We start from the raw sequence: 57,671 nt of genomic DNA on the forward strand, positions 1-57,671 counted from the left end.
GAGGGTGTTGCAAAACTCATAAATATCCAAAAATGAATGCATAAAGAAACCCGTTTTCCTGGAAGAATGATAGTATCCTAAAACTATCTCCAGAAAGGACGGATTTACTAGTATGATAACCAATTTTGATCAAAATCAATCCATTTTACAAATTTTATTTGCCTACGTAGACAGTTTAACCATTGGAGGCGTTCCGCCTATGACAGGCCGCCCACCCATCTGTAGAAAAGCTTTACTCAAATGTTTTTTTATAAAAACGGTATTCCAGATCAATTCATTACGTAAGTTAACTCGTTTTTTACATCAATATCCTTCATTTCGTGTATCTTGTGGCCTTTCGCTTGTTCCTCATATATCTACTTTTTCACGTGTAGGCACTTGGTTTCGCAACGAAGAAATTCCGTTGCTTCATAAACAAATTCTTCAAGAAAAGAATTTAGGGTTAATTCCGTGCGTTTTAATTGATAGTACAGCCTTACGGAGTAGTTTATATGATTCTCAAGCGAAATGGGGAAAATCTACTCGCTATGGTTGGTATAAGGGATATAAAACTCATGTCTGTTCTACACCAGAAGGTGTTATATTGTCGTATGCATTTACAACCGCAAATGTACATGATAGTAAAATAGCTCCTGCATTGCTTCGGGATATACAAAACCAAAATGTGTTATTTTCCGTTGCAGATGCCGCTTATGATAGTCAGCACATTCATGAAATTGCCGGAGCATGTGATATCTTTGCGATCAATCCAATTAACCCGCGTAATAGCGGACCAATCAAAAGTACACATCGTCGTGTAGTGTCTCATTTTCTACAAACTACCTTTGGCAAACAGTTGATGAAAGAGCGTGGAAAAATTGAACAACAGTTTAGTCATCTCAAAGATAAAGGGCTGGAACAGCCACGTTGGTATGGTCAAAATCGCTATCTATTGCATGTTCAGCTAGTTTTTCTGATTCATAACATTGCATATTTATTTTAGTTTTGCAACACCCTCTTGCTTATAAAAAATCTATGAAAAGGATTGACTTATTTTTTAGTTGTAACTATAATGATTACATCGAGGTGGTGATTACGATGAAAATTAGTAGCCGTTTTTCCATAGCTGTTCATATTTTATCTATTTTGAAAAACAATCCATCTTCACTTTGTACTTCAGACTATATGGCTGAGAGTGTCAATACAAATCCAGTAGTCATTCGTAAAATCATGTCGTACTTGAAACAAGCTGGCTTTGTTTACGTAAATCGTGGACCGGGTGGCGCGGGATTACTAAAGGATTTACATGAAATCACATTGTAGATGTGTATCATGCAGTGAACGTAGTCGAAGAAGACAAGCTATTTCATATTCACGAGCAACCGAATCCAGATTGTCCAATTGGGGCGAATATTCAAGCGGTGTTAGAAATTATTTTAATTCAAGCACAATCCGCGATGGAAGAAGTTTTGAGAAATATTACGATGGGGCAGTTGTTTGAAACTTTGCAAGAAAAAATGAATGCTTAAATAATATTTATATTTTTTTATCATTAATGTAACTTATTTGATTACAACGATAAGGTAAGGTGTAAAAGTTATGACTGTAAAAATGAAAGTATACTCAGATTTTATATGTCCGTTTTGTTTTTTAGCAAAAGGTCCATTAGATGAGGTAGCGAAAGAGAAAGATGTAGAGATTGAATGGATGCCATTTGAATTACGTCCAAGTCCATATTCAAAAATAGATCCATGGAATGAACCAGAAAAATTAGGTTCATGGGATGCTTTCATTCTTCCGACAGCGAAGAAGTTAGGAATTGATATGCGCTTGCCACGTGTTTCACCACATCCATATACACATTTAGCTTTCGAAGGATGTCAATTTGCAAAAGAACGTGGACTAGGTAATGAGTATCATCACCGCGTATTCACAGCATTTTTCCAAGAAGAGCAAAACATTGAAGATATTGATGTGTTAACAAAATTAGCGGTAGAAATAGGACTTCCTGAGGCGGAATTTAAAGATGCTTTAGTAACTCGTAAATATAAAGAAAAGCATCAAGAAGCAATTCAACACGCATATGATGAAGCGAATATTATGGCTGTTCCAACTGTCATGATTGGAGATGAAGTCATTCAAGGGCTTGCTAGTAAAGAAACACTAGAAAGGGTCATTGATAAAGAAATTGAAAAGGATAAAACAAATTCATTTGAAGGTATGCAATGTAATACCGATGGATATTGCTAATTCGCTTGTTATGAAATAACAAAATAAATGATAAAACAAACATTTGGAGGAATTAAAATGTCAGCAACTACAACAAACTTAAAAGAAGCAATCGTGAACCGCCGTTCAATTCGTAAAGTAACAAAAAATGATGCAATTACAAAAGAAAGAATTGAAGAAGTGTTAAAAACAGCTTTACACGCACCAACATCTTTCAATATGCAAAGTGGTCGTATGGTTGTATTAATGGATGGAGAGCATGAAAAGTTTTGGGATATCGTTAAAGAAACACTAAGAGCACGCGTACCAGCAGAAAACTTTGAAGCGACTGTAGAAAGACTAAAAGGCTTCCATGCAGGTGTAGGAACAGTTCTATTCTTTGAAGATCAAGCAACTGTAGAAAAAATGCAAGAAAATGCCCCATTATACAAAGATCAGTTTCCATTCTGGTCTCATCAAGGAAATGCGATGTTACAACATACTGTGTGGATGCTATTATCTGCTGAAGGAATTGGGGCGTCATTACAACATTACAACCCAATCGTAGATGCTGAAGTGAAAGAAACTTGGAACATTCCGGCAGAGTGGAGCTTAGTAGGTCAAATGCCATTTGGTGAACCAAACGAACAACCAGCAGAAAGAACGTTCTTGCCTACTGAAGATGTAGTGAAATTTTATTAAGAAATACAATATGTAACGAGAAGGAAGCTGTGCTTAAAAACAGCTTCCTTTTTTGTAGTGGTGTTAATTTATGCGCATTTAGGGAAGAAATATAAGAAATAATACGGTGAGAAGGGAATTAGAAAAATGAATGATGAGAAAAAATATACAGTGGTAGGTACTGATGTTGAGGAAGTAAAGCGTTTAAATAAAAATTCAGGGTTAACGTATAATCAAGTGAAAGAAATGTTAGCAAAGCAAATGCAAAAAAAGAAGTAATTAGATTGAAATCTTTCATTTTTTCATTTAGCATTTTGATTGGAGAGAGTTAAGTAAAAGGTAACTCTCTTTTTTGTATAGCTAAGCATCTTATAGAGTGGAGGAAGCAACATGAAGAAATGGGTAAAGGTAACGCTGTCTATCACTGGAGGCATTGTCTTATTAGCGTGTGCCGGCGGATATTACGTGTATAAAAATTATTTTCCAAAGGAACCTGAGCGTATTGTATATGATAAAGAAAGAGTGCTACAACCGATACATAATCAGCTTAAAGGAATCAATATAGAAAATGTAAAGATAAAAGAAAAAGAAGTCGTAAATGCGACTATAGATGAGCTTCAAAAAATGATTGATGATGGAAAGTTGTCATATGAAGAATTAACGAGTATTTATCTCTTTAGAATACAAGAACATGATCAAAATGGAATAACATTAAATTCTGTTACAGAGATAAATCCTAATGCGATGGAAGAAGCAAGAAAGTTAGATCAAGAGCGGGGGAGAAACAAAAAGTCGAATTTATATGGTATTCCTGTCGTTGTAAAAGATAATGTACAGACGGAAAAAGTGATGCCGACTAGTGCAGGAACTTATGTATTAAAAGATTGGATTGCAGATCAAGACGCAACAATTGTGAAGCAGTTGAAAGAAGAAGGAGCATTTGTTTTAGGAAAAGCGAATATGTCTGAGTGGGCGAACTATTTATCTTTTACAATGCCAAGCGGGTATAGCGGGAAGAAAGGACAAAATTTAAATCCGTACGGTCCGATTACATTCGATACTTCAGGATCAAGTTCAGGATCGGCTACAGTAGTTGCAGCAGATTTTGCGCCGCTTGCAATTGGAACAGAAACGACGGGATCGATTGTTGCACCAGCGGCGCAGCAATCAGTAGTTGGGTTACGTCCATCTTTAGGTATGGTAAGTAGAACAGGAATTATTCCATTAGCTGAAACTCTTGATACAGCAGGACCTATGGCAAGAACAGTAAAAGATGCAGCAACGCTATTTAATGTAATGATAGGTTATGATGAAAAAGATGTTATGACAGAAAAAATGAAAGATAAAGAAAGGATTGATTATACAAAGGATTTATCAATAGATGGATTAAAAGGGAAAAAGATAGGGCTTCTTTTTTCTGTAGACCAACAAGATGAAAATAGAAAAGCAGTAGCAGAAAAAATTAGAAAAGACCTTCAAGATGCAGGTGCGATATTAACTGATAATATCCAGTTAAGTGCTGAGGGTGTAGATAATTTGCAAACATTAGAATATGAGTTCAAGCATAATGTAAACGACTATCTTTCACAGCAAAAGAATGTACCGGTAAAATCGTTAGAAGAGATTATAGCGTTTAATAAAAAGGATAGTAAAAGACGAATAAAATACGGACAAACATTAATTGAAGGGTCTGAAAAATCTGCTATAACGAAAGAAGAGTTTGAAAACGTAGTGCAAACGAGTCAAGAAAATGCAAGAAAAGAGCTAGATAGGTATTTAGTAGAAAAAGGTTTGGATGCTCTAGTTATGATTAATAACGATGAAGTCCTTCTATCAGCTGTAGCTGGTTATCCGGAATTAGCGGTTCCTGCTGGATATGATAAAAATGGAGAACCAATCGGTGTAGTGTTTGTAGGGAAACAGTTTTGTGAAAAAGAGCTTTTCAATATTGGATATGCGTATGAACAGCAGTCTAAAAATAGAAAATCACCTAGTTTATAAAAGGTTATATGAAAAATAACTGGAATCCACCGAAATTATGTTGGTGGATTCCAGTTAAACGAATCTAACAATATGAAAAGAAAAAAAGGATTCTTCTCAATTAGTAAGAAAGATTGTCTATAGGAGTTCATAAAATGTAATATATTCAATTTCCATCCATTGAAGGGGGAGGTTAATTCTTAATGAATGAAGTAAAGAGTTTTTTTCGAAGTAGAGGGTTTCAACGGTTTCTCGTTTTAATAATAGTAGCGCTTGTATTATACGCATTAAAAAGTATGATTAATTTAATATTAATTACGTTTATACTGACGTTTTTAATGGATCGATTTCAACGTTTTATTTCAAGAAAATTGAAAGTAAACCGGAAAATTGTTATTGCATGTTTATATATAATACTAGTTTCCTTTATAGGCACAACATTATATAAATATTTACCTGTGCTGACGATACAAATTTCACAATTAATTTATCAATTTAAACTGTTTTTTCAAAATCCACCTGATAATGAAATCGTTAAATATGCACTTTCGACAATTAATGGGATGGAAGTATCAAAATATATAGAACAAGGTGTAGACGTCATATATCAATCAATAGCAAATATAGGGAAGGTAAGTTTACAAATATTATTATCTCTAATTTTAAGCTTATTTTTCTTATTAGAAAAAGAGCGTATTATTACATTTACATCTAAGTTTAAAGATAGTAAGTTAAAAATCTTTTATGAGGAAATTGCATATTTTGGTGAAAGATTTGCAAGATCGTTCGGCAAAGTAATTGAGGCTCAGTTTTTAATTGCCATTGTAAATTGTATTCTTACTGTCATTGCATTAATCGTTTTAGGATTTCCACAGCTACTTGTATTAGCTGTTATGATTTTCTTACTAGGGTTGATTCCTGTTGCAGGTGTGATTATTTCTTTGTTTCCACTTTGTATCATTGCTTACAACGTAGGCGGAGTTATGTACGTAGTATACATACTCGTATTCATAACAGTAATCCATGCTCTTGAAAGTTATTTTTTAAATCCGAAGTTTATGTCTGCAAAAACAAATTTACCAATATTCTACACATTTATGATTCTTATCTTCTCAGAGCATTTCCTCGGAATATGGGGGCTTATTATCGGGATACCAATCTTTATCTTTTTATTAGATGTACTTGATATAAATAATGAGGATGCGACTAAAAAATAAGAAATGATAGAAAATCACTAAAAAGTCATAGGAGATAATGAAAATAAAAAGCAATCCAAAATAAATTGGATTGCTTTTTATCTTAATTAAAGAACCGGAGCCATTGTTTCTTTCAATACTTGAACAGAGTGGTCGAATTTTAATTCTTCATCTTCACTTAATTCAACCTCTAAAATTTCACGAACACCGCCGCGATTTAAAACAGCAGGTACCCCGATATAAACATCTTTTTGACCGTATTGACCTTCTAAGTAAGCTGATACAGTTAATACACTATTTTCGTCGTTTAAAATTGCTTTTGTAACACGTAGAAGTGACATACCGATACCATAATAAGTTGCGCCTTTACGCTCAATAATATGGTAAGCTGCATCACGGACGTTTATGAAAATTTTGTCTAAATCTTCTTGATTATACGTGTTGTCTTTTTCAAGCAGTGTTTGTAGTTTTTGGATACCAACGGAAACATGGCTCCAAACTGGAAGTTCAGTATCGCCGTGTTCTCCGATAATATAAGCGTGAATGTTGTGTGGACCAATATCGAAGTACTCACCTAACATATAGCGGAAACGAGCAGAATCAAGCGTTGTACCAGAACCGATTACACGTTCTTTCGGTAAACCAGATTCTTTCCAAGTTACGTAAGTTAAAATATCTACAGGGTTTGTTGCGATTAAGAAGATGCCATCAAATCCGCTATCCATAATACTGCGAACGATTTGTTTGAAGATTTTAGCGTTTTTCTCAACTAAATCTAAACGTGTTTCGCCTGGTTTTTGTGGTAATCCAGCTGTAATAACTACAAGGTCAGCATCTTTACAATCTTCGTAGCTGCCTTTCCATACTCTAGTTGGAGCTGGTGCGAATGGAACAGCATGACTTAAGTCCATTGCTTCCCCTTCAGCTTTTGCCTCATTTACATCGACTAAAACAAATTCTTCAGCTACAGCCTGGTTAATCATGCAGTAAGCATAACTACATCCAACTGCTCCTGTTCCTACTAATACAACACGGTTAATACCTTTTTTCATTTCAAAATTCCTCGCAATTTCATTGATTTTATTATGTAAGATAATACGTCTTACTTCTATAGAGTCATATCTAGTTTATTACATTTTATAAAAGATATTCAAGTATTTGAAAATGTATCCGTGCAAATCAGCGAACAAAACATAGGAATTCAGTGAACCGAATATAATTCAGTAAAATCCTTTGTAAAAGGGGAAATGGCATGGGGAATCCATTAGCAATGGAAGAAATGCTTCATATTATTCATGCAGGGCTTGTTAAAAAGAATAACCCAAAACGGATTACGATTGCAGGTGCAGGGATTTCTGGATTAGTTGCAGGTTCTTTATTAAAAGAGGCTGGGCACGAAGTAACGATTATAGAAGCAAATAACAGAATAGGTGGCAGAGTGTATACGATTCGGGAACCATTTAGTGTGGGTTTATATTTTAATGCGGGCCCGATGAGAATCCCTGACACCCATAAGTTAACCTTAGCGTATATTCATAAATTTAAACTACCTTTAAACCTTTTTATAAATAAAACTTTTGCAGATATCATTTATACGAATAACATTCAAACGAGATTGAATGTGTTTGAAAATGATCCAAGTGTACTTGAATATCCGGTTTTGGATAAAGAAAAAGGAAAAACGGCAGAAGAGCTAATGATTGAAGTATTAGAACCAATACTAAATTACATTAAGAAGGATCCTGATAAAAACTGGCTTATCGTTGAAAAAAAGTATAAAACGTATTCGCTTGGTTCATTTTTAATGGAGTATTATTCAGATGGTGCGATAGATATGATTGGGGTACTTCTTGATATGGAAGCTTATATGGGAATGTCCTTAATTGAAGTATTACGTGAAATGATTTTCTTTACTTCAACAACGAAATATTATGAAATAACTGGTGGAATGGATAAGTTATCGAATGCATTCTTACCACAATTAAGGGAACATATTTTAATGCCGTATAAGGTTGATAAAATTATACAAGAAGATAATAAAGTAATGTTACAAGGAAATCATGAACAAACGTTAGAGCAATTTACAATAACAAGTGATTTTGCTATTATTACAATTCCATTTTCAGCGTTAAGATTTGTAGAAGTTCAGCCATACTATTTATTCTCTTATTTTAAAAAAAGAGCAATTCGTGAATTAAATTATATTGCTGCAACTAAAATTGCAATAGAGTTTAAAAGTAGATTTTGGGAGAAAGCGGGACAGTGTGGCGGTAAATCTATTACTGATTTACCGATACGGTTTACATACTATCCGAGTTATGGCATTCATACTCCAGGACCAGCTATCGTTATAGCAAGTTATACGTGGGCAGATGAGGCGTTAACATGGGATAGTCTCCCGCAAAGAGATCGTATTCGTTACGCATTAAAAAATTTAGCGGAAATATACGGTGACATCGTCTATAGTGAGTTTGTCACTGGAACATCTTTTAGCTGGAGTAAAAATCCGTATTCTTGCGGTGCATTTACAGCTTTCGAACCAGGCCAAGAGCTCGAGTTATTTCCGTATATTACACCACCATCTGGAAAAGTACATTTTGCAGGAGAGCATACGACATTAACACATGGATGGATGCAAGGGGCAATCGAGTCTGGAGTTAGAGTTGCATATGAAGTAAATGAACAGTGAATCTCTTATATTTACAAATGGTCATTCTTTTAATAAAATGATAAATATAAATCGTAATTATTACGCTTTGAATACATTTGAAGTAAAGAAATGGATGGTCGGTTGAATGAATAAAGTGGAGATTCATATATTAGGTGGTTTTTTAGGTAGTGGAAAATCAACATTATTACAAAATTTATTGTTAGCAGAGAAAAAGAAGAATAGAAAAGTTGCAGTATTAATGAATGAAATTGGTGAATACTCAGTAGATACAGATATTATTGGAAAAGAGAATGTTTTAAGAGAACTTCTTAAAGGATGTATTTGTTGTACGTTAAAAGAAGAGCTTGAAATACAATTACATTCGTTATACCAACAAGAAAGACCAGATGTAATTTATATAGAAACGACAGGTGTTGCGCATCCAATTGAAGTGTTAGACGCGTGTGTCTCGCCAATTTTAGCTCCTTTTCTGGAAGTGAAATCAATTGTAGTCGTTTTAGATGCAGTAAGGTGGTTAAATCGAAGTATATTAAGTGCAAATGTACAACAGCTATTGCATGAGCAACTGAAATTTGGTAGTCACATTCTTGTTAATAAAGCAGATTTACTAACAGATGAAGATAAGAATACAGTATTTGAAGAAGTAAAGGCAATAAATGATCATGCGAAAATGTATGAGACAAAGTATTGTAATATATCTTTAAAAGATATAGAAGAAGCAGAATTTCCAAATGATGAGGAACACGAGACACTACATGTCAAACAGCATTTACATATACAAACAATGACATATCAATTTACGAAACCGATTGATCAAGACAAATTATATAAATGGCTTTCGAATTTACCAGATAGTATTTATCGAGTGAAAGGTTTTGTGAAATTCCATGGAGATAAATACCCTCACCTATTCCAATATTCGTTCGGAGTACCAACTTTATTAGAACAAGACTTCGGTTTCCCGACAAACTTAGTAGTAATAGGAGAAGGACTAGATAAGAAACAATTGGCTGAAGGGTTAGAGAAAGTAGAACTTAACTCTAATTAAGGGGAAAAGACTAACTTAAAAATAAGTTAGTCTTTTTGTATGGTCATTACTGAAATGAAACAGTATTTTCAATTGGATTGCAGAATATATATTGATTGTATGTCCGTTTCCATTACATAGGAAGGTGATTATATATTTGTGCCGAATGTAGAGGGTACTACAAGAGTTTTCCATTATCTATCGAATTAGTTAGTCATGATTACGGACAGGGGATTTTGGCGTGTTTGATTCTATCAGAAAGTAAAGTATGGGGAGGATCACAATGTCGATGAAAAAACGTAAGTGGCTAAAAACAATGTTTACTGGTTGTGTTTTAGGTTCATTATTAATAACGGCAGCTTGTTCAGGAAAGAAAACAAGTACAGAGGATGAAAAAACGATTAAGGTAGGAGTCCTTGCTTCTTTAACAGGACCGCTAGAATCGTATGGAAAACAAACAGTGAACGGATTTGAATTAGGGTTAGATTATGCAACTGGTGGAACTGGGAAAGTAGATGGGAAAAAGATTAAGTTTGTTGTAGAAGATACAGAAACGAAAGCGGATGTAGCAGTTAAAAAAGCTACGAAGTTATTAGAAGAAGAGAAAGTTGATTTTTTAGTTGGATCGTCTAGTTCAAGTGATACGTTAGCGGTTTTACCACTGGCTGAAGAATATGAAAAGATTATGGTTGTAGAACCGGCAGTTGCGGATAGTATTACCGGGAAGAACTGGAATAAATATATTTTTAGAACTGGAAGAAGTTCCTCACAAGATGCGATTGCAGGAGCAGCAGCAATTGCGAAAAAAGATGTAAAGATTGCAACATTTGCCCCAGATAACGCTTTTGGTCGTGAAGGGATTGCTGCATTTAAAGCGGGTGCGAAAAAATTAGGTGCGAACATTGTGAATGAGCAATACGCGGATACAAATTCAACAGATTTTACAGCGAATATTCAAAATATCATTAGTTCAAAACCAGATTATTTATTTATCGTTTGGGCAGGGGCAAATTCACCTTGGAAACAGTTGAAAGATATGAATGTGGAAGCGCAAGGTATTAAAATTTCTACAGGTGCGCCAGATATACCAGCATTAAAAACAATGGATGCATTAGTAGGTATGCAAGGTTTTTCTGTATATTATCACACACTTCCAAAAAATAAAGTGAATGATTGGCTAGTTGAAGAGCATAAAAAACGTTTTAATGGTGCAGTGCCAGATTTGTTTACAGCAGGAGGAATGTCAGCAGCAATTTCTATTGTAGAAGCCTTAAAGAAAACAAAAGGTGATACAGATGTAGATACCTTGATTAAGAAAATGGAAGGAATGGAATTTGATACACCGAAAGGAAAGATGAAGTTTAGAGAGAAGGACCACCAAGCGATGCAGACACTGTATTCTATCACATTGAAAAAGCAAGACGGTGTTGAGTATCCGGTGCCAGTGTTAGAGCGAGAATTAACGATGAAAGAAACAGAACCACCAGTTCAAAATAAATAGACTGAATTTTCTGTTGTTTTTGTATAAAGAGGGGGGACCCTCTTTATACATATTTCTTTCATACTCACGGCTTTAAAGGGAGGGATTTCGTGACACATTTGCTAGAGACGAAAAATCTTAGTGTATCTTTTGGTGAACATCAAGTTATTAAAGATGTAAATTTAACTGTCCAAAAAGGAAAGCTCATTTCTATTATTGGGCCAAATGGTGCGGGGAAGACAACGTTATTTAATTTACTAAGTGGACAGATTTCACCCACAACAGGTGAAGTGTATTTTAAAGGGCAAGATATTACAAAACTATCGATTTCAGATCGAACACGCTTAGGAATCGGTCGCTCTTTTCAGCTTACAAACATATTCCCAGAATTAACGGTACTTGAAAATGTCCGTTTAAGTGTTCAATCATTCGTACAAGATTACTATAGTTTTTTCCCGAGTTCAGCAAAATTAAAGCAACAAGTTGGAGAGGCGAGACGTTTCTTAAAAACAGTATTACTTCATGAAAAAGAGAACGTATTAGCGAAAGATTTGGCACATGGAGAGAAAAGGAAGCTAGAACTTGCGATGTTATTAGCTTTAAAAACGGATGTGTTATTACTTGATGAGCCGACGGCAGGTATTTCGGTTGAGGAAGTCCCTGCTATATTACAAGTGATTGAAAATATTAAGAAACATCCAGAGAGCACAATTGTACTTATCGAACACAAAATGGATATGATACTAGGTTTGTCAGATCATCTTATCGTTTTATTTCATGGAGAGTTATTGGCTGAAGGATTGCCAGAAGAAATTATGAAAGATGAGCGTGTACAAAGTGCTTATTTAGGGGGATTATGTAGTGGCACTATTACAAGTGAATAATATAGAAACGTATTTAGATCAGTTTCATATTTTGCAAGGAGTATCTCTTGCTGTTGAGAAAGGGACGATTACTGTACTGTTTGGTAGAAATGGGGCAGGGAAAACAACGACATTACGTTCAGTGATGGGGTTTCACCGCATTGCAGATGGTGAAATTTATTATGATAGTGCAAAAGTGAGTGGATTACCTACACATTTAATTTCAAGGAAAGGAATAGGGTATGTACCAGAAAATCAAGGTATTTTTCATGATTTGACAGTAGAAGAAACTTTCGCTCTTGCTAGGGGAAAAGGTGAGGAAGTAGAAGGAAAAATAGAGTGGATGCTGGAACTATTTCCGGATTTAAAGCAGTTTTGGAATAAGAAAAGTGGGCTCTTGAGCGGAGGGCAAAAGCAAATGTTGGCTATTTCAAGAGCGTTTATTAATAGTGATGGATTATTACTTATTGATGAACCGAGCAAAGGGCTATCCCCGATAATGGTGGAGAAATTAATGGTAGCTATTTTGAAGATGAAAGAGAAAACAACAGTTTTACTTGTTGAGCAAAATTTTATGATGGCCAGTCAAATTGGCGATTATTTTTACATTATGGATAACGGACGAATTGTTCATAACGGTTTTATGAATGAATTAAAAAAGGATAAGGAAATGTGTCATAAATATTTAGGAATCTCTTAACATGAATCCGAGGTGAAAAGGATGGATGTGTTAATCAATTTATTTGTAAATGGGATTTCAACAGGGATGCTCATTTTTTTGTTAGCATCAGGTCTTTCACTTATTTTCGGTCTAATGAGCGTTTTAAACTTTGCACACGGTGGTTTATTTGCATGGGGAGCATTTACAGGTGTTTGGTTATTTAATATGACAGGAAGTTATATATTAGCTTTAGTTGGAGCAGTAGCCATGGGAATGTTCCTAGGATTTATTTTAGAAAGGTTTCTTATTAGACCGGTATATGGAAACCATGTTCGACAGCTGCTCGTTACGCTTGGAGGAATGCTCGTTCTTAGTGAGTGTATTAAAATATTTTGGGGGCCAAACCCTATTAGTGCAAAATTACCGTTATGGTTACAAGGAAGTTTTACATTCGGAGGTATTATATTAATTAAATATCGTCTATTCGTTATTTTAATTGGGATAATTATTTACATTGCACTACTACTATTACTCAAAAAGACGAAGATAGGTCTTATGATCCGTGCAGGTGTAATGGATAAAGAAATGGTTCAAGCGCTTGGTATTAATGTAAAAGCGATATTTTCTTTCGTCTTTTTATTAGGGGCAGGGATGGCAGCTTTGGGAGGATTCTTATTAGCACCGTATTCGGGCGTTATTTTCGCCGAGATGGGCATGCAGTATGCAATTTTAGCTTTTATAGTAGTAATTATCGGTGGATTAGGAAGCGTTCAAGGTTCAGCTATTGCTTCTTTAATTGTCGGATTAGCTGGTGCTTTTACAGCGTATTTTATACCAGATTTATCACTTGCAATTAATATGTTAATGTTACTATTTTTCTTAATAGTGAAGCCAACTGGACTTGTTGGTGAAAAGGGGTGAAATGGTGAACAACACATCGGACCGAATTAAAGTATACTTCGGAGTATGTATGCTCATTTGTTTAAGTGTATTTCCGTTCGTAAATGATTCACGGAGCCTGTTAATTTTGTTCACTCAAATCTTCATCTTTGCTATTTTTGCAATGAGTTTTGATGTATTGCTTGGGTATACAGGAATTGTATCGTTCGGTCATTGTATGTTCTTTGGGATAGGAGCATATGGGGTAGCGCTTTTATTTGATCGACAAGGCGTATCAATAACGAACTTTTTAATTGGAATAGTAGCTGCAATTATCGTTTCAGCAATCGTTAGTTATATAATTGGTTTGCTTTCTTTACGATTGAAAAGTCATTTTTATGCAATGTTAACACTTGCTATTTCACAGTTATTTTTCGTACTTGCTGAAAAATGGCGTGGGCTTACTCACGGAGGAGATGGTTTGACATTTGGTGTACCAGACGTATTCCGTGATCGTTTTACGTTTTATTATGTAACACTTATATGTTTACTTATCATTTTTGTTCTGTTACGTCTTTTCACCAAATCTTCTATTGGAAAAGTATTAAAGGCAATTTCCCAAAATGAGCAACGTGTTGAAGCACTAGGATATAAAGTGCTTCATTATAAAATTATTGTTAGCATTGTTGCAGGAGTAGTAGCTGCGATTAGCGGTGGTTTATTTGTTATCACATTGCGTTTTGTTAATACGACTGTATTTTCAATTGAAATGACATTAAATGCATTATTGATGACGATGATTGGTGGGGTTGGCACGTTAATTGGAGCAATTGCAGGAGCTGGAATTATTGAATCTCTAAAATATTATTTATCAGAACTAGCTACAGAGTATCCGATCTTTGAACGATGGACGATTATTCTTGGTTTATTGTACATTATCGTATTGCTAGTTTTCCCGAAAGGATTAGTTGGCACGGTTAAGGGACTGAAGAATATGAAACGGAATAAGAAGGAGAAAAGTGCAGAAGTGGAGCAAAATGTGTGAAAAATCAATTGTATAGAATATGAAAATCCCTCTTTTAGATTCATAAAGGAGGGATTTTTTATTAACCAAATAGTTCATCAGGGATTTGTTTGAAAGAGTTTTGATTTGTAAAAAAATGAACAACTAATTTCTCAACTGGAACATCTTCAATTGGTACCAATTTATCATTTTTAATCGGCAAAAAGGCTATCCCTTTTCCGTCCTGAATAAACTCTTCCATAAGCGAATAAGAATCTAATTGTTGAAGTTGACGCTGAGATAAATTATTTTCTTTTAGAAATTGTATCGTCTTATTTCTAAAAGGGCACTTTTTGTCATTACTAACGAAGAAGAGTTCCTTTGAATAGTCAATGATACATTTTTCTTGATCTTTTAGTAAGCCTATAGAAATTGAAGTAGTAAATACTTTTTTAAAACCTGCACCAGAATCATCCTCATAAGTGATGACCATATCAACTTTTTGTTGCTGTAGTAATTTTGGCAAATGACTACTATTTTCTACATATATTTGATAATTCATGAAATTTTCTTTAATACGCTTACTTAAATAATTAGTCAAAATCGATTGTGACGTCGCGATTATATAAGAAGACCCACTTGTTTTAATTTTATCTTTCGCTTCTTCTAATAGAGTTAATATTTGATTCGTGTAATCTAATAAAATGTCACCAGAAGGTAATAAGGAAACGCCTTTGTTATCTCTATGTAGTAAGGGCGTTTCTAATTCTTGTTCTAATTTTTTGATTCTTTCAGTTACGTTCGGTTGAACATAACCTAACTCTTTAGCAGCTTTACTAATAGAACCCTCACTGGCTACAGTTTTGAATATAATAAGATCATTTATTTCCATATATCTCAGCCCCTTATGCACTATCATTATAAATGATACCAAACATAATTTATACCTATTTTACGTTAGCTACTTATCGATTTATCATAATGTATATAAGATTGAAAGCGAGTGATAAACATGATTGGAATGCAATATAAGGTCATTTTGCCAAAGGATTATGACATGGAAATTATTAAGAAAAGGGTAAAGGATAATGGTTATAAAACTGATGGTTTCCAAGCACTAAATTTTAAAGCTTATTTAATTACGGAAACGGAGAAAGACGGGAATTTTTATAACTGCTATGCACCTTTATATATTTGGGATGGTCATGAAGGGATGAATAAATTTATATTTGAAGGGTACTACGATAATATTTTACAATCTTTTGGATGGCAACAAATACATATAGGTGTTCCATTAGTTGTTAATCTAAGTGATGGATTTAAGAAAAGTAGATATGTTGTTGAATATGCAGGAAGTATTTCTCAAAGTAAAACGCTGATTGGGACTCAATTAAACACGATGAATGAAAATGTACAAAACAATGAAAAGTGTTTAGGGAATATAATCGTTTATAATCCGGATAAATGGGGATATAGTAGGTTTGAGTTTTATGAAGAGAAGCCTGAAATTGTAGTGAATAAGGGTGTTACAGTATATGAGATTTTACACATTTCACGATGAAATTTTGTTGTATATTAAAAATAAGAAAAGGAATGAAAGTCTATGCCTTTTGTGAAGATTTATTATCCTGAAAACATATTAAATGAAGAAGAGTTGGAAAAAATGGGGGAATGTATCCATCTTTCATTAATTGAACATTTTAACATCCCTGAAAATGATTATTTTCAAATGTTCTTACCTTACCAACAAAACAAATTTTTATATAATCCATATTATTTGTTGGAAAGAGGAGAAAAGAGAACAGAGAATATGATTTATGTTTCTATTACATGTGGACCGGGAAGAACGGTGCAACAGAAAAAAGATTTGTATCAATCGGTATCCTTGAAGATTACGGAATATTCCGATGTTAAAACTTCGGATATTTTTATTACAATAAATGAGACAGCTGCTGAAAACTGGTCATTTGGTCAAGGAATAGCACAAATGGTGAAAATAAAGGGAGAAAAAATGAAAAATGAACTTATTGAAGTACATATTAAAAAGAAAATGAGAGAAATGGCACCTGCATTTGCTCATTATAGTGAAAAGATATTATTTGAGGAAGTGTGGCGGGATGCCACTTTAACATTAAGGGAAAGAAGTTTGTGTACTGTGTCAGCACTAATCAGTCTCGGTAATACAGAACAATTACAATTTCATCTGAAGCTAGCTAAACAAAATGGGATTAAGGAGAATGAATTGGTTGCATTAATAACACATATGGCTTTTTACGTTGGTTGGCCAAAAGCTATGTCAGCTTTAAATATAGTAATGAATGAAATGAAAAGCTAAGAATAATGAAAAGTAAGAATTCATGTTTATATGAATTCTTACTTTTCATTATTTATGCAATACTCTATCGCTATATTTATTACATTTTCTCTTGCTTTTTTATCACTTGCGTAGTAAAGTGATAGTAAGATTCACGATAGGAAGTGATCAAACATGCGTGATAATACGATAGGATCATTAATATGGTTACGTTTAATACGATTTACGAACCAAAGTAATCAAATGTCAAATGAGTTTTTAAAACGTTTTGATTTAACGACAGCTCAATTTGATGTGCTTTTGCAAATACGTACGTATCAACCACTAACACAAATGGAGTTAGCTGAAAAGGTAACTGTTACACAAGGTGGCATTTCTCGAATGTTAACTCGTCTTGAAAAAGAAGGATATATTGTACGAAAACAAGATTGGAAAACGAAAACAATTAGTCTTACAGAGCAAGGAGAAGCAGCTTTAGAGAGAGCATTGCCAGAACAACTTGCATTTCAATCTTCGTTTTTTGATGATGTATTAAATGAAGAAGAGCAGAAAATATTATATGAGCTGATGACGAAAGTTCATAAGCATAGTGAAAAAAAAGAATTACCGCAAGAGTAATTTTTTTTACACCATCAATTGACTAATCAAGTGATGGTGTAGGTAATACGGAGATAAACTTGACTTACCAACGTTTTTAGAAAAAAACTAATACTACTTTATTAAAGTCTAGTGGTAATAAGTCAAGAGTAAAACAAGACTGATTTTTTCTAGGTGCGATTTTTTCAGCATACGGAAATAGACCCGACCAAAAATGAAATTTTTTCGGGCCGTTTCCAAGATTGCGTCAATAACAAAGTGTTATTTTTCTATCACGCTCCTTGGTGGCGTGTAGAGTTGATGGTTACGTAGTAGCGTATCCACCAGACGCACAAATTTTCTTGCGGTTAAGACGATGGCTCTTTTGTGTTGATGTTTGGGTGTTTCTTTGTATTTCTTTTGATAAAATGCTTGATATTCAGGCAAATATCTTCTTACTGAATTGGCAGCCTCAACTAAGTAATAGCGAAGATAACGATTGCCTTGTTTGGTTAAGGGCGTATTTTCAGACTGATAATTTCCAGATTGCTTGATTTTCCAGCTTAATCCGGCATATTTAGCTAGTTTCGTTTGGTCTTCAAATCGTTGGATTTGTCCGATCTCAGCTAGTAATCCAGCAGCATACACTTTTCCAACACCAGGAATACTCGTCAAGCATTGGTATTCTGGTAGGACCATTACGAGCTGTTCAATTGCCTTATCAAGGTCTTTGATACTGGCTTCGAGTGCACGAATTTCGCGAGCAAGAATACTCAGGATAATATTGATGGATTCTTGAGCGACTTCTCCTAAACGATAAGACATAGTAATGGCTCGTTGAATCGTTTTCGCTAATCCTTCTGGATTTTTAAACCGGCCGTTACCTTTTTCTTGAAGCAAAGAGGCGAAATCTGTTAAAGGCATTTGAGCTAATTCTTCTAACCCATAATCTTCTGTCATTAAAGCGATTAAGGTAGCTCCAAATACAGAAGAAGGAGTTTCGCTATTCTTTAACTCACGCGTGAGCGTGTTGCATTTGTAAGTTAAATTTTCGAGAAAATGTTGTTTCGTTTCTACAAGTTGTCCAATTAATTGGTAACGTGTGCGAGTTAAACGTTGAAGAGCCATATATTTCTCTTCTTTAATGGGAGACGTAGTGAATCTTTGGATTCTTAAAAAGTCAGCGATTCGCATCGCATCATTTTTATCTGTTTTATCTTCATCAAATATTCGACTGAATTGCTTGATGCGAAAAGGATTTTCGATGGTAACGACGGTATTTATACGCTTTAATTCTCGATCCTCATTAAAAAATGTAGCAGGATGAAAGCTGTACATAGAAGTTGACTCCATGCCTATGACGATTTGAGAAAACGAGTACACATTTTGAAATTCTAAAATTTTTTGTTTAATTTGATGAGCGCCTTTCACGTCATTTCCGAGACTCGCTTCAAGAAGAATTGTCAATTGGTTATCGTCTGATAAAAAGCACACATCTAGTTTCTCAGAGCTGACATCTAATCCGACAAATAAGTTCATTTGGAAGGACCTCCTTTCATTGGTTATTTGGAATATGCTTCGATACTATGGGATTTCCCAGAAGCTCATTGCGTAACCACAACCTCGCCTACGAGAATACAATGACAACTTTTGGGGGCTACCTTTTGAACTACTATCCAAAAGCCCAATCAGTTATCGAAACAGCTAGTGTGTTGGTAGTGATAGCAATGGCTCGGGTAACAGACTTTTTATCGTAGACAGAGCTACAGGGGAAATGAGCAAATTCCCGATGGATCCTTTCCATACATCCATTGTATCTGGGAAATTCAATAATATCGAAACAAATTCCGTAAGGAATCTTGTTATCTATTTTTTTTAAAATCAGGGTAATTAGAAAGCAGAAATACTGATCTAAACTATATTCTACGAGNCGGAAATAGACCCGACCAAAAATGAAATTTTTTCGGGCCGTTTCCAAGATTGCGTCAATAACAAAGTGTTATTTTTCTATCACGCTCCTTGGTGGCGTGTAGAGTTGATGGTTACGTAGTAGCGTATCCACCAGACGCACAAATTTTCTTGCGGTTAAGACGATGGCTCTTTTGTGTTGATGTTTGGGTGTTTCTTTGTATTTCTTTTGATAAAATGCTTGATATTCAGGCAAATATCTTCTTACTGAATTGGCAGCCTCAACTAAGTAATAGCGAAGATAACGATTGCCTTGTTTGGTTAAGGGCGTATTTTCAGACTGATAATTTCCAGATTGCTTGATTTTCCAGCTTAATCCGGCATATTTAGCTAGTTTCGTTTGGTCTTCAAATCGTTGGATTTGTCCGATCTCAGCTAGTAATCCAGCAGCATACACTTTTCCAACACCAGGAATACTCGTCAAGCATTGGTATTCTGGTAGGACCATTACGAGCTGTTCAATTGCCTTATCAAGGTCTTTGATACTGGCTTCGAGTGCACGAATTTCGCGAGCAAGAATACTCAGGATAATATTGATGGATTCTTGAGCGACTTCTCCTAAACGATAAGACATAGTAATGGCTCGTTGAATCGTTTTCGCTAATCCTTCTGGATTTTTAAACCGGCCGTTACCTTTTTCTTGAAGCAAAGAGGCGAAATCTGTTAAAGGCATTTGAGCTAATTCTTCTAACCCATAATCTTCTGTCATTAAAGCGATTAAGGTAGCTCCAAATACAGAAGAAGGAGTTTCGCTATTCTTTAACTCACGCGTGAGCGTGTTGCATTTGTAAGTTAAATTTTCGAGAAAATGTTGTTTCGTTTCTACAAGTTGTCCAATTAATTGGTAACGTGTGCGAGTTAAACGTTGAAGAGCCATATATTTCTCTTCTTTAATGGGAGACGTAGTGAATCTTTGGATTCTTAAAAAGTCAGCGATTCGCATCGCATCATTTTTATCTGTTTTATCTTCATCAAATATTCGACTGAATTGCTTGATGCGAAAAGGATTTTCGATGGTAACGACGGTATTTATACGCTTTAATTCTCGATCCTCATTAAAAAATGTAGCAGGATGAAAGCTGTACATAGAAGTTGACTCCATGCCTATGACGATTTGAGAAAACGAGTACACATTTTGAAATTCTAAAATTTTTTGTTTAATTTGATGAGCGCCTTTCACGTCATTTCCGAGACTCGCTTCAAGAAGAATTGTCAATTGGTTATCGTCTGATAAAAAGCACACATCTAGTTTCTCAGAGCTGACATCTAATCCGACAAATAAGTTCATTTGGAAGGACCTCCTTTCATTGGTTATTTGGAATATGCTTCGATACTATGGGATTTCCCAGAAGCTCATTGCGTAACCACAACCTCGCCTACGAGAATACAATGACAACTTTTGGGGGCTACCTTTTGAACTACTATCCAAAAGCCCAATCAGTTATCGAAACAGCTAGTGTGTTGGTAGTGATAGCAATGGCTCGGGTAACAGACTTTTTATCGTAGACAGAGCTACAGGGGAAATGAGCAAATTCCCGATGGATCCTTTCCATACATCCATTGTATCTGGGAAATTCAATAATATCGAAACAAATTCCGTAAGGAATCTTGTTATCTATTTTTTTTAAAATCAGGGTAATTAGAAAGCAGAAATACTGATCTAAACTATATTCTACGAGGGGAGAGTAACTATGGAAAAATACCGTATAGATACAAGAAAAGGAATTGAGTTTGGATTATATTCAATTGGTGATCATGTTTTAAATCCACATAATGGGGAGAAAATTACGCCAGAAAAAAGAATTCATGAACTAATTGAAACAGCTAAGTTAGCAGATGAGGTAGGGCTTGATGTGTTTGCTGTAGGTGAAAGTCATCAAACGCATTTTACAACGCAAGCTCATACAGTTATTTTAGGTGCGGTCGCGCAAGCTACGAAAAATATAAAAATTGCAAGTTCCGCAACGATATTAAGTACATCTGACCCAGTTCGAGTATATGAGGATTTCGCTACCATTGACTTGATTTCTAATGGTCGTGCTGAAATCGTAGCTGGTCGTGGATCTCGTATTGGAGGATATAGTTTACTTGGTTATGACGTGAATGATTATGAAGAATTATTTGAAGAGAAGATGGATCTTTTATTAAAAATTAATAACGAGGAACATGTAACATGGAATGGACAGTTCAGAGCACCACTCGCACATGCATCGGTGATTCCAAGAGCGAAAAATAATAACTTACCAATTTGGCGTGCAGTTGGAGGTCCACCAGCTAGTGCAATTAAAGCAGGACGTGCAGGTGTGCCAATGATGATAACAACACTTGGTGGTCCAGCAATTAACTTTAAAGTGTCAGTAGATGCTTACCGCGAGGCTGCTCAGCAAAGCGGATTTGATCCAGCTAGTTTACCAGTTGCGACAACGAGTTTATTTTATACGGCAAAAAATTCACAAGATGCACTTAGTGAATATTACCCTCACATTAATGCTGGTATGCTTACACTGCGCGGTGATGGGTATCCGAAACAGCAATTTACAAATGCAATAGATTACCGTGATGCTTTAATGGTTGGTAGCCCACAACAAATCATTGAGAAAATGCTTTACCAATATGAATTGTTTGGCCAACAACGCTTTATGGCACAAATTGATTTTGGCGGTGTACCATTTGATAAAATTGAGAAAAATATTGAATTCATTGCTACTGAAATTTTACCAGCCGTTAGAAAACATACAGCAAAATAAATAAAAAAACTGAGAGTTTAATCGACTCTCAGTTTTTTTATTTGTTCTGGAAAAATGACAAAAAAATGAACTTTTAGTCGAGGAAGAGGGAAGTTATTTTCTATTTTTGAATAACATTATTTCGAGTTTGAATTTTGAAAATACATTTTTCTCTTGACAAAAAATAAGCATTTATCGTGGGTGCTTTCGAGGACATTTTTCCGAGTGAAAGTCAAGCGTATGAAGAAAAAACGATTGTTTTATAGATATAAAAGTAAGAAGTATATTGAAAAAACACATTTTGCTAATGAGAAAAATCTGATTCAAAAAAATGACAAAAGACATATTTCAGACAAAATGATGTCAATAATACGTCAAAAATAACCTGAATTTACTATGCAGGTATATTATACAATTCGATTAACGAATAAAACACTACAGAAATAGTGAAAAGGTAAAAAATAGCATTACAATAGTTTGAAAAACTGAAACTTCATATTTTTCGACAATACATACAAAATGTTTTTGTCTTTTCGTATTTCTTAATAATTGAGTTTGATAAGATTGCTCAATTAACTTTTATTATAAAAACTATGAAGGAAGTGATTTTAGTATGGAAACGCTCGAATTGGCACGAATACAGTTCGCATCAACAACGATTTTCCATTACTTTTTTGTTCCGCTGTCAATTGGTTTAGCTTTTATTATTGCGATCATGCAAACGTTGTATGTGGTAAAAGGGCAAGAGGTATATAAGAAGATGGCAAAGTTTTGGACGCAATTATTCCTTATTAACTTTGCAGTAGGTGTAGTAACAGGTATTTTACAAGAATTTCAGTTTGGTATGAACTGGTCAACGTATTCACGTTTTGTAGGTGATGTATTTGGTCCCTCGCTTGCAATTGAAGGATTACTGGCATTTTTCATTGAGTCTACATTCCTAGGTTTATGGGTATTCGGTGAGGACAAATTACCGAAGCGAATTCACTTAATGTGTATTTGGCTCCTTTCAATTGGAACGATGTTATCAGCATTCTGGATTTTAACTGCAAGTGCATTTATGCAGTCACCTGTCGGGTATGAAATGGCAGCTGATGGTCGTGCGCAAATGAATGATTTCTTAGCCATTATTCAAAACCCACAACTATGGGTACAATTCCCGCATACAATTACAGCGGCAATTGCAACAGGTGCATTCTTTATTGCTGGTGTAAGTGCATGGAAAATTACAAAAGGACAAGAAACTGTAGTATTTAAAAAATCTTTCCGAATTTCTATCATTGTTGGAACAATTACAACGGCGCTTGTATTGTTCTTTGGTCATGCACAAGCGCAACAATTAATTAAGACACATCCAATGAAGATGGCGGCAGCTGAAGCGCTATGGAATACAAGTGAGGATCCAGCACCATTTACAGTATTTTCGAAAATTGATACAGAGAAGAAAGAAAATTCGTTTGAAATTCAAATCCCTTATATGCTAAGTCTATTATCGTATGATAAGTTTAGCGGTCAAGTTGAAGGGATGAATCAAATTCAAAAACAATATGAGGAAAAATATGGACCTGGAGATTATATTCCTCCAGTGCATACAATGTTTTGGAGTTTTAGAGCGATGGTAATGAGTGGAACATTCATGCTTCTTCTAGGAGCTTACGGATGGTTCTTATCAAGAAAAGATCGTTTAGCTGAAAAAACGTGGTATTTAAAATTAATGGTGTATGCAATTTCTCTTCCATTCATCGGTAATACAGTAGGGTGGATTATGACTGAAATGGGTCGTCAACCTTGGGTAGTATTTGGGGTAATGAAAACAGAAGATGCTGTATCACCAAATGTAACATTCGGTGAAGTATTATTCTCACTTATTTCATTCACATCAATGTATTTAATTATGGGTGGAATTTGTGTGTACTTATTTGTTCGTACCATTAAGGGCCATACGAATAAGAAAACGAAAAAGGATTATCAAAGCCATGATCCATTTGATAAGGAGGAAGAGTATGTTATCTCTTAATGAGTTGTGGTTTTTAGTTATTGCAATCTTGTTTGTTGGATTCTTCGTACTGGAAGGTTTCGATTTTGGTGTAGGAATGGTTTCGAGGTTTTTAGGAAAGAATGATTTTGAAAAACGAGTTTACTTAAATACAATAGGACCGTTCTGGCACGCGAATGAAGTATGGCTTGTTTGTGCTGGTGGAGCCATGTTTGCGGCATTTCCGCACTGGTATGCAACTTTATTTAGTGGTTTTTATATTCCATTTGTATTTATGCTTCTTGCTTTAATTTTAAGAGGTGTTTCCTTTAAATTTCGTGCGAAAATAGATAATCATAAATGGAAGAGTGCATGGGATTGGGGGATGTTTATTGGAAGTATGTTACCTCCTATCCTTTGGGGAGTTGCGATTGCAAACTTTATGGTAGGTGTACCTATTGATGAGAGTAAAAATGTTGTAGGTGGATTCTTGCAATTACTTCATCCATTTGCGTTACTTGGAGGAGTAATGTTTCTCCTACTATGTATTGTTCACGGATTACAATTTCTTACGATACGTACAACTGGTAAATTGAGAGAACGTGCACGAATTGCTGCAATAAAAATTGCACCATTTTCATTAATTACACTTCTTGTTTTTGCTGGTGTGGGGTTATGGAAAACCGACATTTTCACTGCTCATGGAACAGAATGGATTATGGTACCAATCGGAGCTTTTGTAGCACTATTAGTGTCCACTTTATTAAATAAAAGAAGAAGAGATGGTTGGGCTTTCTTTATGACGAGTTTAACAATCATTTTACTAAGTGCGAGTGTATTTATCGGTATGTTCCCACGTGTTATGATTAGCTCTTTAGGAGCAATGAATGATTTGACAATTTACAACGCAGCATCAGGAGCTTATGCATTAAAACTTATGACTTACTTTGCGATTGCTATTTTGCCTTTCGTTATCGGAAGTCAAATATGGAGTTATTATGTATTTAGACAACCTGTTAAGTCAGACAACGATTTGGAGTACTAATGAAAAGAAAAAGAGGACTTCCGTCTTATCCCGGTAGCCGTATTTTATATGTAGCGTTAACGATTATTAGTATTTTAGAAGCTTTTAGTATTATTGCGCAAACAATCTTTTTAGCACGAGCTATTACGTTTTTATTTCATGGAGAGACAGTACAAACAATATTAAGTGAAGTTGTTTATTTTGGTATCGCGTTTGCAGCGCGTAACATAGTAGTTCGAACATCACAAATATTAGTGGAACGTTTTGCTGAAAAAACAGGGTCGTTACTAAGAAAACAATTGATAGAGGCATATTTCACATTAGGTCCAAGGTATGTTCAAACTGTTGGAACTGGTCATCTGGTTACCTTATCAATTGAGGGGATTGAGAAATTTAAAACATATATTGAATTAACGATTCCTAAAATGATTAGAAGTAGTATCGTTCCAGGTCTAATTGTACTATATGTTTTTACGCTAGATATTGAGTCTGGAATCATTTTAGTTGTAACGATTCCTATCGTGATCATATTTATGATTCTTCTCGGATTAGCAGCGCAAAAAATGGCAGATAGTCAGTATGAGATATATCGTGTACTTTCGAATCATTTTGTAGATACGTTAAAAGGTTTAGAAACATTAAAGTATTTAGGGAAAAGTGAACAGCACGAAGGAAAGATTGAAAAAGTAAGTAAAAGATATAGAAAAGCAACGATGCGTACTTTGCGAGTTGCTTTTCTTTCTTCTTTTGCATTAGATTTTTTTACGAGTTTATCAATTGCGTTTGTGGCAGTTGGATTAGGGATACGTTTAATAGATGGAACGATTATACTATTACCAGCTCTTACAATTTTGATTTTAGCTCCGGAATATTTTCTGCCGATTAAACAAGTGGGAGCAAATTATCATGCGACATTAGATGGACAAATTGCGATGGAGCAAATAGAAGAGATTTTGCAACAACAAAAAGGAATACAAAAGAAAGATTTAAATGAAGATATAGTATGGAATGCCTCTAGTAGCTTGAAATTACAAGATATCAAAGTTAATAATACTGAATCTGAAAAGGCTATATTAGAAGGAATTAATTTTACTTGGGAAGGTAACGGTGCTATTGGTGTTATTGGTGAAAGTGGTGCAGGGAAATCGACGTTAATCGACGTATTAGCAGGTTTTTTATCTCCTTCGAGTGGAAAGATGTTAGTAAATGGTCTAGAAGTTGATGGATCTACTCGTGAAGATTGGCAAAAAAATATTGCTTATATTCCGCAGCAACCTTATATTTTTCCGCTTTCATTAAAGGATAACATTCGTTTTTATGAAACAAATGCAACAGATGAAGAAGTTGAAAGAGTTATTAATGAAGTCGGCCTTCGTTCACTCGTTACATCACTTCCAAATGGGATACACGAAAGAATTGGAGAAGGTGGACGTATGCTAAGTGGCGGACAAGAACAGCGTGTTGCTATGGCGCGTGCGCTTTTAAGTAAAAAACCAATCATTTTATTAGATGAGCCTACGGCACATCTTGATATTGAAACCGAATTTGAAATAAAGCAAGCGATGTTACGTTTATTTAATGGAAAGTTAGTATTTTTAGCAACTCACCGTCTACATTGGATGAAACAAATGGACCATATCCTTATTTTAAATAAAGGGGAAATGAAAGAAAGTGGGACGTATGAAGAACTTTTAGAGAATGAGACATTACATTTTCATAGGGAAGAGAGGGGAGAGAAATGAGTAACTGGGTTAAACCTTATATAAAACAAAATAAAGGTAGAATGACTTTAACTATTTTCCTTGGTCTTCTTGGAGTTAGTTCAGGAGCGATGTTACTTTTTATTTCAGGTTATTTGATCTCAAAATCTGCCCTTAGACCAGAAAATGTAATGGCTGTATATGTTCCTATTGTTGCAACAAGAGCGTTTAGTATAGGGCAAGCTGTATTTCATTATATAGAGCGCCTAGTCGGGCATGATGTCGTACTACGTATATTAGAAAAAATGAGAACGAGGCTATATAGAATAGTAGAACCACAGGCGTTATTTTTCCGTTCTCGATTTCAAACGGGTGATATGTTAGGAGTGTTATCCGAAGATATAGAGCATTTGCAAAACCTATATTTACGTACAATATTTCCTAGCATATTAGCGTTAGTTGTTTATAGTATCTTCGTACTTGTTATCGGTGCATTTGATTTTGTTTTTGCACTTATTGTAGGTTGTATGTTAGCTATTATCGTTTTTCTTCTTCCGTTTGTATCATTACTTTTGATGAAGAAACATCATGTTACTTTAAAGCAAGGAAGAAACAGTTTGTATCAACAACTGACAGATGCTGTTTTTGGATTATCTGATTGGCAAGCAAGTGGTCGTAAAGATGAATTTATTAATGAGTATGTAAAACAAAATGATCAGTTGTTAAAAATCGAAAAGAGAGTGAAACGCTGGTATCATATTCGGGACAGTATCATTCAATTAGTAGTAGGTATTGTAGTTATTTCGATGATCATATGGACTGGGAATGAAGCGGCAAGTGAACAAATTGCTCCTACAGTTATCGCAGCTTTCGTATTAATGACTTTATCTGTAACGAACGCGCTTATTCCTATTGTAGATGCCATCGATCGAATACCGTCGTATGTAGAATCTACCCATCGTCTTAATGGCGTAGAAAGTAATAGTGTTTTACATGATGAAACGGATTTGCATGGAGAGAAAGATTATATTGAACCAAAACATGTAGATATTGAACTGAATCACGTATCGTATAGTTATCCAGATAGTAATGAGATTGTATTAAAAGATGTATCATTACAAATAAAAGCAGGGAAGAAAATTGCTATTTTAGGGAGAAGTGGGACAGGGAAATCTACTTTACTAAAATTGTTAACAGGGGCGTTAAGCCCAGTAAATGGCCAAGTTGTCTTGAATGGTGAAAGAGCTCATACGAATCTTTTATCTAAATATATTTCTGTATTAAATCAAAAGCCGCATTTGTTTGATACGACAATTGGAAATAATGTACGAATTGGCAAACCAGAGGCGACGGATGAAGAGATATGGAAAGCTTTAGAGAAAGCACAATTAGCTTCACATGTTACTTCTCTTCCGGACGGATTACAAACAAAAATGCATGAAATGGGAAAGCGGTTTTCTGGTGGGGAAAGACAAAGGGTTGCTTTTGCTAGAACTCTAATGCAAGAAACACCAATTATTGTACTTGATGAACCGACTATCGGTTTAGATCCAAAAACAGAATTGTCTTTAATCGAAACAATGTTTTCTGCAACGGAAGAAAAGACGGTTATTTGGATTACGCACCATCTTGTAGGAATAGAACATGTAGACGAAGTTATATTCCTTGATCGTGGCCAAATTGTCATGCAAGGTAGTCATAAACAACTTCTGAAAGAAAATGAAAAGTATCGTAAACTTTATGAGTTAGATAAAGGAATATAATTTGAATAAGCAATAATTGTAAAAATAGCTACGCCTAATGGTGGAGCTATTTTTTTGTTAGATTGCAGGTGTATATGATTGTTACGAATTAAAAATGAATTTCATATTATACATATAATGGAGGGGATGTGCATGAAGGAGCAATATAAAATCATTGTTTTAAGTGATGAATTATCAGGGGATAGGATTCGAAATACGTTAGACAAAAATAAATGTAAAACAATAGTTCATGTTGTAGACGTTTCAGATGTTGTTCGTATAGAAAGTTCTTTTCAATATATAGTCATTTGGAGAGGGGACGCAGAAAAACTTACAAATGAATTGATAAATAGGGGCGTGCAAAGTTCAAAAATTATTAATTTAACAAAATACATGTATGAATGGAAGGATAAATTAATTTCTATCTATCAAATAAATCCGGATCTTATGTCTTTATACATTTCTATGAAAAAAGCAAAGAGTGATCCGACGTATGAATTGTTTGCTACCGGTTTGTCTTATCCACATTGTGGCATAAGTACGGAGCTTCTCTCAAAAAAGTCAATAAAATTAACACTTCCATCGCAAGATCTATACTATGATTATTTAATAGCGTCACAACTTTTATCAAACAATCATTCATTTCAATATTGTTTAATAGGAATAGCCTATTTCTCGTTTTACTTTGATATGTCGTTATCATCTGAATCATATAGAATTCACAAAGTATATTATCCATTGTTTCAAGATGGTCATCATACTGTAGTTCACTCTCCTCTACCCACTGATGGATTCTCACATCTAAATACTCCGAAACCACTTCTTTCTATTTTTAATTTGCATTTTGAATATATTTTATTAGACGAACTAAAAGATGAATCATTGATACTGCCTTGGATAAATGCTGAATGGAATACTACTTCTCTTCATATTCCTTTTGAAGAACACGGGAAAATAAGAGCAGCTTCACATGCTAAATTGGCGTATCCTCATACTTTAGTTGAAAATAAAATGATTTTTAAGAAATATTTAGAATTACTGTTGAAAAATGATATAAAGCCATTAATTGTTGTGTTCCCTGTTACTTCACATTATTTCAATTGTAGTAGTAAGAAATTAAAAGAAGATTTTTATAAAGTTATAAATGATTTTCAAACTCAATATTCTTTTCAAATTATAGATCTATTTGATTCACCATTATTTTGTGATGAAGATTTTTATGATAGTGATCATATGAATAAAAAAGGTGCAAATAAAATGTCCGCGTTATTAAATATGTTTATTTAGGAACGAAAAGTATGATATTTTGTTTCATGTTTGCATAAAAGTATATAGGCTCCATACAGTTAAAGTAATGTGATTTTTGTGTCGCGTATATAAATAATATGCGAAGAGGTGAGAGAGTTAAAATGAGAACTCGTATTGAAAGAAATGAAGAGGTGGTAGAGCAACTTCCGTTGGTAAGTGTATTAATTCCTACGTACAATCGTCCTCTTTACTTTGAAAAGGCGTTATGTAGTGTGTTAGAACAAACGTACCCTAATATAGAAATTATAGTTGGAGATGACAGCACGAATGATGAAACAGAAAAAGTGTTACAAAAATACTTATGTGATCATTCAAATATTATTTATATAAAAAATAGATCAACTCTCGGACAATTTGAAAATGCGCTAATGTTATTTAATGAAGCGAACGGTGAATATATAAATTTTTTAATGGATGATGATGTATTTCATGTGAATAAAATTGAAAAAATGATGAAGTATTTTTTCAATGATTTAGATAATGAAATTAAGCTTGTAACATCTCATCGTCAAGTCATTGATGATAAAGGGAAAGAGCTACGACATATTTATTCGACTGTCCGTTTATTTGAAGAAGATACGATTATAGAGGGAACAGAATTAGGAAATAAGGTAATTGTGGATCAAAAAAATTATATTGGAGAACCGACAACAGTTTTATTTCGTAAAAATGATTTACAAGAACCATATGGAATTTTTGATAAGAGGCGGTATTTATGTAACGTAGATATAGCTTCATGGTTATCTTTATTAAGTAAAGGAAAAGCAGTATATATAGCAGAAACGCTTAGTTACTTTCGATTACATCCAGATCAACAGTTAAATGAATCTAATAAAATGATGGATGGGTTAGAAGATTTTTCACACAGTATTATAGCAGGCGAAAAATATGGTTTCTTATCCACTGAAAAAGAGTTAGACAAAGCAATAACTAATTTTCTAGATTATGCAAGAAGGATAGTTCCATCATCGATATTATATACATTAGACTATTACCAAAAAATTAGAGCGAAGAAAATAAACATAGAAAAGAAAAAACAACATATAAATAATAATTCTTCATTACCGAAAGTAAGTATACTTATTCCTGCATACAATAGACCTTATTACTTGGAATTAGCACTCAACAGCGCTTTGAATCAAACATATGAAAATATTGAAATTATTATTTCTGACGATAGTACAAATAATGAAGTCAATGCTATGATTCAACCGTACTTACGTGAATATGAGTGTATTACATATGTTAAAAATGAAACGCCGTTAGTTGCCGAAAACTTTAATAAGTGTGTAGAACTTGCGAATGGGGACTATATAAACTTTTTATTAGATGATGATTTATTTCATCATGAAAAGATCGAGAGAATGATGAAATACTTTTTGACGTTAGAAAATATTTCATTTGTGACGTCATATCGTGAACTGATTGATGAGAATGGAGAGATATTACCACCTTCAACATTAAATATGAAAATCGCGAAAGAAACTACACTTTTTGAAGGAAAAGAATTAGGAAATTATATGTTAAAAAACTTAAAAAATGTAGTTGGTGAGCCGACAACTGTTTTGTTTAATCGGGATTTGTTTGACGGGAAGTTTGGATATTTTAAAGGAAAGGCTTATTCTGCTATTAATGACATTGCAACTTGGCTAGATATGATGAGGAAAGGAAAAGTAGTTTATATGCAAGAACCTCTTAGTTATTTTAGACAACATAGTGGACAAAATCAAAAACAAATGCATTTTATTTTAATGACAATTGAAGAGTGGATTGAATTAATTATAGATGCATATAATAGTGGATTTTTAAGCTCCGAAAGTGAGTATAAAGAGAGTTTATCTTATTGTTTAGAAAATGCGGGATTTATAGTTAAGGATGCAGTAAGAAATGGCGAACTAGATCAAATTTATAATGAAAAGATAAAAAAAGGGTTAAACAAGTTAGTTGCTCATATGTTTGAGAAAGAATCTTGTTATTGTCAATATTGCAATCAACAATTTGAAAAATTTTCACCTTGGCCAGCGCATTATGATTTTCCGAAATATAAATTTGAGATGTGGAATAAAGATACAGGGATATGTCCAGTTTGCAATTCGATGGATCGTGAAAGATTGTATCGTGCGTACATTGAAACGGAAACGGACTTGTTAAATAGAAACTATACAATGCTTCATATTGCACCTGAAGCGAAGTTAAGAGATTGGTTTAACGAGTATAAAAATATTACGTATGTATGTGGTGACTTAGAACCAAAGGATCCATTAATGAAGGAAATTGATGTTACAAGGATTACATATGATAGTAATACTTTTGATGTAATATTATGTAGCCATGTGTTAGAACACGTTCCTGATGATGACAAAGCAATGCGAGAGTTATATAGAGTGTTAAAGCCAAATGGATGGGGAATTATTCAAGTACCGATCGTAATGAATGTAGATTTTATTATAGAGAATGAATTAATTGTAACACCACAATTGAGGAAATTAGCTTTTGGTCAAGAAGATCATGTGAGAATTTACAATCAATCGGGATTTATTCAACGATTAATGAATGCAGGATTTAAGGTAGAAGTATATAACATAGCGGAAAAACAAGGAATGAAAAGTGCTAGGAAATTTGGATTATCTGAAACAGATATGCTCTATATTGTCCGAAAATGATAGGAAGGAATAGATAGATATGGAGAATATTCCTTTTTTACGTGCTTCAACTGTACCTGTAAGTGAGTATTTGGACGAATTGAAGGAAATTGATACATCTCACATATATACGAATTATGGACCTATAAATCAACGTTTTGAGGAAACAATTATGTCGTCATTTTTTCAAAACAGGGGAGCTGTTACAACAGTAGCAAACGCAACGTTAGGGTTAATGGCGGCTATTCAACTAAAGAAAAGAAGAAAGGGAAAGTATGCTCTCATGCCTAGTTTTACATTCCCTGCGACTGCCTTAGCCGCTATTTGGTGTGGACTGGAACCTTACTTTATTGATATTTCAATAGATGATTGGTATATGGATAAAACCGTACTTTTGGATAAAATAGAAGAATTAAAAGAAGAGGTTGCGATTGTTATCCCGTACGCCACTTTTGGATCATGGATGAACTTAGAAAAATATGAAGAATTAGAGAAGAAGGGGATTCCGGTTGTCGTAGATGCGGCGCCGGGATTTGGTTTAATGAATGGAGGGATGCATTACGGTCAAGATTTTAGTGGAATGATCGTATATAGCTTTCATGCAACAAAGCCTTTCGGAATTGGTGAAGGAGGGCTCATATATAGTAAAAACGAAGAAGATATACAACATATTAAAAGAATGGGGAATTTCGGATTTGATAAAAATCGTGAATGTACGATGATGGGGTTTAATTGTAAAATGTCTGAATACGCAGCCGCTATTGGGATTGCGACTATAAAAAAGTGGGATCAAAAATTAAAAGAACGCAGCCGTATTTCTGAATGGTATAAACAGTTGTTACAAAATACTGGGTTAATGAAAAAAGGGTGGAAAGTCCAAAAGACAGAAGCAGTTATTCACCAATTTATGCCTATCATTTGTCCAGAAGAAGTTCGCAACATACAAGTAATAGAAGAACTGAAAAAACAGAAAATAGAAGCTAGATTATACTTTTCACCATCTTGCCACCAACAAGTTCTTTTTAAAAACTATAAGTCTACAGATTTAACAAAGACGAATAAAATAGCAAAACGAATCGTAAGTTTACCTTTATGGGAAGGAATGACGAAAGAACTAGTAGAGCAAATTGTAATTTGTTTAGAGCAGAAGGTGGTGTCGGTAGATGAATAGTTTTTATAGTCAAGAAGAACTAAAGAAAGTTGGATTTTTATCTGTTGGGAAAAATGTATTGGTTAGTAAAAAAGCAAGTATATATAATCCGAGTGCTATATCAGTTGGCAATCATGTAAGAATTGATGATTTTTGCATTTTAAGTGGTAAAATCACAATTGGAAGTTATTCGCACATATCAGCGTATACAGCGTTATATGGAGGGGAAGTTGGGATTGAAATGCATGATTTTGCAAACATCTCAGCTAAAACAATCATATATGCAGTACTTGATGATTTCAGTGGAAATACATTAATGGGTCCAACCGTCCCGAATCAATATAGGAATGTGAAAGCAGAAAAAGTTATTTTAAAAAAACATGTGATTATTGGTGCTAATTCTATTATTTTTCCAAATGTAACGGTAGGAGAAGGTACGGCAGTCGGTGCGATGAGTATGGTAAAAGAGAGTTTAGATGATTGGTATATTTACGCTGGAGTTCCCGTAAGAAAAGTAAAACCTCGTCAAAAAAAGATGCTAGAGTTAGAAATTGATTTTTTAAAAAGCATTCATTCTTAACAAAAAAGAATGAATGTTTTTTATCTCGCTATTTGCCGGGCAGTAAGACCCTACCTCAAAATTCAGCGGAAGTAAAGAAGTTAGGTGGGGATCGGGCTGATAGCCAGTGGGGGATGAACAAAATCCTCACTGATTAAACTTTCACTTTATCCCGCTATTTGCCGATAAAGATTCGACTGGTGAGGGCTAATTAAAGTTTCACTTTATGATAGAGCAGAGAGTATCTTAACTTATTGTGTTTTAAATTTTGCTGACCAAGGCAATACTGAGCCATAGTGAATGTAAAGTTGGAGGGCGAGCGTATATGTTTGATGAGGATGGGATTGTTTTAATTATGGAACCAGCTGATGAAAGAAACTTGAGGAGATTTATTTTTTCAGTGCCAAAGTCAGTGTATGAAAAGAAGGGGCTTACATTACACTATGGAACAGCTATAGGACAAGGATATATGGATATAATTGAAGATATTATAAGCGTACATATAGAAATAGATGTTGTAACGATAATAGGGCATGTAAGAGGATAAATAGCTATTTGAAAAAGGTTATAAACAATTTAGCTAGAAGTTATGTATAGAGAAAATTACAGACAATGATAAAGGCGAAGGGGGTCTAAAATAAAATCAATTTTATTAGTATTTATAGTTTCAATTGGTTTAATGGGATGTTCAATAGTGGAAGAAGGAAAGAACTCCATAGATTATGCTCAAAAGGCGACAGACTATGTAAATGAAATAAGTGCATTTGCAAATGATGCGCCAGCATTAGCAGAAAAGGCCGTTAATGATAGCGAGGCTCGAAAAGAATTAGAAACGAAGCTTAGTGAAATTAAACAAGATATACCCGCATTCAATGAATTAACGCCACCTGATGTAGCAAAGGATCTTCATCAACAAATCGTCGGATATAATGAAAAGTTAAATACGTTAATTGATACGGCGATGACAAAGATAGAAGAAGGGAAAGTGGATGTAGAGCAATTTAAAAACTCTGAGCTTATGCAGACGGTAGATCAAGTTCGAGATTTGAAAGATAAAGTGCAAAATTTAGGTCAATAGTAAAAAGCTCCGTTTGTGATAAACGGAGCTTTTTACTATTGGATACAATAAACGATTACACCAACGATAATAATCATGTTGCCGATGAGTTTACGTTTCGTTATTTTTTCTCCTAGGAAATACCAACCGAAAATTAATATGATGATATAACTTAAGGATTCTAATGCTGATGCTTGTTTTAATGCCATACCCTTCATGGCGATAACATTTAATCCGGCGTTAATTACAAATAAAGAGTAGCCGATAATAACATAAGGATTCACATATTCTTTTATTCTAGAATCGTATTGTTGCAAAGTAGCTTTTTTTAATAATATTTGTGAGTAATTAGCTAAAATTATCCCGAAAATAAATAATAACATATAACTATTCATCTTTTGTCACCACCACAATTCCGACAATAATAATAGCTGCACCAAGTAAATGATTCCACTGAATCGTATCTCCAAATAGAAATACTGACCAAAGCATTGACCACAGTATAATAATTCCGCGATGTGAATATGCTTTTGAAATTTCGAAATGTTTAATTACTTGTTGCCATAAAATTGCATATCCGAATAAAAGTATAACTAGTCCGAAATAAGCAACAAAAAATGAGATGGAAGCAATGGGGAATTTAGCTGCCCATTTCATGTAAACCATAATGATAGAATATATCAAAAAAGCTACATGTAAAAATACGTAATTTTTAATAGTTGGTTTCATTTATTCACTCTCTTTTGCATATAAATATATATTTATACCTAATTTTTCTAATGATAGATATTGGAACGTATTTTGTTTAATCTTTCACATTCCAAATTATATAGTATCATGGCTTTTATTGTAAAACAATAGAAGCTATGCATTCATTTTTTCCAAGGTTCTACAATATGTATCGTTTTATTTGTTGCATCCAACTCTACTTGAACACCGATAGGCATGGTAATCATTGGATGTGTATGACAACAATCGAAGTCAGCTAGAAAAGGAATTCTTTGATTTTGAAGTACTTCTAATAGTATTTCAAAAGGTTTTCGATTTGTACCACAATCATCAAATTGCTCATGTTTTCCAAGAATGATACCTGAAATTTTATCGAATACACCGTTAATTTTAAGTAATGAAAAGCTTCTTTCAATAGTAGCTGCATCTTTTGAACTGTCCTCAATGAAGAGAATGTCGCCTTCTTGAATATGTGGCATATAGGGGCTACCCCAAATTCCTTGTATCGTGTTTAAATTCCCGCCAATAATACGCCCAGTAGCTTTTCCATCAATTACTGAAATCCAATCGTTTGGTCGAAGTTCTTTCTCCTTCGTCTTTTCTTCCCAATTAATAAATTCATCTGACCAAAATAATGGTTGTTTTATATGATAAGGAAGAGAATGATCATGTAGTAAAGTTTCAGCAAAATATTTGTATGTGCAATCAACAAAAGGTTCAAATTCGCCAAAGGAAGGGACGAGAGCTGGTCCATAAAATGTAGGGATTCCTGTTTTGGCGTAAATTGCTAGTAATAAAGCAGTTGCATCTGAATACCCAATCATTATTTTAGGGTTCTTTAGAAAAGCATCATAATCAATATAAGGTAATATTGAATTTGAATTCATCCCACCAATTGTTGACATAATACAAGAAATATTAGGATTTCTTATTAAGACATTTAGCTCCTCAGCACGCTCTTGTATACTACCAGAACGATAAAAATCATATCGACCTGTTAATGAACCTTCTAATATATGAAACCCTTTCTGTTGTAAGTAAGATTTTGCTCGTTCAAATCTTTTTGGAGAAGTGTAGGTTACTGGTGAAGAAGGGGAGTAGATCCCAATTGTGTCTCCGTATTTTAATGATTTTGGAAGTAGCATTTGTATGAATCCCTTCTATTAAATAGTTTATCTCGCTATTTGACGGGTAGCCCGATTGGGGGGATGATTAAAGTTTCGCTTTATTTACGAGATTTTATTATTGAATATTCTTACGTTTCAACATTGTAAGTTTAACATAAATAAATTAAAATAATCATTGCTGTATATGAATAAATATACCTTTTACCTTGACTATATAAAGGAATTGTTGATAAGGTTAAATGTGAGTGTATAAAAGGTTTGCTAAAGGAGTTTTGAAATGAATCGGTTAAAATGGGGAAGGATGACAGTCCTATTAGTCATTATTTTAGGGATATGTTGGTTCTTATTCCAAGGAAATCAAAAGAGCGTAGCGAATGTAGAGGGACAACCTTTGCAAGTGGCAGAACTACCTAAAGCAGGATTTACTGAAAAAGTAGTCCCGCCAAAGTACATCCCACCAGAAATTAACGCAAAAGCAGCTATGATTATCGATGCGAGTGATGGAGATATTATTTATCAATATAATGAAAATGAAGCTTTTGCACCAGCTAGTATGTCTAAGATGATGACAGCGTATCTCCTACTAGAGAGTATACATAACGGGAAAGTTCGCTGGGAAGATCCAGTGAAAATGAGTGCGAAGGCGGCACAAACAGAGGGAGCGAGAATCCCAGTACAAGTTAATGACACATTAACTGTTAAAGATTTATATCATGCATTAATGATTGAGTCAGCTAATAATGCAGCTGTGGCTTTAGCAGAACATATGGCAAAATCGGAGAAAGATTTCGTTCAGCTTATGGATGCAAAAGCGAAACAGTTAAAAATGTCGGAACATGCTAAATTTGCAAATGCTTCTGGATTACAAGAGCCAGATGGAAGTGAAACAAAAATGACGGCTGGTGATGTAGCACAATTGGCGTATCATCTTATAAAAGATTATCCGGAAATATTAGAAGTGACTCACTTACGTCAAAGTCAGCTAGCATTTAATAATATTAATGTTATAAGCACAAACGACATGTTAAATAAAAATAATAAAAGTTTATATATAGAAGGAATAGACGGACTAAAGACTGGATTTACAGATAGTGCAGGATACTGTTTTACGGGGACTGCAAAACAAGGTGATAATCGAATTATTACAGTGGTCATGGGGACATCAAGTAAAACAAAACGTTTTACAGAGACAAATAAGTTAATGTCGTATGCATTTGGATTAGTTAATTAAGTAAGTAAAATACGAATCTAGATCGCTACATAAGTAAGACTGTTTGTTGTTACTAATTTTAGATAACAACAAACAGTCTTTTTATTTTCATTTTAAAAAGGAAAAAGAGTCTAAATACAAGTGTTAACATTTGAGTTTATTTGTTGCTGTGATATTATAAAGTTATAAGCTTATTAATAATAAGTTTGAGGGGCGTAATATGATATATACATATGAAATAGCCTCAATTGAAAATTGGAGGGAATTATGATGGCAAAAGATTTTTACTCAGCAATTGAAGACAGAAGATCTATTTATGCGATTAGTAAAGAGCAAGTAGTTTCTGATGAGAAAATTCAAGAAGTGATTTATCATGCTGTAAAACATACACCTTCAGCTTTTAATTCTCAAAGTGCTCGTGTTGTTGTTTTATTAGGAGAACAACATGATAAATTATGGGATATTACGAAAGAAACGTTACGAAAAATTGTACCTGAAAATAACTTTGTACCTACTGAAGAAAAAATGAATGCATTTAAAAGTGGTTATGGAACGGTTTTATATTTTGAAGACAGTGAAGTAGTGGAAGGCCTTCAAGCAAACTTTGCATTATATAAAGATAATTTTCCAACTTGGTCTCAGCAATCATCAGGAATGTTACAATTTGCAATTTGGACAGCTTTAGAAATTGAAGGGTTTGGTGCTACGTTACAGCATTACAATCCGCTAATTGATGAAGAAGTGAGAAAAGAGTGGGATGTTCCAGTAAATTGGAAACTCACTGCGCAAATGCCATTTGGTAAACCGGTAGTACATGCTGGTGAAAAAGAATTCCAACCGTTAGAGGCCCGTGTGAAAATTTATAAATAAAATAATTTGATAAAAGGTGAACAGGAATATAACCTGTTCACCTTTTTTTATACGTAATAAGGATTTTTTTGTCCGGCATTTTTCATCTGATTTTTTAATTCATTTTTACGTGTTTCAATAGCTGATACTTTTTGTAATGTTATCATTGAAACGAATTGAATAAAAGCATAGTATAGCTCTATATTTTTTTGTATTGGATCATCTATTATATTTCTCACAAATATGCCTCCTCTTTTTATTCCAATAAAAATCCGCATTAACGGGCAACCCCAGTGGTGAGGGTTAAAAATTAGCGGAGGATGTATAAAACCCTTACTGATTAAAGTTTCATTTTATAAAATGAAACTTTAATCAGTTCGCTAAAATTCTTTTTTATTAAGATATGTATATAATACTATAAACATCCTATAAATTCCATTATCGGAAAAAGAGAACAGTTGGTATAGTGTGTGTTTTCTTTAAAGGAGAAATGGCTTTTGTGAAATAAATCTTACAATTCGTCAAATTATTTCAAAATTGTAGATAGTATAGAAATTTAGTTTTCTAAAAATATTATACTATTGATAAATAGAGTGATTTTTGTCATGATGAAAGTATACTTTATGTAAGGAGCTTTATAAGGAAATACATACTTGAGTTTGTATTAGGTTAATAGAATTTTTTATAATAGATAGAAAAGGGATATTTTATATTAAAATATTAAATAGAATGTCGAATTTTCATGCGATATATAAGAAATTTGAAAAAACCATTGCAAAAACACTGTGTTTAATGATAAAGTTCACATGAAGTTCACACGGATTTCACTTTGTTCATTTAAAATGAACTACGTGTGAAAAATAAAACTCTTGCTAAAAAATGGAACTGGATGAATATTTTACTTTGATAATATTGTAAAGTATTAAAGTTTTAGTTTTTTTTAAGAGGATAGTAGGGAAAGGAAGTAAAGACAACTTATGAAAAAAGTAATTGCAGGTTTAGCAGCAGCTTCTGTAGCTGGCGTTGCAGTTCCAGGAATGGATTCTGCTCATGCACAAGTTTCAAATGAAGCGCTAAAAGAAATTAATGGACAAACTCAAACGACTGTAACTGAAACAAAAACTGTAGAAACAACTTCTGAATTAAAATACACAGTAACTGCTGATGTATTAAATGTTCGTTCAGGTGCTGGTACAGGACATAACGTTATTTCTAAAGTAAAATCAGGCCAAGTGCTACAAGTAGTTGGACAAGAAAATGGTTGGTTCAAAGTAAACGTAAATGGTCAAACAGGTTATGTAAGTGGTGATTTCGTAACGACTGGTGGCAAAACAGGAACGACTGTTCAACAAGGAACAGGTACTTACACAGTAAACGTTTCTTCACTTAACGTACGTACAGGCCCAAGTACATCTCATACAGTATTAGGTTCTGTAAACAAAGGTAAAACAGTACAAGTTGTAGGTGAAGTACAAGATTGGTTTAAAATCAACTTCAATGGTGGAACTGGATACGTAAGCAAAGACTTCGTAACAAAAGGTGGTTCTGCTGTATCTAACGAAACACAACAACCAACTACAAACAACAATACTACAACAGTTCAAACTGGTGGTTCTTATGTTGTTAACACTGGTGCTTTAAAAGTACGTACAGGCCCAGCTACATACAACGCTGTAATCGGTGGAGTAACAAATGGTAAAGTATTAAACGTTACTGGCGCTGAAAATGGTTGGTACAAAATTAACCATAACGGCCGCACAGGTTACGTAAGTGCAGACTTCGTTAAGTTTGTAAAAGGCGGAGTAAACAACGTTACAAATAACAATAACAATAACGTTACAAATAACGTTCAACAACCAGGTAAAGACGTACAAAAACCAACAACAGGTGGAGATACATCTTCAATCGCTGGATTCGCTAGATCTTTAAAGGGTAAACCATACAGAACTGCTGGTACAACACCTGCTGGTTTTGACTGCAGTGGTTTTATTTACTATGTATTAAATAAAACAGGTCACAACATAGAGCGCACAAATGTTAAGGGATATTGGGCTCAGTTAACAAAAACTAACAATCCACAACCAGGAGATTTAGTATACTTTAGCAATACTACAGAAGCTGGTGGTTTAACTCATATGGGAGTTTATTTAGGAAATGGTGAGTTTATTAGTGCGGAAACAACTTCAACAGGTGTGAAAATTAGTTCAGTAAATAATTCATACTGGAGCAAACATCTAGCTGGTTACACAAAAGCATACTAAGAAAAAGTAGTTTTATATACTTTTCGTATAGAGAAAAGGCTTTCCAAGGAAACTTGGGAAGCCCTTTTATAGTTGAATAAATTGGAGGTTTAATAGTTTTTATTTTAACTTTCCATTTAAAAATCGATCATATAAGTCATGGAAATAGTTAGGACGAAATAAGTTCGCTGCATGTCCTGCTAAAGGTATTTCCTTATATAAAACGTTGGGTAAAATAGATTTTAAATCAAATAGGCAAGATTTATAGAGATGATCATGCTCTCCCATTACCCATAGTATAGGGTGAGGAAGTGATTTTAATTTAGATTTTAAATCGAATTCTAACCGATGTCGTAATGACTGGGCAATTATGGATGAATGTAATTGTAATCCGAAACGGTAGTAAATATTTCTTGAAATGACTGCGAACGGATTTGCTTTTAATATACCGCTTGGAAAAATAGTATTTGCGTATTGAGAGAGCCATTTAGAGTATTCATCTCCTCGCTTCTCCCAAAAATTTTGAAATACATTATATAAACGAGAAGGGTTATTGTAATGTCCTCCAATATGACAAATACTTAATACTTTTTCTGGATGCATTTGTGCAAAAATTGTAGAGATGTAACAGCCGTAACTTAGCGCACAAATATGTGCTTTTTTAATACCTTCTTGCTCATATAAGTTTAATAATTGATCTACGAGGCGCTGTAATGAAAAGTCGATTGCTTCTCCTTTATCATCACCGTGACCTAATAAGTCATAAGTTATAATGTTGTAGGAGGAAGAAAAACGTTTTTGTTCCTTTTTGAAGGCGCGACGATTGCCAACTAATCCATGAATAAAAATAATTGTTTCCTTTTCAGAATGTATATTTGTTTGCAAAAAGGATACTCCTTTCACTAACTGGAGATTTATATCGTGTTGTAAATTATTTATCTATAATTTACATAGAATAATATTAAGTACCAGGTAATAATATCAGATGTTTATATCTGTTGTAAAGATGAGTTTTTATGTATATTTTGTAAAAATAGAAAAAGTGTGTTTACATTCAGTTTACATTTGTATCGTATTCTAATTTTAGAAAGAACAGTTTTGTTTACCACGAGGAGATGAACAGGAATGGAAGTTAGAAATGAAATGAAGAAAAAAGGGAGTTGGAGGCAGTTTTTACGCCTTATTCAAGATACAAATCCTCCGAAAGGAATTTTAGTTTTTGCGTTATTAATGAGTTTGCTTTCTACGGGAGCGAGTTTATTTATTCCTATGCTGACAAAAGGATTAGTAGATAATTTTTCGCTTTCTTCAATTAGTGCAGGACAAATTGTTGGATTAGTTGCTTTCTTTGTAATGCAAACTATTGCGGCAGGGTTGTCTATATATTTACTAAATTATATTGGGCAGAAGATTGTAGCGGGACTAAGAGAACGTTTGTGGAAAAAGGTACTTATCTTGCCGGTATCTTATTACGATCAAAATAGAACAGGTGATACAATTAGCCGTATGACGAATGATACAGGTGTAGTGAAAACGTTAATTTCTGAGCATTTGTCAAACTTATTAACAGGCGGTATTTCAATTGTTGGATCGTTAATTGTATTATTTGTTTTAGATTGGAAAATGACTGCGTTACTTTTAACGGTTATTCCGTTGTCTGTGTTAATTTTAGTTCCACTTGGACGAAAAATGTATAAGATTTCAAAAGCGCTTCAAGATGAAACGGCATCTTTTACAAGTGTGTTAACGCAAGTGTTATCAGAAATTCGTTTAGTGAAATCTTCAAATACAGAAAAAAGAGAATATGAAACGGGTAATACAGGTATACAAAAGTTATTACAATTTGGTTTGAAAGAAGGAAAAGTGCAAGCATTAATTTCGCCAGTTATGTCGTTTGTTTTAATGGCACTACTTGTTATTATCGTAGGATATGGCGGGATGCGAGTTTCTAGCGGTGCATTAACAACCGGTGAACTTGTAGCGTTTATTTTGTATTTAGTTCAAATTGTAATGCCAATGAGTCAATTATCTATGTTCTTTACACAATTCCAAAAGGCAATTGGTGCAACGGAAAGAATTAGTACGATTTTAGAATATGAAGTAGAAGATCATGAAACTGGTGTGAAAGTGACAAATGCTAAGCAACCGATCGTTCTTGAAAATGTACATTTTGAGTATAACGAAGAAGAGCAAGTTTTGAAAAATATTGATTTCACAATTGAATCTGGAAAAGTGACAGCGATTGTAGGACCAAGTGGTAGTGGGAAAACAACGTTATTCTCATTACTGGAACGTTTTTATGAGCCAACTAGTGGCGCCATTAAATTAGGGGAAGAATCAATTACGAGTTATTCATTACAGTCATGGCGACGTCAAATCGGTTACGTATCACAAGATAGTCCGTTAATTGATGGAACAATTCGTGATAATATTTGTTATGGCGTCGAGGGCGAAGTAACGGATGAAGAAATTGAAAAAGTAGCAGCAATGGCATATGTTGATGCATTTATTCATGACTTACCAAACGGTTATGCAACAGAAGTTGGAGAACGCGGTGTGAAGCTTTCTGGGGGACAAAGACAGCGAATTGCCATTGCCCGAGCGTTACTTCGAAATCCGCAAATTCTTATGCTAGATGAGGCGACTTCAAGCTTAGATAGTAAATCTGAGTCTGTCGTTCAAAAAGCGTTAAATAACTTAATGAAAGGCAGAACAACGTTAGTGATTGCGCATAGACTTTCTACTGTTGTAGATGCAGATAAAATTATCTTTATTGAAAAAGGGAATCTTACAGGTAGTGGTACGCATGATGAATTATTACAGACGCATGATATGTATCGTGAGTTTGCAACGCAGCAATTGAAAATTAAAGAGGGTGCATTATAAAATGAATCATCAATGGGATTTTACTCCACTGATGATTCATTTTTAAAAAATATATTAGATGCTAAGTAGAAAGGAAATGGTTCCTTTGATACCTAAAATTTTAATAGTAGACGACGATCCACACATTAGAGAACTCGTTTCTGTATTTTTAGAACGAGAAGGTTTTCAAACATATGAGGCAATTGATGGAGTAGATGCACTTCAGAAAATGGATGACGTAAAAGTCGATATGGTTATTCTTGATATCATGATGCCAAATATGGATGGATTTGATGTATGTTTTGAATTAAGAAAATACTATGATATCCCGGTTCTGATGCTAACTGCCAAAGGAGAAACATCACAAAAAGTAAAAGGATTTCACCTTGGGACAGATGATTATCTTGTAAAACCATTTGATCCTATAGAACTAGTAGTGAGAGTAAAGGCATTATTGAAACGTTACCAAATTACAGTTTCGCAATCGATTCAAGTTGGAAATGTATTATTAAATCGTAAAACATTCGAAGTTACATCTGGAGAACAAACGGTTACGTTACCGTTAAAAGAATTTGAGCTGCTCTTTACTTTAGGGGCTAAATCGGGAAGAACTTGTTCGAGAGAGCAATTAATTGAAGAAATATGGGGATATGATTTTGAAGGGAATGAACGTACACTAGACGTTCATATTAATCGGTTACGTGAGAAGTTTCAAGAAGAGCAATCGAAATTTAGTATTAAAACAATAAGAGGATTAGGGTATCGCTTAGAGGTAAGTAAATGAGAAAAAGAAAACGAATGAGTAAGTTGAAGATGCTGAAAGTATTTGGAGCAGTATTAGCGCTCTTTTCTATTCTTACTATCATTTGGTCTATCGCATTTTATGTAGCAACTAGTTTATTGAATGCTTTTGACGTAAACGTATCGCCGTTTGTTGCCTTTCTAATTAGTGATATGGTCGGTTTTGTCTTTATTATTCTTATTTGGACATTGATTGGAATATTAATGAGACCAAAACGAGAGGCGATGATTTGGACTATTATTGAACCGATACAAAAAATTGCAAAAGGAGACTTCTCCGTAAAAATAAGAAATGAAGAAAAGTATGATGGTGAAATTGGCGTGCTCGTAAAAAGTATAAATGATATGACAGATGAACTGAATACGATGGAGAAAATGAGACAAGAGTTTGTATCGAATGTTTCTCATGAAATACAGTCACCGTTAACTTCTATAAAAGGATTTGCTAGAGCACTACAAGACGATAATCTTTCTGAGGAAAAAAGAAAGCATTATCTTACCATTATTGAAACTGAAACAACGAGATTATCTAAACTAAGTCAAAATTTACTAAAGCTAACTCTTTTAGAATCAGAAGAATATATACCAGAAAGAGTGAGCTATCGATTAGATCAACAATTAAAGCAAATTGTGTTAAATAGTGAACCACTCTGGGCTGAAAAAGAAATTGAGTTAGAACTAGATTTAGAAAAAGCACATGTTATTGCTGACCAAGAAAGTATGAGTCAAGTGTGGATTAATTTAATTCATAATAGTATTAAATTTACTCCAAGCGGTGGTACGATTACTATTCAGTTAAAGGAACATGAGACAGTAGTGGAAGTGCGTATCCGTGATTCAGGAATTGGTATATCAGAAGAACAGAAACAACATATTTTTGAGCGTTTTTATAAAGCGGATTCTTCACGAAATCGTGCCTATGGAGGAAGTGGCTTAGGTTTAGCTATTGTAAAGAAAGTACTCGACCTTCATCATGGGGAAATAAAAGTTGAGAGTGAGGAAGGAAAAGGTACTGAATTTATTGTGCGTATGCCAAATCATGAAGAGAAATAGTGTTAGAAGGAGAACCTTCTAACACTATTTCTCTTTAAAAATGCATTTACCGTTACTGCAATTATATTGATAAGCTTTTCCTTCGCTATTCATACGATATGAGTAATCGGATTCTTTATCTTTCTTAAAGTCAACGTATGCTTCCACACCGTTTTTATCGTCATCTATATCAATGAATTGAACGTGTCGTATAGAATAATCTTTCTTTTCTCTTAAACCTCTTCCTTGCAAGTTTGTATGAATACCATCTACTAACTGGTCAAACAACGACCAGTTTAAATTAAGATGTTCAAATGACTCAGTATGTCTTCCTAAAATACCGTTGTCTTGTATTATTTTTTTATTATCATCGTATGTATAAGAGTAGGTGAAATATGGTTCGTCTTTATATACTACTGTTGCATAATAGCCAATATTATAAAGGGGAGTATATTTTCCGGTTATGTTTTGTATTTCTTCTTGCTTATAACCTTTTTTAATATGGAGATAATGGCTAGTATCTTTTTCTATTACTTTATAATTTAGTGGGTTACCAAATATAAAGTACAGTGCAAACAATATGATACATAGTCCGACTGCAGTTAGTAACAAGAACCATTTTTTTCTTTTCATACTCATACACTCCCCTATGCTGGATTTGTTTTTATTTTACATGAATAATAGTAAAAAAATGAAACTTATAAATAAAAACTTTCTACAGTTACCTACAAGTAACCTACGCACATGAAAGTGCATCATTGCCTTTTTACATAAACATAGATACAATTTTAATATAATACATAACTGAGATGATTAAGGAGTGTTATACTTGGCAGAATTATTACAAGGTAAAAATGCTTTAATTACAGGAGCAGGTAGAGGGATTGGTCGCGCTGTAGCAATCGCATTAGCGAAAGAAGGCGTAAATGTAGGCTTATTAGCTCGTTCAGAAGAAAACTTAAAAGCTGTAGCGAAAGAAGTAGAAGCAGAAGGTGTAAAAGCTGTTATTGCAACTGCTGATGTTTCTTCATACGAAGAAGTAACAACTGCGATTGAAACGTTAAAAAATGGTTTAGGATCTATCGATATTTTAATTAATAACGCTGGTATTTCTAAATTCGGTAAGTTTTTAGAACTAGACGTTGCTGATTGGGAAAAAATCATTCAAGTAAACTTAATGGGTGTATACTATGCAACTCGTGCAGCTTTACCGAGCATGATTGAACAACAATCTGGTGATATCATTAACATTTCATCTACAGCAGGACAAAAAGGTGCACCTGTAACAAGTGCATATAGTGCTTCTAAATTTGGTGTCCTTGGCTTAACAGAATCGTTAGCGATGGAAGTTCGCAAACATAACATTCGTGTAACAGCTTTAACTCCAAGTACAGTAGCAACTGATATGGCTGTAGATTTAGGATTAACTGATGGAAACCCTGATAAAGTAATGCAAGCAGAAGATATTGCAGAATTTATCGTAGCGCAGCTGAAATTAAATAAACGTACATTTATTAAATCTGCTGGGCTTTGGTCTACTAATCCATAGGAATTAAATTTAACTTTAAAAGAAGGGATATCTATTCTGTAAGGGGTAGATGTCCCTTCTTTATTTTTTGTATTCGAGACAGAATTTTCGGTATAATTAAAAGTGAATGGTAGAAAGCATTGGGAAATTGAAAGGGATGGCAGTTGTAAAAGAGTGATGTAAGGAGGAAAAAGGATGAAAAAGAAGTTTCAAAAATTATAACATGTATCGTGTATAACGAGATTAGCTCGTGGACCTCCAATATACATAACACTATATTATATATTAAAAAATTGGAGGATATAAGTAGATGAGAACTGAAAAAGAAATGTTAGACGTAATTATAAATATAGCAAAAGAGGATGAAAGAATTCGAGCAGTTATCATGAATGGATCGCGTGTAAATCCAAATGTGAAAAGAGATTGTTTTCAAGACTATGATATTATGTATGTTGTAAATGATATACAATCTTTTACGTCTAATCATAATTGGGTTCATAAATTTGGAGAAATAATGATAGTACAAATGCCAGAAGAAATGTCGTTAGTTCAACCAGATGAAGATGGGAAGTTTCCGTATTTAATGCAGTTCATGGATGGGAATCGGATTGATTTAACGCTAGTTCCAGTTGAGTTAATAAAAAAGTTCGTTGGACAAGATAGTTTAAGTAAACTGCTTCTTGATAAAGATAATTGTATGGAAGGATTCCCGCCAGCAAGCGATAAGGATTACTTAATAAAAAAGCCTACAGAAAAAGAGTTTTTGGATTGCTGTAATGAATTTTGGTGGTGTAGTACAAATGTGGCAAAAGGGTTATGGAGAGAGGAACTTTCTTATGCAAAAGGAATGCTTGAAGGACCAGTGCGAGATATGTTCATTGTAATGCTAGAATGGCATATTGGTATGAAAACAGACTTTACAGTTAATACAGGGAAGTTTGGAAAGCATTTCGAGCAATATATTGAAGAAGATATGTGGGAGCAATTTAAAAGGACATTTTCTAATGCTGAATATGAAAACATATGGGAGTCATTCTTTGTCATGAGTGATTTATTTAGGGAAGTGGCGAACGAAATCGCTAACACGTATGAATATCAATATCCGCAAGATGAGGATGATAAAGTGACGAACTATTTAAAACATGTGAAAGCTTTGCCAAAAGATAGTACATCAATTTATTAATAATATAAAGTAGTAAGACTGTCCTAATTAAGGACAGTCTTATTTTTGTTTATGAATAACAATTTCTCTAACAAAGTGCAGATGAATCACATATGAAAATTTAGGGAGGTTTTTTATCATGTATTATTTTTATTCGCCACAAATGTTTGCTCCATATCAATGGGGACTAGAACGAGATGTTTCGTATGCTTATATGCCATATAACTCATTTTATTATGGAGACTATATAAACTCATTGCCATACGCATATATCCCTCAAAATTATGAAGTACAAATGAAAGCATATGATCGTGGATCGTGGACACCATTTTCATGGGTTGAAAAATATGCGTACGCATTTTCAGGACCGTATAATAAAGCGGAAGTCGCTCTTACATTTGATGATGGACCAGATTTAGAATTCACGCCAAAAATATTAGATAAGTTAAAACAACATAATGTAAAAGCTACTTTTTTCTTACTTGGTGAAAACGCAGAAAAATTTCCGAACGTAGTAAAGCGTATTGCAAATGAAGGGCATGTAATTGGTAATCATACGTACAGTCATCCGAATTTAGCGAAAGTAAATGACGTTGAGTACCGTAATCAAATTATAAAAACGGAAGAAATATTAAAACGTTTAGCCGGCTATGCCCCTAAATTTATACGTCCACCGTATGGTGAAATACTTGAAAATCAATTGAATTGGGCAACTGAGCAAAATTTTATGATTGTACAGTGGAGTGTTGATACAGTTGATTGGAAAGGTGTAAGTGCCGATACGATTACAAATAATGTGTTAGGGAATTCATTTCCAGGTAGTGTCATACTGCAGCATTCTACTCCAGGTGGGCATTTACAAGGATCTGTTGATGCACTAGACAAAATCATTCCGCAGTTAAAAACGAAAGGGGCACGTTTTGTAACACTTCCAAGTATGTTCCAGACATCGAAAGAAAGTGAATGTGTTATAAATTGGAAAAATAAAGGTTGTGTCGTATAATGAAAGTGTAAGTTAGGGGGGGGATAATTGATTGATGCACTCGTAAACATAGGAATAAGCATATTGATTGGTATTATTTTTATACTTGCGGCAATTATTCTTCAAAAAAATCCGCCGACCGATATTAATGCGGCATATGGTTATCGTACGAAACGATCTATGAAAAATAAGGAATTATGGGATGCGGGTAACAGGTATAGTGTAGAAGTGATGAAGCAAAACGGATTTATCATGATGTTAATTGGAAGTGTTATTAGTATACTGTTTAGATATCCACATACAATAATAGCGATTATGGTGGTTATGGTATTGTTAATCATTCGCTTATTTATACGAGTAGAGAACAGATTAAAGACAATTGAACAATGATGATAAGGAAAATAGGACTCTCAGTCAATGATAGATAGGAGTCCTATTATATTTACAAACTATTATTTTTTAGTAGTTCTTTTCCTTGTGCAACAACAAATTCATAGTATGCAAGATCATACGGATAAATATCTTCAAATGTTATCGTAATCGGTTTATTGTTTAAGACTGAAATCGTTTTTAAAGATGAAATCTCTCCATTTAATAGTTGTAGAAAAGAAGTTGCATGTACTTTCATCACATCGTCTACTTCTTCACCTGGTGCGAATGGAAGTGGATTGATGACATTGTGAAAATACATATGACAAAATTCACGATCAGTAAGATTTGAAATTTCATAGTCTATTTTAAAGATTCCTTTGTATACTAAATCAGTAGTTTGAAAGGAAAGCCCCAATTCTTCTTCGATTTCACGAAGACCACCAATTTGTACATCTTCATCATGCATAATATGTCCAGCTGAAGTAATATCCCATATACATGGAGCTTCTTTTTTATTTTTAGAGCGTAACTGGAAATATAAGAATATATCTTTAGCATCTTTTTCTACAAACCAACAGTGAAATGTTTCGTGCCAATCACCGTCACGATGCACTTCATCGCGTAATTTCTTCCCAAGTGTATTTCTTTCAGAATCAAATATTGTTAACCACTCTGTCATTTTAATTCCCCTTTCTGCAAATTTTATTATACAATATTCGTATTGAATTTTGGGAAAATAAAGAAAAAGGGGCGATTATAAGTGGAGATAGAGCGTATGGAAATAAAATCGATTATTTCAACAGAGGAAGAGTTACGAAAAATATTGGGGCAACCAAGTGAGCGAGCATTGAAAAAAGTTATTTCATCATTAGACCACCATTGTGTAGATTTCCTTTCTAAATCTCCTTTTCTAGTATTATCTACTGCAAATAAGTTGGGGGAGTGTGACGCCTCGCCGAGAGGAGACGCACCTGGATTTGTATACGTACTCAATAATAATAAAATTATCATTCCAGAAAGACCAGGAAATCGTCGTATAGACTCCATTTTGAATATTATTTCAAATCCACGTGTAGGACTAATCTTTTTTATTCCAGGTCTTGGGGAGACACTCAGAATAAATGGCCGAGCATATATTACAAACGACGAAGAAATTTTGAAAGAAATGCAGGCGAATGGACGCAATCCGTTACTTGGAATTGTTGTTGAAATAGAAGAGTGTTACATTCATTGTGCAAAAGCGTTTATTCGTTCTAAGATGTGGGAATCAGAATCTTGGTTAAATAAAAAAGAGTTACCTTCAGCAGCAAAAATGTTGCTGGAGCATGCGAAAGTGAATACTTCAGAAGAAGATGTTGCACGTTCTTTAGAAGAAAGTTATACAAAAAGATTGTATTGAAAATTTTATTGATATAGTTTTGTAAGGTGGGTATGTACGGGTTTTAGAATGGGGAATTTATCCCGCATTAACGGGCAGTAAGATTCCTACCTCAAAATTCAGCGAAAACAAAGAAGTTAGGTGGGGATAAACAAAATCCCCACTGATTAAAGTTTCACTTTATATATGAACCGTTGATTTATAAACTGGAGAAATGACAAAATAGGTAAATTGAGTGGCAGTTGCATAATGTTATTGTGAAATATAATAAAAAATTATTTTGAAAATAGTTAGTAAAAATAGGCTTGCTTTTTAAAAAGTTGATAACTATAATAAGTTAACAAATAGACATGAACGAAAAAGTAATGATAAGGACACGAAATCATTTTTACGGTTTACAGAGAGGGAAGTCAAGGGTGTGAGCTTCCTAACACGAGAAATGGTTTTACCACCTTTGAACTTCAATAGTGAACGAGTAATCTAGTAATTATTGGCGGTATCAGCCGTTATCTGAACTTGAGCAATCTAGGAGGAGGTACGTCTAGATTGGAACAAGGGTGGAACCACGAAAACACATTCGTCCCTTTCCTAGGGAAGAATGTGTTTTTTTATAGAATTATAGATTGAAAATTTAAAATAATTAAAAATATTATTGATTTTGTTTTTTATGCGAGTATAATGAGTTAACAAATAAACATGAACGAAAAAAGTAACGATAAGGACACGAAATCATTTTTACGGTTTACAGAGAGGGAAGCCAAGGGTGTGAGCTTCCTAACACGAGAAATGATTTTACCACCTTTGAACTTCAATAGTGAACGAGTAATCTAGTAATTATTGACGGTATCAGCCGTTATCTGAACTTGAGCAATCTAGGAGGAGGTACGTCTAGATTGGAACAAGGGTGGAACCACGAAAACACATTCGTCCCTTTCCTAGGGAAGAGTGTGTTTTTTTATTACTTTGAAAGGAGGTGCGGTAATATGAAACGATTTATAAGTACGGAAATAACCACCACCTGCATGACAAAAAAGCAGAGTAAGGTGATTTATAGATGTAACAATTAAACTTTTAGGAGGAGATTAGAAGATGAATAACGTTATAAATGTTGGGGTATTAGGTTTAGGTACGGTCGGAAGTGGTGTTGTTCATATTTTGAAAGAACATTATAAAAAAATCGCACTTGATACAGGATACGAAGTGAAAGTGAAAACAGTCGTTGTACGTGATTTGGAAAAAGAACGCGATGTTTGTATTGATGGAATTGCAGTAACAAGTCATGCAGATGAAGTTCTAAATGATTCAAATATTGATATTGTAGTAGAGGTAATGGGTGGAATTGAAGAAGCAAAGCAGCATATTGTTAAGGCTTTACGAAATAAAAAGCATGTCGTAACAGCAAATAAAGATTTAATGGCTGTATATGGTGCAGAGCTTCTTCAACTGGCGAACGATAATGATTGTGATTTATGTTACGAAGCGAGTGTAGCGGGCGGTATTCCAGTGTTAAGAGGACTAACTGATGGGCTAGCATCAGATCAAATTGAAAAAATAATGGGAATTCTAAATGGTACAACAAATTATATGTTAACAAAAATGAGTCAAAATGGATGGTCTTATGAAGAGGCTTTACAGGAAGCACAAAAATTAGGCTTTGCAGAATCGGATCCGACAGCAGATGTAGATGGACTAGATGCGGCAAGAAAAGTAGCAATTCTTGCAAACTTAGGTTTTTCGATGAATGTTTCATTAGATGATGTGCAAGTAAGAGGGATTCGAAAGGTCGAAAAAGAAGATTTACAAATGGCTGAAAAGTTAGGATTTACTATGAAGTTAATTGGTAAGGCTGAAAAACAAGGACCAGCCATTCATTTAAGTGTAGAACCGACGCTTTTACCGAGCCAGCATCCATTATCAAATGTGAATAATGAATTTAATGCGGTGTATGTCCATGGCCAAGCGGTAGGAGAAGTAATGTTTTATGGACCCGGAGCTGGGAAGTTACCGACTGGTTCTGCTGTAGTAAGTGATATTATTTCAATCGTTAAAAATATGAATCAAGTTCCGAAAAATAAAAGTGCGTTAAAAGAACCAGTTCCTTATGAATTACAAGGTGATGAAGAAGTAGTTTCGAAATATTTCTTACGTATTTCATTACGAGATGAGCCTGGGATGTTACAAAAAATAACAGAATGTTTCGTTAATTATTCTGTAAGTTTAAAAGAGGTTATTCAATTACCTTTAAACCGTGAACTGGCAGAAGTCGTTGTTGTGACACATCGAACTTCCAAGTATCAATTTGAACGAGTTTTAGAAGCGATAGAAGCTGTCGCAAGTGAAATAAACAGTTACTACATTATTGAGGAGGAAAAACAATATGTATAAAGGACTATTAAAACAGTATGCGTCTTATTTACCAGTGAATGAAAATACACCTGATGTCAGCTTAATGGAAGGAAACACGCCACTTATTCCATTATTAAATATATCAAAACAATTAGGGATTCAGCTATACGGTAAGTACGAAGGAGCGAATCCGACAGGTTCTTTTAAAGATCGTGGTATGGTCATGGCAGTTGCTAAGGCGAAAGAAGAAGGTTCAGAAGCAATCATTTGTGCATCAACAGGTAATACATCAGCATCAGCTGCAGCATATGCGGCACGTCTTGGGATGAAATGTATTATCGTAATACCAGAAGGAAAGATTGCACATGGAAAATTAGCGCAAGCGGTCGCTTATGGAGCTGAAATTATTTCAATAGAAGGGAATTTCGATGATGCACTTAAGGCTGTAAGAAATATTGCTGCAGAAGAGCCGATTACGTTAGTAAATTCAGTGAATCCTTATCGAATTGAAGGGCAGAAAACGGCAGCATTTGAAATTTGTGACCAATTGCAAAATGCACCAGATGTTCTAGCTATCCCTGTTGGGAACGCAGGAAATATTACAGCATATTGGAAAGGTTTCTGTGAATATGAGAAAGAAAAAGGTTATAAGAAGCCAAGAATCCATGGTTTTGAAGCGGAAGGAGCAGCTGCAATTGTAAAAGGGCATGTAATTGAAGAACCTGAAACAATTGCAACAGCGATTCGCATCGGTAACCCAGCAAGTTGGTCGTATGCAGTAGAGGCTGCCGAGCAGTCTCGTGGTGAAATAGATATGGTATCAGATGAAGAAATTTTACATGCGTATAGGTTATTAGCAAAAACTGAAGGAGTTTTCGCTGAACCAGGATCAAATGCTTCATTAGCCGGCGTAATTAAACATGTTGAATCTGGAAAAATCAAAAAGGGAGAAACAGTTGTTGCAGTATTAACTGGAAATGGTTTGAAGGATCCTGATATCGCTATTTCTTCAAATCAACTAGACATCGCAAATGTGTCAAATGATATAGAACAAATTAAAGATCATATTAAAGGGGTGATTATGTCGTGATACCATTTAGCGTTCGTGTCCCTGCTAGTACGGCGAATGTTGGTCCTGGATTTGATTCAGTTGGAATAGCTTTGTCATTGTATTTAGATGTGGTGGTTAAAGAAAAAGCTGATAAATGGCAAGTAATCCATTCCTTTGAAGAATCAATTCCAGCAGACGATAAAAATTTAATCGTTAGCACGGCATGTAAAGTATGTCCTTCTATATCACCCCATATAATAGAAGTTACTAGTAATATCCCATTAACGAGAGGGCTAGGAAGTAGTGCATCAGCGATTGTAGCTGGGATAGAGCTTGCGAATCAACTAGGCAATTTGAACTTAACTGCTGATCAAAAAGTTCAAATTGCTACAAATTTTGAAGGACATCCTGATAATGTTGCTGCTTCTATATTAGGTGGAACTGTAATTGGAGCACTTGATGGAAAGGATGTTTCCGTCGTAAGAATTGAGAGCAAGGAATTAGGTGTAGTTTCTCTCATTCCGAATGAAGAATTAAATACAGATGAAAGTCGATCTGTATTACCAAAGATGTTTCCGTTTCATGAGGCAGTTAAAGCGAGTGCGATAAGTAACGTATTAGTAGCTGCATTATGTCAAAAGCGGTGGGAAGTTGTAGGTGAAATGATGGAGAGAGACCATTTTCACGAGCCATATCGTTTAGAACTCGTACCGTTATTACCATCTATTCGTAAATGCGCAAAAGAATTTGGTGCGTACGGCACAGCACTTAGCGGTGCGGGACCATCTATTTTTATATTAGCACCATATGAGAAACGTCAAGAAATCGCTGGGCAGTTAGCGAGAGTATTTACAGATATGAAAGTATGTGAGCTTGAAATCGACCATAAAGGTATTATTGTAAATAAGGAAGAGCATATTGGATCGTAAAGAAAGCTGGCATGGCTAGCTTTCTTTACGTTGCAAACCTATTTTAAATTAGGTTTTTTCGGAAGAAAATATAAAACAAATGTTGATTTTGAATAATGTAAGTAAAGAGTGCATTCATTTTGGAGGTGATTACATGAATAAAGAGTCACCAGAAGAAAAAAGAGAGCGTATGAGACAAAGTGAATTAAAAAGTAATCCTACGGGTTCTTTACGTGACGGACTCAATAGAGCGGAAACAGATAGTCCAGTTGATATAGCAGGCGGTATGAATTGGAAAGGCACAGGAATAATCATTTTAGTACTATTTTTAGGATACATTGTATACACTTATTTTTTCAGTTGAAGAATGCTTGTTAAAATTTTGATTTGCTTAGTTTCATAATTATTGAGAAAAAAACGCAGTTACTGTATTACATATCTTCTAAGCAAGTTATAGTTGTTCATATCAACTTTTAATACTCCAAATAGAGCTAGCAAAATGCTAGCTCTATTATTTTTTGCCACATTCCTGTAACAAAGCACCTGTATATTCATTGGTGGAGGTGCAGAGGATGAAAAAAATGATAGCGATATGTCTTCTTACAACTATGTCGTTTTCGACTTTAGTCGGTTGTGACGTAAAAGGTAGTAATGCTGTACAAGAGTCTAAAATAAAGAAAGCGACGTATAAAGATTTTACTTATGATGTAAATCCAGAAACATTCACATTAACTGTAGAACATGAGGGGGTAAAGGAACAGGCATCACAACCCCTACCGAAAATGAAGGTATCGAATGTAAAAAAAGAAAAGGATCGTACATCGTGGGAATATCCAGATCAAAAAGTAAAAATAAAATTAGAAAAGAAAAAAGACCACTTAAACATTGAAGTGGAATCGACTGGTGCAGAAAGCTTTACATGGCCGAAAGTAGAAGCTGAAAATTATACACTTCCGTTATGGGAGGGTAAGCAAATTCCGAGCAATGATGAGAATTGGAAGAAGTTTTTAAAGGATGATGCATATTCATTTGCTGAATCATTTTCTATGAAGTTTTTCGCATTAAATGGTTCGAAATATTCAATTGTATATATTGCAAAGAATATGTTTAATAATGAATTGAAATTTCATTCGGATCCGAAAATAGGATTTGATTTTACACATGAATTTCCGAGCATAAATAAAAATAAAACATATGGATTTCAATTATATGTGACAAATAATGATGCGGTAAGCATTACTAAACTGTATAAGGATGATATTGTTCAAAAAGGTGAATTTAAAACATTACAAGAAAAGGCTAGAAAAAATAAAGAAATCGAAAAGTTATATGGAGCAGCGCATTTTTATTTTTGGAATCAAAATGGTTTATCAGAAAGTAATATAAATTGGTCAAAACTAAGAGAGCAAATAAATAGCCCGCTGTTTAGTCATATAAAAGAACTTATTCAAAAGAATAGTTCAGAGCCTGGGGAACTGAATGTATTAGATCAAGTAAGTAAACAAGATTTTATTGATAAGTATCAAAAAAATGTTATTTTACGTTATATAAACGAAGTGTTATCTATGAAGGAATTTTATAAAGAGGATATTTTTCAAAACGTTAATCAGGAAGCTAGTGTGCTATTAAAGAAAGGTGTAGGTCACTTAACGAATACAGAATTGTATAGCTTAAATAAGCATTTATTAAAGTCGCTACTTGGTGATGCGGTTGAAGAGGTAA

At 34.2% G+C, this 57,671-nt stretch carries 54 protein-coding genes, 2 pseudogenes and 2 other annotated features (1 of these 58 running past the window's edge); of the genes and pseudogenes, 45 read left to right on the forward strand and 11 right to left on the reverse strand.

Features of this window, described 5'->3' with window-relative positions; translation table 11 throughout:
* Positions 1–112 precede the first annotated feature (112 nt).
* The 7 genes and pseudogenes from V6946_RS09660 to V6946_RS09690 all read left to right on the forward strand — a co-directional run bounded on the left by V6946_RS09660 (position 113) and on the right by V6946_RS09690 (position 6,065).
* Complete coding sequence (locus tag V6946_RS09660; RefSeq protein WP_023520903.1) at positions 113–982, forward strand: ISNCY family transposase; 870 nt, start codon at positions 113–115, stop codon at positions 980–982.
* A gap of 95 nt (positions 983–1,077) precedes the next feature.
* Positions 1,078–1,508 (forward strand): annotated as a pseudogene (locus V6946_RS09665) (Rrf2 family transcriptional regulator).
* A gap of 70 nt (positions 1,509–1,578) precedes the next feature.
* Complete coding sequence (locus V6946_RS09670) at positions 1,579–2,229, forward strand: DsbA family oxidoreductase (protein WP_006922059.1); 651 nt, start codon at positions 1,579–1,581, stop codon at positions 2,227–2,229.
* A gap of 57 nt (positions 2,230–2,286) precedes the next feature.
* Complete coding sequence (locus tag V6946_RS09675) at positions 2,287–2,889, forward strand: nitroreductase family protein (RefSeq protein ID WP_001277021.1); 603 nt, start codon at positions 2,287–2,289, stop codon at positions 2,887–2,889.
* Between the two features lie 126 nt (positions 2,890–3,015).
* Complete coding sequence (locus V6946_RS09680) at positions 3,016–3,147, forward strand: hypothetical protein (protein WP_000997344.1); 132 nt, start codon at positions 3,016–3,018, stop codon at positions 3,145–3,147.
* 111 nt (positions 3,148–3,258) lie between these two features.
* Positions 3,259–4,869: an amidase family protein gene (locus V6946_RS09685; RefSeq protein WP_006922062.1), complete on the forward strand. Its 1,611-nt coding sequence runs from the start codon at positions 3,259–3,261 to the stop codon at positions 4,867–4,869.
* A 182-nt stretch (positions 4,870–5,051) separates the two neighbouring features.
* Positions 5,052–6,065, forward strand: a complete 1,014-nt coding sequence (locus V6946_RS09690) for an AI-2E family transporter (RefSeq protein ID WP_006922064.1) — start codon at positions 5,052–5,054, stop codon at positions 6,063–6,065.
* An 86-nt stretch (positions 6,066–6,151) separates the two neighbouring features.
* On the opposite strand, the gene V6946_RS09695 is transcribed toward V6946_RS09690, so the two are convergent.
* Positions 6,152–7,096, reverse strand: coding sequence for an L-lactate dehydrogenase (locus V6946_RS09695; protein ID WP_000715321.1), 945 nt, complete (start codon positions 7,094–7,096; stop codon positions 6,152–6,154).
* 200 nt (positions 7,097–7,296) lie between these two features.
* Between V6946_RS09695 and V6946_RS09700 the strand changes: the two genes are divergently transcribed.
* The 7 genes from V6946_RS09700 to V6946_RS09730 all read left to right on the forward strand — a co-directional run bounded on the left by V6946_RS09700 (position 7,297) and on the right by V6946_RS09730 (position 14,670).
* Entirely contained in the window at positions 7,297–8,733 is a 1,437-nt protein-coding gene (locus V6946_RS09700; protein ID WP_069355421.1) for a flavin monoamine oxidase family protein, read from the forward strand.
* Positions 8,734–8,839: 106 nt separating this feature from the next.
* Entirely contained in the window at positions 8,840–9,763 is a 924-nt protein-coding gene (locus V6946_RS09705) for a GTP-binding protein (protein ID WP_006920463.1), read from the forward strand.
* Positions 9,764–10,025: 262 nt separating this feature from the next.
* On the forward strand, positions 10,026–11,243 hold the full coding sequence (locus tag V6946_RS09710; protein WP_006920464.1) for a substrate-binding domain-containing protein: 1,218 nt from the start codon (positions 10,026–10,028) through the stop codon (positions 11,241–11,243).
* Between the two features lie 89 nt (positions 11,244–11,332).
* On the forward strand, positions 11,333–12,106 hold the full coding sequence (locus V6946_RS09715) for an ABC transporter ATP-binding protein (protein WP_006920466.1): 774 nt from the start codon (positions 11,333–11,335) through the stop codon (positions 12,104–12,106).
* A complete protein-coding gene (locus V6946_RS09720) occupies positions 12,084–12,785 on the forward strand; it encodes an ABC transporter ATP-binding protein (protein ID WP_001196696.1) in 702 nt (233 codons plus the stop codon). Before V6946_RS09715 ends, V6946_RS09720 begins: the two co-directional genes overlap by 23 nt.
* A 21-nt stretch (positions 12,786–12,806) precedes the next feature.
* Positions 12,807–13,667: a branched-chain amino acid ABC transporter permease gene (locus V6946_RS09725; protein WP_000382787.1), complete on the forward strand. Its 861-nt coding sequence runs from the start codon at positions 12,807–12,809 to the stop codon at positions 13,665–13,667.
* A 49-nt stretch (positions 13,668–13,716) separates the two neighbouring features.
* Positions 13,717–14,670, forward strand: coding sequence for a branched-chain amino acid ABC transporter permease (locus tag V6946_RS09730; protein ID WP_366982347.1), 954 nt, complete (start codon positions 13,717–13,719; stop codon positions 14,668–14,670).
* Between the two features lie 61 nt (positions 14,671–14,731).
* Here the strand turns inward: V6946_RS09730 and V6946_RS09735 are convergent, their stop codons facing one another.
* Positions 14,732–15,520 carry a LysR family transcriptional regulator gene (locus V6946_RS09735; RefSeq protein ID WP_366982346.1) on the reverse strand — a complete coding sequence of 263 codons (789 nt, stop codon included), beginning with the start codon at positions 15,518–15,520 and terminating at the stop codon, positions 14,732–14,734.
* A gap of 120 nt (positions 15,521–15,640) precedes the next feature.
* Here V6946_RS09735 and V6946_RS09740 point away from each other — a divergent pair, with 120 nt between their 5' ends.
* The 4 genes and pseudogenes from V6946_RS09740 (at position 15,641) to V6946_RS09755 (ending at position 17,560) form a co-directional block, all read left to right on the forward strand.
* The gene (locus V6946_RS09740; RefSeq protein WP_000579890.1) at positions 15,641–16,189 is read left to right on the forward strand and encodes a DUF4865 family protein; all 549 of its coding nucleotides are present in this window, start codon (positions 15,641–15,643) and stop codon (positions 16,187–16,189) included.
* A gap of 42 nt (positions 16,190–16,231) precedes the next feature.
* Positions 16,232–16,636, forward strand: a pseudogene (locus V6946_RS09745) (tautomerase family protein); the annotation flags it as partial.
* A gap of 3 nt (positions 16,637–16,639) precedes the next feature.
* Positions 16,640–16,963 (forward strand): carboxymuconolactone decarboxylase family protein, encoded by a 324-nt coding sequence (locus tag V6946_RS09750; RefSeq protein ID WP_000787196.1) that lies wholly within the window; start codon positions 16,640–16,642, stop codon positions 16,961–16,963.
* Between the two features lie 153 nt (positions 16,964–17,116).
* A complete protein-coding gene (locus V6946_RS09755; protein WP_001205523.1) occupies positions 17,117–17,560 on the forward strand; it encodes a MarR family winged helix-turn-helix transcriptional regulator in 444 nt (147 codons plus the stop codon).
* A gap of 240 nt (positions 17,561–17,800) precedes the next feature.
* Here the strand turns inward: V6946_RS09755 and V6946_RS09760 are convergent, their stop codons facing one another.
* Complete coding sequence (locus V6946_RS09760) at positions 17,801–19,057, reverse strand: IS110 family transposase (protein WP_256426878.1); 1,257 nt, start codon at positions 19,055–19,057, stop codon at positions 17,801–17,803.
* A 460-nt stretch (positions 19,058–19,517) separates the two neighbouring features.
* Complete coding sequence (locus V6946_RS09765) at positions 19,518–20,774, reverse strand: IS110 family transposase (RefSeq protein WP_256426878.1); 1,257 nt, start codon at positions 20,772–20,774, stop codon at positions 19,518–19,520.
* 403 nt (positions 20,775–21,177) lie between these two features.
* Between V6946_RS09765 and V6946_RS09770 the strand changes: the two genes are divergently transcribed.
* The 11 genes from V6946_RS09770 to V6946_RS09820 all read left to right on the forward strand — a co-directional run bounded on the left by V6946_RS09770 (position 21,178) and on the right by V6946_RS09820 (position 35,390).
* Complete coding sequence (locus V6946_RS09770) at positions 21,178–22,233, forward strand: LLM class flavin-dependent oxidoreductase (RefSeq protein ID WP_006921908.1); 1,056 nt, start codon at positions 21,178–21,180, stop codon at positions 22,231–22,233.
* 592 nt (positions 22,234–22,825) lie between these two features.
* Positions 22,826–24,229 (forward strand): cytochrome ubiquinol oxidase subunit I, encoded by a 1,404-nt coding sequence (gene cydA, locus V6946_RS09775; RefSeq protein ID WP_000448870.1) that lies wholly within the window; start codon positions 22,826–22,828, stop codon positions 24,227–24,229.
* A complete protein-coding gene (gene cydB, locus V6946_RS09780) occupies positions 24,216–25,232 on the forward strand; it encodes a cytochrome d ubiquinol oxidase subunit II (RefSeq protein ID WP_000950083.1) in 1,017 nt (338 codons plus the stop codon). The genes cydA and cydB overlap by 14 nt, the downstream gene beginning before the upstream one ends.
* The gene (cydD, locus tag V6946_RS09785) at positions 25,232–26,953 is read left to right on the forward strand and encodes a thiol reductant ABC exporter subunit CydD (protein WP_000824036.1); all 1,722 of its coding nucleotides are present in this window, start codon (positions 25,232–25,234) and stop codon (positions 26,951–26,953) included. The genes cydB and cydD overlap by 1 nt, the downstream gene beginning before the upstream one ends.
* Positions 26,950–28,674 (forward strand): thiol reductant ABC exporter subunit CydC, encoded by a 1,725-nt coding sequence (gene cydC, locus V6946_RS09790; RefSeq protein WP_006921899.1) that lies wholly within the window; start codon positions 26,950–26,952, stop codon positions 28,672–28,674. Before cydD ends, cydC begins: the two co-directional genes overlap by 4 nt.
* A gap of 132 nt (positions 28,675–28,806) precedes the next feature.
* Positions 28,807–29,940, forward strand: coding sequence for a hypothetical protein (locus V6946_RS09795; protein WP_000664254.1), 1,134 nt, complete (start codon positions 28,807–28,809; stop codon positions 29,938–29,940).
* A 122-nt stretch (positions 29,941–30,062) separates the two neighbouring features.
* The gene (locus V6946_RS09800) at positions 30,063–32,624 is read left to right on the forward strand and encodes a glycosyltransferase (RefSeq protein ID WP_366981873.1); all 2,562 of its coding nucleotides are present in this window, start codon (positions 30,063–30,065) and stop codon (positions 32,622–32,624) included.
* A gap of 19 nt (positions 32,625–32,643) precedes the next feature.
* Entirely contained in the window at positions 32,644–33,774 is a 1,131-nt protein-coding gene (locus tag V6946_RS09805) for a DegT/DnrJ/EryC1/StrS family aminotransferase (protein ID WP_000427966.1), read from the forward strand.
* Positions 33,767–34,333: an acyltransferase gene (locus V6946_RS09810; protein ID WP_001084190.1), complete on the forward strand. Its 567-nt coding sequence runs from the start codon at positions 33,767–33,769 to the stop codon at positions 34,331–34,333. The genes V6946_RS09805 and V6946_RS09810 overlap by 8 nt, the downstream gene beginning before the upstream one ends.
* Before the next feature lie 304 nt (positions 34,334–34,637).
* Positions 34,638–34,859, forward strand: coding sequence for a hypothetical protein (locus V6946_RS09815; protein ID WP_000459099.1), 222 nt, complete (start codon positions 34,638–34,640; stop codon positions 34,857–34,859).
* A 132-nt stretch (positions 34,860–34,991) separates the two neighbouring features.
* Positions 34,992–35,390: a DUF6376 family protein gene (locus tag V6946_RS09820; RefSeq protein ID WP_050566506.1), complete on the forward strand. Its 399-nt coding sequence runs from the start codon at positions 34,992–34,994 to the stop codon at positions 35,388–35,390.
* 35 nt (positions 35,391–35,425) lie between these two features.
* Here the strand turns inward: V6946_RS09820 and V6946_RS09825 are convergent, their stop codons facing one another.
* The 3 genes from V6946_RS09825 to V6946_RS09835 all read right to left on the reverse strand — a co-directional run bounded on the left by V6946_RS09825 (position 35,426) and on the right by V6946_RS09835 (position 37,243).
* The gene (locus tag V6946_RS09825) at positions 35,426–35,764 is read right to left on the reverse strand and encodes an EamA family transporter (protein WP_001089868.1); all 339 of its coding nucleotides are present in this window, start codon (positions 35,762–35,764) and stop codon (positions 35,426–35,428) included.
* Positions 35,757–36,098, reverse strand: coding sequence for an EamA family transporter (locus V6946_RS09830; RefSeq protein WP_000805125.1), 342 nt, complete (start codon positions 36,096–36,098; stop codon positions 35,757–35,759). The genes V6946_RS09825 and V6946_RS09830 overlap by 8 nt, the downstream gene beginning before the upstream one ends.
* A 143-nt stretch (positions 36,099–36,241) precedes the next feature.
* Positions 36,242–37,243, reverse strand: a complete 1,002-nt coding sequence (locus tag V6946_RS09835; protein ID WP_000926318.1) for a S66 peptidase family protein — start codon at positions 37,241–37,243, stop codon at positions 36,242–36,244.
* Between the two features lie 259 nt (positions 37,244–37,502).
* On the opposite strand from V6946_RS09835, the gene V6946_RS09840 reads away from it, so the two are divergent.
* Both V6946_RS09840 and V6946_RS09845 read left to right on the forward strand, forming a co-directional pair.
* A complete protein-coding gene (locus V6946_RS09840; RefSeq protein ID WP_001080877.1) occupies positions 37,503–38,456 on the forward strand; it encodes a D-alanyl-D-alanine carboxypeptidase family protein in 954 nt (317 codons plus the stop codon).
* 246 nt (positions 38,457–38,702) lie between these two features.
* Positions 38,703–39,305 (forward strand): nitroreductase family protein, encoded by a 603-nt coding sequence (locus V6946_RS09845; protein WP_006921889.1) that lies wholly within the window; start codon positions 38,703–38,705, stop codon positions 39,303–39,305.
* A gap of 47 nt (positions 39,306–39,352) precedes the next feature.
* Here the strand turns inward: V6946_RS09845 and V6946_RS09850 are convergent, their stop codons facing one another.
* Complete coding sequence (locus tag V6946_RS09850; protein ID WP_001244279.1) at positions 39,353–39,523, reverse strand: hypothetical protein; 171 nt, start codon at positions 39,521–39,523, stop codon at positions 39,353–39,355.
* Positions 39,524–40,261: 738 nt separating this feature from the next.
* Between V6946_RS09850 and entFM the strand changes: the two genes are divergently transcribed.
* Positions 40,262–41,545, forward strand: a complete 1,284-nt coding sequence (entFM, locus tag V6946_RS09855) for an enterotoxin EntFM (protein WP_366981871.1) — start codon at positions 40,262–40,264, stop codon at positions 41,543–41,545.
* A gap of 99 nt (positions 41,546–41,644) precedes the next feature.
* On the opposite strand, the gene V6946_RS09860 is transcribed toward entFM, so the two are convergent.
* Positions 41,645–42,409 carry an alpha/beta fold hydrolase gene (locus V6946_RS09860; protein WP_001194309.1) on the reverse strand — a complete coding sequence of 255 codons (765 nt, stop codon included), beginning with the start codon at positions 42,407–42,409 and terminating at the stop codon, positions 41,645–41,647.
* A gap of 240 nt (positions 42,410–42,649) precedes the next feature.
* On the opposite strand from V6946_RS09860, the gene V6946_RS09865 reads away from it, so the two are divergent.
* The 3 genes from V6946_RS09865 (at position 42,650) to hitS (ending at position 46,243) form a co-directional block, all read left to right on the forward strand.
* Positions 42,650–44,410 carry an ABC transporter ATP-binding protein gene (locus V6946_RS09865; protein WP_000453884.1) on the forward strand — a complete coding sequence of 587 codons (1,761 nt, stop codon included), beginning with the start codon at positions 42,650–42,652 and terminating at the stop codon, positions 44,408–44,410.
* Positions 44,411–44,495: 85 nt separating this feature from the next.
* A complete protein-coding gene (gene hitR, locus V6946_RS09870; protein ID WP_000612413.1) occupies positions 44,496–45,173 on the forward strand; it encodes an envelope stress response regulator transcription factor HitR in 678 nt (225 codons plus the stop codon).
* Positions 45,170–46,243 (forward strand): envelope stress sensor histidine kinase HitS, encoded by a 1,074-nt coding sequence (gene hitS, locus V6946_RS09875; protein ID WP_006929135.1) that lies wholly within the window; start codon positions 45,170–45,172, stop codon positions 46,241–46,243. Before hitR ends, hitS begins: the two co-directional genes overlap by 4 nt.
* Positions 46,244–46,267: 24 nt before the next feature.
* Here hitS and V6946_RS09880 read toward each other — a convergent pair whose 3' ends face one another.
* Positions 46,268–46,861 carry a DUF3139 domain-containing protein gene (locus V6946_RS09880; RefSeq protein ID WP_006929137.1) on the reverse strand — a complete coding sequence of 198 codons (594 nt, stop codon included), beginning with the start codon at positions 46,859–46,861 and terminating at the stop codon, positions 46,268–46,270.
* A 190-nt stretch (positions 46,862–47,051) separates the two neighbouring features.
* Between V6946_RS09880 and V6946_RS09885 the strand changes: the two genes are divergently transcribed.
* From V6946_RS09885 to V6946_RS09900, 4 genes are all read left to right on the forward strand, one after another.
* On the forward strand, positions 47,052–47,771 hold the full coding sequence (locus V6946_RS09885) for a 3-ketoacyl-ACP reductase (protein ID WP_000818985.1): 720 nt from the start codon (positions 47,052–47,054) through the stop codon (positions 47,769–47,771).
* A gap of 289 nt (positions 47,772–48,060) precedes the next feature.
* On the forward strand, positions 48,061–48,933 hold the full coding sequence (locus V6946_RS09890) for an aminoglycoside 6-adenylyltransferase (RefSeq protein ID WP_006929143.1): 873 nt from the start codon (positions 48,061–48,063) through the stop codon (positions 48,931–48,933).
* A 118-nt stretch (positions 48,934–49,051) separates the two neighbouring features.
* On the forward strand, positions 49,052–49,915 hold the full coding sequence (locus V6946_RS09895; protein ID WP_366981869.1) for a peptidoglycan-N-acetylglucosamine deacetylase: 864 nt from the start codon (positions 49,052–49,054) through the stop codon (positions 49,913–49,915).
* Between the two features lie 27 nt (positions 49,916–49,942).
* Positions 49,943–50,284 (forward strand): SdpI family protein, encoded by a 342-nt coding sequence (locus V6946_RS09900; protein ID WP_000564329.1) that lies wholly within the window; start codon positions 49,943–49,945, stop codon positions 50,282–50,284.
* 52 nt (positions 50,285–50,336) lie between these two features.
* Here the strand turns inward: V6946_RS09900 and V6946_RS09905 are convergent, their stop codons facing one another.
* Positions 50,337–50,945, reverse strand: a complete 609-nt coding sequence (locus V6946_RS09905) for an NUDIX domain-containing protein (RefSeq protein WP_000141378.1) — start codon at positions 50,943–50,945, stop codon at positions 50,337–50,339.
* Between the two features lie 81 nt (positions 50,946–51,026).
* Here V6946_RS09905 and V6946_RS09910 point away from each other — a divergent pair, with 81 nt between their 5' ends.
* From V6946_RS09910 to V6946_RS09935, 6 genes are all read left to right on the forward strand, one after another.
* A complete protein-coding gene (locus V6946_RS09910; RefSeq protein WP_000402142.1) occupies positions 51,027–51,665 on the forward strand; it encodes a pyridoxamine 5'-phosphate oxidase family protein in 639 nt (212 codons plus the stop codon).
* Between the two features lie 335 nt (positions 51,666–52,000).
* Positions 52,001–52,232 (forward strand) — a binding site (T-box leader).
* 115 nt (positions 52,233–52,347) lie between these two features.
* Positions 52,348–52,579: a binding site (T-box leader), on the forward strand.
* Positions 52,580–52,733: 154 nt separating this feature from the next.
* Entirely contained in the window at positions 52,734–54,029 is a 1,296-nt protein-coding gene (locus V6946_RS09915) for a homoserine dehydrogenase (protein WP_006929147.1), read from the forward strand.
* Positions 54,022–55,080 (forward strand): threonine synthase, encoded by a 1,059-nt coding sequence (gene thrC / locus V6946_RS09920; protein ID WP_000276437.1) that lies wholly within the window; start codon positions 54,022–54,024, stop codon positions 55,078–55,080. The genes V6946_RS09915 and thrC overlap by 8 nt, the downstream gene beginning before the upstream one ends.
* Positions 55,077–55,970 carry a homoserine kinase gene (gene thrB / locus V6946_RS09925; protein WP_000612098.1) on the forward strand — a complete coding sequence of 298 codons (894 nt, stop codon included), beginning with the start codon at positions 55,077–55,079 and terminating at the stop codon, positions 55,968–55,970. Before thrC ends, thrB begins: the two co-directional genes overlap by 4 nt.
* A 133-nt stretch (positions 55,971–56,103) precedes the next feature.
* The gene (locus V6946_RS09930; protein ID WP_006929149.1) at positions 56,104–56,313 is read left to right on the forward strand and encodes a DUF6366 family protein; all 210 of its coding nucleotides are present in this window, start codon (positions 56,104–56,106) and stop codon (positions 56,311–56,313) included.
* A gap of 208 nt (positions 56,314–56,521) precedes the next feature.
* Positions 56,522–57,671, forward strand: partial view of a glycoside hydrolase gene (locus tag V6946_RS09935; protein ID WP_006929152.1) — the beginning only. 1,154 nt of this gene lie beyond the right edge of the window; the window shows 1,150 of its 2,304 coding nt (coding positions 1–1,150); it begins with the start codon at positions 56,522–56,524; its stop codon lies off the right edge, out of view.

Origin of the sequence: Bacillus sp. PPSBB_2 (assembly GCF_045291115.1) — a bacterium.
Taxonomy (GTDB): Bacteria; Bacillota; Bacilli; order Bacillales; family Bacillaceae_G; genus Bacillus_A; species Bacillus_A cereus.

Excerpts from the sequence above, each read along its gene's own strand:
- V6946_RS09670 (WP_006922059.1), top strand. The coding sequence starts at position 1,579 with ATGACTGTAAAAATGAAAGTATACTCAGATTTTATATGTCCGTTTTGT.
- entFM (WP_366981871.1), top strand. The coding sequence starts at position 40,262 with ATGAAAAAAGTAATTGCAGGTTTAGCAGCAGCTTCTGTAGCTGGCGTT.
- V6946_RS09840 (WP_001080877.1), top strand. The coding sequence starts at position 37,503 with ATGAATCGGTTAAAATGGGGAAGGATGACAGTCCTATTAGTCATTATT.
- cydB (WP_000950083.1), top strand. The coding sequence starts at position 24,216 with ATGTTATCTCTTAATGAGTTGTGGTTTTTAGTTATTGCAATCTTGTTT.
- V6946_RS09820 (WP_050566506.1), top strand. The coding sequence starts at position 34,992 with ATGGGATGTTCAATAGTGGAAGAAGGAAAGAACTCCATAGATTATGCT.
- V6946_RS09770 (WP_006921908.1), top strand. The coding sequence starts at position 21,178 with ATGGAAAAATACCGTATAGATACAAGAAAAGGAATTGAGTTTGGATTA.
- V6946_RS09730 (WP_366982347.1), top strand. The coding sequence starts at position 13,717 with ATGCTCATTTGTTTAAGTGTATTTCCGTTCGTAAATGATTCACGGAGC.
- V6946_RS09660 (WP_023520903.1), top strand. The coding sequence starts at position 113 with ATGATAACCAATTTTGATCAAAATCAATCCATTTTACAAATTTTATTT.
- V6946_RS09795 (WP_000664254.1), top strand. The coding sequence starts at position 28,807 with ATGAAGGAGCAATATAAAATCATTGTTTTAAGTGATGAATTATCAGGG.
- V6946_RS09755 (WP_001205523.1), top strand. The coding sequence starts at position 17,117 with ATGCGTGATAATACGATAGGATCATTAATATGGTTACGTTTAATACGA.
- V6946_RS09725 (WP_000382787.1), top strand. The coding sequence starts at position 12,807 with ATGGATGTGTTAATCAATTTATTTGTAAATGGGATTTCAACAGGGATG.
- V6946_RS09710 (WP_006920464.1), top strand. The coding sequence starts at position 10,026 with ATGTCGATGAAAAAACGTAAGTGGCTAAAAACAATGTTTACTGGTTGT.
- V6946_RS09735 (WP_366982346.1), bottom strand. The coding sequence starts at position 15,520 with ATGGAAATAAATGATCTTATTATATTCAAAACTGTAGCCAGTGAGGGT.
- V6946_RS09865 (WP_000453884.1), top strand. The coding sequence starts at position 42,650 with ATGGAAGTTAGAAATGAAATGAAGAAAAAAGGGAGTTGGAGGCAGTTT.
- V6946_RS09740 (WP_000579890.1), top strand. The coding sequence starts at position 15,641 with ATGATTGGAATGCAATATAAGGTCATTTTGCCAAAGGATTATGACATG.
- V6946_RS09835 (WP_000926318.1), bottom strand. The coding sequence starts at position 37,243 with ATGCTACTTCCAAAATCATTAAAATACGGAGACACAATTGGGATCTAC.
- V6946_RS09930 (WP_006929149.1), top strand. The coding sequence starts at position 56,104 with ATGAATAAAGAGTCACCAGAAGAAAAAAGAGAGCGTATGAGACAAAGT.
- cydA (WP_000448870.1), top strand. The coding sequence starts at position 22,826 with ATGGAAACGCTCGAATTGGCACGAATACAGTTCGCATCAACAACGATT.
- cydC (WP_006921899.1), top strand. The coding sequence starts at position 26,950 with ATGAGTAACTGGGTTAAACCTTATATAAAACAAAATAAAGGTAGAATG.
- V6946_RS09845 (WP_006921889.1), top strand. The coding sequence starts at position 38,703 with ATGATGGCAAAAGATTTTTACTCAGCAATTGAAGACAGAAGATCTATT.
- V6946_RS09695 (WP_000715321.1), bottom strand. The coding sequence starts at position 7,096 with ATGAAAAAAGGTATTAACCGTGTTGTATTAGTAGGAACAGGAGCAGTT.
- V6946_RS09880 (WP_006929137.1), bottom strand. The coding sequence starts at position 46,861 with ATGAGTATGAAAAGAAAAAAATGGTTCTTGTTACTAACTGCAGTCGGA.
- V6946_RS09705 (WP_006920463.1), top strand. The coding sequence starts at position 8,840 with ATGAATAAAGTGGAGATTCATATATTAGGTGGTTTTTTAGGTAGTGGA.
- V6946_RS09690 (WP_006922064.1), top strand. The coding sequence starts at position 5,052 with ATGAATGAAGTAAAGAGTTTTTTTCGAAGTAGAGGGTTTCAACGGTTT.
- V6946_RS09905 (WP_000141378.1), bottom strand. The coding sequence starts at position 50,945 with ATGACAGAGTGGTTAACAATATTTGATTCTGAAAGAAATACACTTGGG.
- V6946_RS09805 (WP_000427966.1), top strand. The coding sequence starts at position 32,644 with ATGGAGAATATTCCTTTTTTACGTGCTTCAACTGTACCTGTAAGTGAG.
- V6946_RS09895 (WP_366981869.1), top strand. The coding sequence starts at position 49,052 with ATGTATTATTTTTATTCGCCACAAATGTTTGCTCCATATCAATGGGGA.
- V6946_RS09890 (WP_006929143.1), top strand. The coding sequence starts at position 48,061 with ATGAGAACTGAAAAAGAAATGTTAGACGTAATTATAAATATAGCAAAA.
- V6946_RS09800 (WP_366981873.1), top strand. The coding sequence starts at position 30,063 with ATGAGAACTCGTATTGAAAGAAATGAAGAGGTGGTAGAGCAACTTCCG.
- V6946_RS09815 (WP_000459099.1), top strand. The coding sequence starts at position 34,638 with ATGTTTGATGAGGATGGGATTGTTTTAATTATGGAACCAGCTGATGAA.
- V6946_RS09700 (WP_069355421.1), top strand. The coding sequence starts at position 7,297 with ATGGGGAATCCATTAGCAATGGAAGAAATGCTTCATATTATTCATGCA.
- V6946_RS09760 (WP_256426878.1), bottom strand. The coding sequence starts at position 19,057 with ATGAACTTATTTGTCGGATTAGATGTCAGCTCTGAGAAACTAGATGTG.
- V6946_RS09750 (WP_000787196.1), top strand. The coding sequence starts at position 16,640 with ATGAAAAATGAACTTATTGAAGTACATATTAAAAAGAAAATGAGAGAA.
- V6946_RS09680 (WP_000997344.1), top strand. The coding sequence starts at position 3,016 with ATGAATGATGAGAAAAAATATACAGTGGTAGGTACTGATGTTGAGGAA.
- V6946_RS09765 (WP_256426878.1), bottom strand. The coding sequence starts at position 20,774 with ATGAACTTATTTGTCGGATTAGATGTCAGCTCTGAGAAACTAGATGTG.
- hitS (WP_006929135.1), top strand. The coding sequence starts at position 45,170 with ATGAGAAAAAGAAAACGAATGAGTAAGTTGAAGATGCTGAAAGTATTT.
- V6946_RS09685 (WP_006922062.1), top strand. The coding sequence starts at position 3,259 with ATGAAGAAATGGGTAAAGGTAACGCTGTCTATCACTGGAGGCATTGTC.
- V6946_RS09825 (WP_001089868.1), bottom strand. The coding sequence starts at position 35,764 with ATGAATAGTTATATGTTATTATTTATTTTCGGGATAATTTTAGCTAAT.
- V6946_RS09830 (WP_000805125.1), bottom strand. The coding sequence starts at position 36,098 with ATGAAACCAACTATTAAAAATTACGTATTTTTACATGTAGCTTTTTTG.
- thrC (WP_000276437.1), top strand. The coding sequence starts at position 54,022 with ATGTATAAAGGACTATTAAAACAGTATGCGTCTTATTTACCAGTGAAT.
- cydD (WP_000824036.1), top strand. The coding sequence starts at position 25,232 with ATGAAAAGAAAAAGAGGACTTCCGTCTTATCCCGGTAGCCGTATTTTA.
- V6946_RS09675 (WP_001277021.1), top strand. The coding sequence starts at position 2,287 with ATGTCAGCAACTACAACAAACTTAAAAGAAGCAATCGTGAACCGCCGT.
- V6946_RS09915 (WP_006929147.1), top strand. The coding sequence starts at position 52,734 with ATGAATAACGTTATAAATGTTGGGGTATTAGGTTTAGGTACGGTCGGA.
- V6946_RS09810 (WP_001084190.1), top strand. The coding sequence starts at position 33,767 with ATGAATAGTTTTTATAGTCAAGAAGAACTAAAGAAAGTTGGATTTTTA.